This is a genomic window from Oerskovia merdavium (assembly GCF_014836755.1).
GTDB lineage: Bacteria > Actinomycetota > Actinomycetes > Actinomycetales > Cellulomonadaceae > Oerskovia > Oerskovia merdavium.
Genome location: NZ_JACSQF010000023.1, coordinates 13137 through 63880 on the forward strand (window position 1 = coordinate 13137; position 50744 = coordinate 63880).

Annotated in this window: 49 protein-coding genes; 8 read left to right on the forward strand and 41 right to left on the reverse strand. The window is 73.1% G+C overall.

Annotation, left to right across the window (positions count from 1 at the left end):
• Positions 1 to 31 precede the first annotated feature (31 nt).
• A complete protein-coding gene (gene rpsB / locus H9641_RS17510) occupies positions 32 to 1000 on the reverse strand; it encodes a 30S ribosomal protein S2 (RefSeq protein WP_191805704.1) in 969 nt (322 codons plus the stop codon).
• Between the two features lie 450 nt (positions 1001 to 1450).
• Between rpsB and H9641_RS17515 the strand changes: the two genes are divergently transcribed.
• The gene (locus H9641_RS17515; RefSeq protein ID WP_318244666.1) at positions 1451 to 2020 is read left to right on the forward strand and encodes a M23 family metallopeptidase; all 570 of its coding nucleotides are present in this window, start codon (positions 1451 to 1453) and stop codon (positions 2018 to 2020) included.
• 27 nt (positions 2021 to 2047) lie between these two features.
• Here H9641_RS17515 and H9641_RS17520 read toward each other — a convergent pair whose 3' ends face one another.
• From H9641_RS17520 to H9641_RS17675, 32 genes are all read right to left on the reverse strand, one after another.
• The gene (locus tag H9641_RS17520; RefSeq protein WP_191805705.1) at positions 2048 to 3037 is read right to left on the reverse strand and encodes a tyrosine recombinase XerC; all 990 of its coding nucleotides are present in this window, start codon (positions 3035 to 3037) and stop codon (positions 2048 to 2050) included.
• Positions 3038 to 3092: 55 nt separating this feature from the next.
• Entirely contained in the window at positions 3093 to 4283 is a 1191-nt protein-coding gene (dprA, locus tag H9641_RS17525; protein ID WP_191805706.1) for a DNA-processing protein DprA, read from the reverse strand.
• Positions 4276 to 5814 carry a YifB family Mg chelatase-like AAA ATPase gene (locus tag H9641_RS17530; protein ID WP_191805707.1) on the reverse strand — a complete coding sequence of 513 codons (1539 nt, stop codon included), beginning with the start codon at positions 5812 to 5814 and terminating at the stop codon, positions 4276 to 4278. The genes dprA and H9641_RS17530 overlap by 8 nt, the downstream gene beginning before the upstream one ends.
• Complete coding sequence (locus tag H9641_RS17535; RefSeq protein ID WP_191805708.1) at positions 5814 to 6170, reverse strand: YraN family protein; 357 nt, start codon at positions 6168 to 6170, stop codon at positions 5814 to 5816. The genes H9641_RS17530 and H9641_RS17535 overlap by 1 nt, the downstream gene beginning before the upstream one ends.
• 120 nt (positions 6171 to 6290) lie before the next feature.
• Positions 6291 to 6590 carry a DUF2469 domain-containing protein gene (locus tag H9641_RS17540; RefSeq protein WP_024840525.1) on the reverse strand — a complete coding sequence of 100 codons (300 nt, stop codon included), beginning with the start codon at positions 6588 to 6590 and terminating at the stop codon, positions 6291 to 6293.
• Positions 6591 to 6675: 85 nt separating this feature from the next.
• Complete coding sequence (locus tag H9641_RS17545; RefSeq protein ID WP_404821967.1) at positions 6676 to 7443, reverse strand: ribonuclease HII; 768 nt, start codon at positions 7441 to 7443, stop codon at positions 6676 to 6678.
• A complete protein-coding gene (gene lepB / locus H9641_RS17550; protein ID WP_191805709.1) occupies positions 7440 to 8141 on the reverse strand; it encodes a signal peptidase I in 702 nt (233 codons plus the stop codon). Before lepB ends, H9641_RS17545 begins: the two co-directional genes overlap by 4 nt.
• Before the next feature lie 213 nt (positions 8142 to 8354).
• Entirely contained in the window at positions 8355 to 8714 is a 360-nt protein-coding gene (rplS, locus tag H9641_RS17555; protein ID WP_191805710.1) for a 50S ribosomal protein L19, read from the reverse strand.
• 162 nt (positions 8715 to 8876) lie between these two features.
• Positions 8877 to 9716 (reverse strand): tRNA (guanosine(37)-N1)-methyltransferase TrmD, encoded by an 840-nt coding sequence (trmD, locus tag H9641_RS17560; RefSeq protein WP_191805711.1) that lies wholly within the window; start codon positions 9714 to 9716, stop codon positions 8877 to 8879.
• Position 9717: 1 nt separating this feature from the next.
• Positions 9718 to 10314, reverse strand: a complete 597-nt coding sequence (gene rimM, locus H9641_RS17565) for a ribosome maturation factor RimM (RefSeq protein ID WP_191805712.1) — start codon at positions 10312 to 10314, stop codon at positions 9718 to 9720.
• 222 nt (positions 10315 to 10536) lie between these two features.
• On the reverse strand, positions 10537 to 10776 hold the full coding sequence (locus tag H9641_RS17570; RefSeq protein ID WP_030150613.1) for an RNA-binding protein: 240 nt from the start codon (positions 10774 to 10776) through the stop codon (positions 10537 to 10539).
• Positions 10776 to 11204: a 30S ribosomal protein S16 gene (gene rpsP / locus H9641_RS17575; protein WP_056648668.1), complete on the reverse strand. Its 429-nt coding sequence runs from the start codon at positions 11202 to 11204 to the stop codon at positions 10776 to 10778. Before rpsP ends, H9641_RS17570 begins: the two co-directional genes overlap by 1 nt.
• Before the next feature lie 256 nt (positions 11205 to 11460).
• Positions 11461 to 12579, reverse strand: coding sequence for an amidohydrolase family protein (locus H9641_RS17580; RefSeq protein ID WP_191805713.1), 1119 nt, complete (start codon positions 12577 to 12579; stop codon positions 11461 to 11463).
• A gap of 134 nt (positions 12580 to 12713) precedes the next feature.
• Entirely contained in the window at positions 12714 to 14336 is a 1623-nt protein-coding gene (ffh, locus tag H9641_RS17585) for a signal recognition particle protein (RefSeq protein WP_191805714.1), read from the reverse strand.
• Between the two features lie 10 nt (positions 14337 to 14346).
• The gene (locus H9641_RS17590; RefSeq protein ID WP_191805715.1) at positions 14347 to 16179 is read right to left on the reverse strand and encodes a [protein-PII] uridylyltransferase; all 1833 of its coding nucleotides are present in this window, start codon (positions 16177 to 16179) and stop codon (positions 14347 to 14349) included.
• A gap of 67 nt (positions 16180 to 16246) precedes the next feature.
• Positions 16247 to 16585, reverse strand: coding sequence for a P-II family nitrogen regulator (locus tag H9641_RS17595; RefSeq protein ID WP_056648660.1), 339 nt, complete (start codon positions 16583 to 16585; stop codon positions 16247 to 16249).
• Complete coding sequence (locus tag H9641_RS17600) at positions 16582 to 17889, reverse strand: ammonium transporter (protein WP_191805716.1); 1308 nt, start codon at positions 17887 to 17889, stop codon at positions 16582 to 16584. Before H9641_RS17600 ends, H9641_RS17595 begins: the two co-directional genes overlap by 4 nt.
• Positions 17890 to 18072: 183 nt before the next feature.
• Entirely contained in the window at positions 18073 to 19254 is a 1182-nt protein-coding gene (gene ftsY, locus H9641_RS17605; RefSeq protein WP_191805717.1) for a signal recognition particle-docking protein FtsY, read from the reverse strand.
• Between the two features lie 71 nt (positions 19255 to 19325).
• Positions 19326 to 19820 (reverse strand): hypothetical protein, encoded by a 495-nt coding sequence (locus tag H9641_RS17610; protein ID WP_191805718.1) that lies wholly within the window; start codon positions 19818 to 19820, stop codon positions 19326 to 19328.
• Positions 19821 to 19943: 123 nt separating this feature from the next.
• The gene (gene smc / locus H9641_RS17615) at positions 19944 to 23534 is read right to left on the reverse strand and encodes a chromosome segregation protein SMC (RefSeq protein ID WP_191805719.1); all 3591 of its coding nucleotides are present in this window, start codon (positions 23532 to 23534) and stop codon (positions 19944 to 19946) included.
• Between the two features lie 138 nt (positions 23535 to 23672).
• Complete coding sequence (ndk, locus tag H9641_RS17620; RefSeq protein ID WP_191805720.1) at positions 23673 to 24137, reverse strand: nucleoside-diphosphate kinase; 465 nt, start codon at positions 24135 to 24137, stop codon at positions 23673 to 23675.
• A gap of 23 nt (positions 24138 to 24160) precedes the next feature.
• Positions 24161 to 24649 (reverse strand): DUF4233 domain-containing protein, encoded by a 489-nt coding sequence (locus H9641_RS17625; RefSeq protein ID WP_318244667.1) that lies wholly within the window; start codon positions 24647 to 24649, stop codon positions 24161 to 24163.
• 5 nt (positions 24650 to 24654) lie between these two features.
• Complete coding sequence (locus H9641_RS17630; protein WP_191805721.1) at positions 24655 to 26391, reverse strand: MDR family MFS transporter; 1737 nt, start codon at positions 26389 to 26391, stop codon at positions 24655 to 24657.
• A gap of 82 nt (positions 26392 to 26473) precedes the next feature.
• On the reverse strand, positions 26474 to 27124 hold the full coding sequence (locus H9641_RS17635) for a TetR/AcrR family transcriptional regulator (protein ID WP_191805722.1): 651 nt from the start codon (positions 27122 to 27124) through the stop codon (positions 26474 to 26476).
• Between the two features lie 72 nt (positions 27125 to 27196).
• Complete coding sequence (gene dhaM, locus H9641_RS17640) at positions 27197 to 27955, reverse strand: dihydroxyacetone kinase phosphoryl donor subunit DhaM (protein WP_191805723.1); 759 nt, start codon at positions 27953 to 27955, stop codon at positions 27197 to 27199.
• A gap of 7 nt (positions 27956 to 27962) precedes the next feature.
• The gene (gene dhaL, locus H9641_RS17645; RefSeq protein ID WP_191805724.1) at positions 27963 to 28607 is read right to left on the reverse strand and encodes a dihydroxyacetone kinase subunit DhaL; all 645 of its coding nucleotides are present in this window, start codon (positions 28605 to 28607) and stop codon (positions 27963 to 27965) included.
• 88 nt (positions 28608 to 28695) lie between these two features.
• Positions 28696 to 29691, reverse strand: coding sequence for a dihydroxyacetone kinase subunit DhaK (dhaK, locus tag H9641_RS17650; protein ID WP_191805725.1), 996 nt, complete (start codon positions 29689 to 29691; stop codon positions 28696 to 28698).
• 245 nt (positions 29692 to 29936) lie between these two features.
• Positions 29937 to 31385 carry a bifunctional folylpolyglutamate synthase/dihydrofolate synthase gene (locus H9641_RS17655; protein ID WP_191805726.1) on the reverse strand — a complete coding sequence of 483 codons (1449 nt, stop codon included), beginning with the start codon at positions 31383 to 31385 and terminating at the stop codon, positions 29937 to 29939.
• Positions 31382 to 34753, reverse strand: a complete 3372-nt coding sequence (ileS, locus tag H9641_RS17660; RefSeq protein ID WP_191805727.1) for an isoleucine--tRNA ligase — start codon at positions 34751 to 34753, stop codon at positions 31382 to 31384. The genes H9641_RS17655 and ileS overlap by 4 nt, the downstream gene beginning before the upstream one ends.
• Before the next feature lie 360 nt (positions 34754 to 35113).
• A complete protein-coding gene (locus H9641_RS17665; RefSeq protein ID WP_191805728.1) occupies positions 35114 to 35368 on the reverse strand; it encodes a hypothetical protein in 255 nt (84 codons plus the stop codon).
• Between the two features lie 347 nt (positions 35369 to 35715).
• Positions 35716 to 36546, reverse strand: a complete 831-nt coding sequence (locus tag H9641_RS17670) for an SDR family NAD(P)-dependent oxidoreductase (protein WP_191805729.1) — start codon at positions 36544 to 36546, stop codon at positions 35716 to 35718.
• 73 nt (positions 36547 to 36619) lie between these two features.
• Positions 36620 to 38320: a molybdopterin-dependent oxidoreductase gene (locus H9641_RS17675; RefSeq protein WP_191805730.1), complete on the reverse strand. Its 1701-nt coding sequence runs from the start codon at positions 38318 to 38320 to the stop codon at positions 36620 to 36622.
• 259 nt (positions 38321 to 38579) lie between these two features.
• Here H9641_RS17675 and H9641_RS17680 point away from each other — a divergent pair, with 259 nt between their 5' ends.
• From H9641_RS17680 to H9641_RS17690, 3 genes are read left to right on the forward strand one after another with little or no spacing between them, the layout of a single operon-like run.
• Complete coding sequence (locus H9641_RS17680) at positions 38580 to 39647, forward strand: putative F420-0 ABC transporter substrate-binding protein (RefSeq protein WP_191805746.1); 1068 nt, start codon at positions 38580 to 38582, stop codon at positions 39645 to 39647.
• Between the two features lie 26 nt (positions 39648 to 39673).
• Positions 39674 to 40765, forward strand: coding sequence for a putative F420-0 ABC transporter permease subunit (locus tag H9641_RS17685; protein WP_191805731.1), 1092 nt, complete (start codon positions 39674 to 39676; stop codon positions 40763 to 40765).
• The gene (locus tag H9641_RS17690) at positions 40762 to 41646 is read left to right on the forward strand and encodes a putative F420-0 ABC transporter ATP-binding protein (protein WP_318244669.1); all 885 of its coding nucleotides are present in this window, start codon (positions 40762 to 40764) and stop codon (positions 41644 to 41646) included. The genes H9641_RS17685 and H9641_RS17690 overlap by 4 nt, the downstream gene beginning before the upstream one ends.
• Positions 41647 to 41818: 172 nt before the next feature.
• Here H9641_RS17690 and H9641_RS17695 read toward each other — a convergent pair whose 3' ends face one another.
• The 4 genes from H9641_RS17695 to H9641_RS17710 all read right to left on the reverse strand — a co-directional run bounded on the left by H9641_RS17695 (position 41819) and on the right by H9641_RS17710 (position 44319).
• Positions 41819 to 42241: a TIGR03667 family PPOX class F420-dependent oxidoreductase gene (locus tag H9641_RS17695; protein WP_191805732.1), complete on the reverse strand. Its 423-nt coding sequence runs from the start codon at positions 42239 to 42241 to the stop codon at positions 41819 to 41821.
• A gap of 7 nt (positions 42242 to 42248) precedes the next feature.
• Positions 42249 to 42686 (reverse strand): CoA-binding protein, encoded by a 438-nt coding sequence (locus tag H9641_RS17700; RefSeq protein WP_191805733.1) that lies wholly within the window; start codon positions 42684 to 42686, stop codon positions 42249 to 42251.
• A gap of 143 nt (positions 42687 to 42829) precedes the next feature.
• On the reverse strand, positions 42830 to 43411 hold the full coding sequence (locus tag H9641_RS17705) for an anthrone oxygenase family protein (protein ID WP_191805734.1): 582 nt from the start codon (positions 43409 to 43411) through the stop codon (positions 42830 to 42832).
• A complete protein-coding gene (locus tag H9641_RS17710) occupies positions 43411 to 44319 on the reverse strand; it encodes an NAD(P)H-binding protein (RefSeq protein WP_191805735.1) in 909 nt (302 codons plus the stop codon). The genes H9641_RS17705 and H9641_RS17710 overlap by 1 nt, the downstream gene beginning before the upstream one ends.
• Before the next feature lie 135 nt (positions 44320 to 44454).
• On the opposite strand from H9641_RS17710, the gene H9641_RS17715 reads away from it, so the two are divergent.
• From H9641_RS17715 to H9641_RS17730, 4 genes are all read left to right on the forward strand, one after another.
• Entirely contained in the window at positions 44455 to 45420 is a 966-nt protein-coding gene (locus tag H9641_RS17715) for an AraC family transcriptional regulator (RefSeq protein WP_191805736.1), read from the forward strand.
• A gap of 161 nt (positions 45421 to 45581) precedes the next feature.
• Complete coding sequence (locus H9641_RS17720) at positions 45582 to 45995, forward strand: PNPOx family protein (protein WP_191805737.1); 414 nt, start codon at positions 45582 to 45584, stop codon at positions 45993 to 45995.
• 52 nt (positions 45996 to 46047) lie between these two features.
• On the forward strand, positions 46048 to 46653 hold the full coding sequence (locus tag H9641_RS17725) for an HhH-GPD-type base excision DNA repair protein (RefSeq protein ID WP_191805738.1): 606 nt from the start codon (positions 46048 to 46050) through the stop codon (positions 46651 to 46653).
• Between the two features lie 328 nt (positions 46654 to 46981).
• Complete coding sequence (locus H9641_RS17730) at positions 46982 to 47347, forward strand: VOC family protein (protein ID WP_191805748.1); 366 nt, start codon at positions 46982 to 46984, stop codon at positions 47345 to 47347.
• A gap of 10 nt (positions 47348 to 47357) precedes the next feature.
• On the opposite strand, the gene H9641_RS17735 is transcribed toward H9641_RS17730, so the two are convergent.
• From H9641_RS17735 to H9641_RS17750, 4 genes are all read right to left on the reverse strand, one after another.
• Positions 47358 to 47747: a hypothetical protein gene (locus H9641_RS17735; protein WP_191805739.1), complete on the reverse strand. Its 390-nt coding sequence runs from the start codon at positions 47745 to 47747 to the stop codon at positions 47358 to 47360.
• A gap of 286 nt (positions 47748 to 48033) precedes the next feature.
• The gene (locus H9641_RS17740; protein ID WP_191805740.1) at positions 48034 to 48552 is read right to left on the reverse strand and encodes a hypothetical protein; all 519 of its coding nucleotides are present in this window, start codon (positions 48550 to 48552) and stop codon (positions 48034 to 48036) included.
• 142 nt (positions 48553 to 48694) lie between these two features.
• On the reverse strand, positions 48695 to 49573 hold the full coding sequence (gene cofE, locus H9641_RS17745; protein ID WP_318244672.1) for a coenzyme F420-0:L-glutamate ligase: 879 nt from the start codon (positions 49571 to 49573) through the stop codon (positions 48695 to 48697).
• Positions 49574 to 49674: 101 nt separating this feature from the next.
• Positions 49675 to 50673: a TIGR03557 family F420-dependent LLM class oxidoreductase gene (locus H9641_RS17750; RefSeq protein ID WP_138824860.1), complete on the reverse strand. Its 999-nt coding sequence runs from the start codon at positions 50671 to 50673 to the stop codon at positions 49675 to 49677.
• Between the last annotated feature and the right edge of the window lie 71 nt (positions 50674 to 50744).

Consider the following 50744-nt stretch of genomic DNA (forward strand, 5'->3'; position numbering starts at 1 on the left):
GCCCCTCGGACGAGGGGCGCGCACCACGTCGTCACTTGGACTCGTCGGCCTCTTCGGCGATGACCTCGGCCTCGGCGACGACCTCGGCCTCAGCGGCGGCCTCGACGGCGACCTCAGCGACCTCGGCAGCAGCCTCGGCGACGACCTCGGCCTCGGCGGCAGCCTCGACGGCGACCTCGGCGACGACCTCAGCAGCGGCTGCGGTCTCGACAGCGGCCTCGGCCTCGGAACCGGCGAGGAGCTCGCGCTCCCACTCGGCGAGGGGCTCTGCCTCGGTGGCCGTGCCGGCCTCGGCGCCCGTGCGGCCCGAGTGGCGCTGGAGCAGGCCCTCGGCGGCGGCGTCGGCGATCACGCGGGTGAGCAGCGTGACGGCGCGGATCGCGTCGTCGTTGCCCGGGATCTTGTAGTCGACGACGTCGGGGTCGCAGTTGGTGTCCAGGATCGCGACGATCGGGATGCGCAGCTTGCGCGCCTCGTCGACGGCCAGGTGCTCCTTGTTGGTGTCGACGATCCACACGGCGGAGGGGACCTTCGCCATGTCGCGGATGCCACCCAGGGTGCGGGTCAGCTTGTCCTTCTCGCGACGCAGGACGAGGAGCTCCTTCTTGGTGAGACCCGAGGCTGCGACGTCGTCGAAGTCGATCTCCTCGAGCTCCTTCATGCGCTGCAGACGCTTGTGCACCGTGGTGAAGTTGGTGAGCATCCCACCGAGCCAGCGGTGGTTCACGTAGGGCATGCCCACGCGAGCGGCCTGCTCGGCGACGGGCTCCTGCGCCTGCTTCTTGGTGCCGACGAAGAGGATCGTGCCACCGTGGGCGACGGTCTCCTTGACGAACTCGTACGCGCGGTCGATGTAGGACAGCGACTGCTGCAGGTCGACGATGTAGATGCCGTTGCGCTCCGTGAAGATGAATCGCTTCATCTTCGGGTTCCAGCGGCGGGTCTGGTGTCCGAAGTGGACTCCGCTGTCGAGGAGCTGGCGCATGGTCACGACGGCCATGGCACGTCCTTTCAGGCGTGACGCGGGATCCTCCCGCTGCTCACGCTCGTTCGTCCGACCGGGCGCGCGGCGTCCGGTCGGTGCTTTCGGTTGTCGGTGCGGGCCGGGATTGGCCGTGCACCCCTGGCGTCACACCGCCGGGCGACGCCGGACCCTGGCGAACGAGGATCCGGACCGTTGTCGTGGCAGCCCCTGCCACTGGCCCTGACGGGCCGGGAGGCGGGGAAGTGACGCGCGAAGTCGACGGCGCGCAGCGGGGGCCCGGGCGTCTCCGACGGACTCCGCCGGAGGTGCTGGTGGGCCGTCCGAATGAACGTGCCGATCGCGGCGTTAAGTCTACCTGATGCGCGGCCCCGGCCGGACCTGTCCACAGGTCCCGCCCGATCGGCCCGGTCCACAGGCCCGGGCGCCGACGCCCCACACGCACCGGCGGTGCGCGATGCTCGGCCCGTGCCCGCCATCCTTCCACGCCCCGCCCGCCTCTCCGCCGTCGTCGCCGGAGCCCTCGTGCTCGTCCTGGTCGCGCCGCCCGCTCCCCTCGCGCGAGGAGCGACGGCGCCCGCTCCTGCGAGCGACGCGTGGGTCGCGCCCGTCGTCGGTGAGCCCGTCGTGCTGCGTCCGTTCCTCCCACCCGACCAGGACTGGCTCGCCGGTCATCGCGGCGTCGACCTCGGCGCGGCACCCGGCGACGCGGTCGTCGCGCCTGAGGCCGGGGTCGTGACGTTCGCCGGGACGGTCGTGGACCGAGGCGTCGTCGTCGTGCTGCACGACGACGGGCTGCGCACCTCGCTCGAGCCCGTCACGGGGAGCGTGGGCCCCGGGACGAGGGTGGGGCGCGGTGAGGTCGTCGGGACGCTCGAGGGCGGTCACGGCGGGGGTGGTGGGAACGAGGCGGCCGCCGCCGGGCACTGCCTGCCGTCCTCGTGCCTCCACTGGGGTGTCCGGCGGGGTGAGGTCTACCTGGACCCGCTCACCCTGCTGGCGCCCCGAGAACCGATCGTGCTGCTCCCGCTGCGCTGAGCCTCGCCGCAGCGTCCCCCGGCGAGGTCACGCCCGCGGGAACGCCTGCTCGAACGATGCCCGCAGGCGGTCTGCGCTGACGTGCGTGTAGCGCTGCGTCGTGGAGAGCGTCGCGTGCCCGAGCACCTCCTGGACGCTGCGCAGGTCGGAGCCGCCCTGGAGCAGGTGCGTCGCGGCGCTGTGCCGCAGGTCGTGCGGCGTCACGTCGTCGACGCCCGCGAGCGCCGCGAGCCGGTGCACGGTCTCTCGTGCCTGCCGCTGGCCCCACCGGTGTCCTCGGTCCCCCAGGAGGAGTGCCGGACCGGAGTCCGCGACGGCGAGCGCGGGGCGACCGGCGTCGAGCCAGCGACGGATCGCCCGACCGGCGGGCACCCCGAACGGGACGACCCGCTCCTTGTCGCCCTTGCCGACCACGCGCAGCGTGCGCTCCCCCAGGTCCACGTCGTCGACGTCGGTCCCGACGAGCTCGGCGACGCGCACGCCCGAGGCGTAGAGCAGCTCGAGAGCAGCCCACTCGCGCAGCCGGGCAGGGTCACCGTCGGCGGCCGACGCGCGGGCCGTCTCCATGAGGTGCGCGGCGGAGTCGACCGCGAGGACCGTCGGCAGGTGACGCGGCACACGGGGGCTCGCGAGGCGCAGGGCGGGGTTCTGCGCGGTGCGCCCGGTGCTGGTCGTCCAGGCGAAGAACGCTCGCGCGGCCGCGCCGCGCCGGGCCATGGTGGTGCGCGCCAGGTCCCGCGCGCCGAGGTCGGCGAGCCAGTCGCGCAGCACGGCGATGTCGACGTCGTCGAGATCCCGGACACCCGTCCCGACGGCACGCTCCAGGAGCGAGCGCACGTCGCCCGTGTAGGCGCGCACGGTGTGTGCGGAGAGGCCGCGCTGCACGGCCAGGTGCTCCTCGAACGCGGCGACCGCAGCGGTCAGCCCGGCCGGCAGGTCCGGCACGGCCTGCGCCGTCCCGGGTCCGCTCGGGCCGGCCGCCTCGGCGCCGTGCGGACGCTTCTCGGAAGTGCTCATGGGCCCAGTCTCGCGGAGCACCCGCACCAGGACGGGTCTGCCACGCCCGGCGGCACTATCCGCCGAGCCTGCGCCACCTCCCGCCCGACTGCTCGGCGAGACCGACGAGCTCGAGGTGGCCGAGCCCCCCGAGCGTCTCCTGACTGCCCAGCCCGGCCGTCCGGGCGACCGACTCGACCGGGGCGTGGGCACGCAGCGGGAGCGCGTCCCAGAGCCGACGGCCCACCTCGTCGAGGCCGTCCTGGGGCTCGCTGCGCCCCTCGCCGACCGGGGCCGCGTCGGTCCCCGCCCTGCCACCCAGCTCGGCGGCCTCGGCGGCGTCGGTGACGCAGACGGCCTTCGCGTCCCGGAGCAGCCGGTGGCACCCTCCCGAGGCCATCGACGTGACCGGTCCGGGAACTGCACCGACGGGGCGTAGGAGCGCAGCTGCGTGCGTGGCGGTGCTCAGGGCCCCTGAGCGCCAGGCCGCCTCGACCACGACGGTCGCTCCGGAGAACGCGGCGATGAGCCGGTTGCGGTGCAGGAAGCGCACCCGGCTCGGGACCGAGCCCGGCGGCACCTCGCTGATCACGCTCCCCTGCTCCAGGACGGCGCGCAGCAGGTCGGTGTTGCCCGCCGGGTAGAGGCGGTCCGCTCCGCCGGCGAGGAACGCGACGGTCTGCCCTGCGGCGGCAAGAGCGCCCCGGTGCGCGGCGGCGTCGATCCCGTAGGCGCCTCCCGAGACGACCGTGAAGCGACGGTCGACCAGGCCCACGGCGAGGTCTGCTGCGACGTGCCGCCCGTAGTCCGTGCACGCGCGCGCCCCCACGAGCGCGAGCGAACGCGCCGAGAGCGCCGCGAGGTCGTCGCGACCACGGACCCAGAGCGCGAGCGGGCCCTCTGCACCCAGGTCGTCGAGCGCGGCCGGCCACCGCGGGTCCTCCGGGACCACGAGGCGGCCGCCGATCCGGCCGAAGGCGCCCAGCTCGCGCGCAGGGTCCAGGCCGGGCAGCCGTCCTCGCCACCGCTCGACCGCGCGCACGAGCCGGTCTCCTGCGGGCCGCTCGTCGCGTCCCTCGAGCGCTCCCAGCGCCAGCCGGCGGGGGTCGTCGACGACCTCGTAGAGCCAGCCGAGCGAACCGACGGCCCCGAGGTGCGTGACGAGTGCGCCCGCGACCTGGTCCCCCGGCTCGGCGATCCGGCTCCACGCCGCACGCGCGAGCAGCGGGTCGGTGAGGTCGAACGAGGCACGGCTGCGCTCACCCATGGTGCCCCCTGGTCCGCAGCGCGAGGCCCTGCCCCACGTCCGACCGGGTGGGCGCAGCGCGCCCAGCGAGGTCCGCGACGGTCCAGGCGAGGCGCAGCACGCGGTCCGCCCCGCGCAGCGAGAGCGTCCCCCGGTCGAGCGCGGTGTCGACGTCCGCCAGCAGACCCCGTCCCGCGCCCAACCTTTCGCGCAGCCACGTCCCTGGTACCTCGGCGTTCGTCGACCACGGGGTCCCCGCGAGCCGCGCCCTGGCCGCGGCCCGTGCTCCCGCGACACGCACCGCGACCGTCGCGCTCGTCTCCACGTCCCCCTCGCCCGCACGGTCCACGCGAGAGACGGGCCGCACCTCGACCTGGACGTCCACGCGGTCGAGCAGCGGCCCCGAGAGGCGTGCGAAGTACCGGCGGCGGACGACCGGGGTGCACTGGCACTCGAGCCCCTTGCCGATCGCGAGCCCGCACGGGCACGGGTTCGCGGCGAGCACGAGCTGGAAGCGTGCCGGGTAGCGCGCCGAGCCCGCGGCCCGGTGGATCACGAGCTCGCCGTGCTCGAGCGGCTGCCGCAGCGTCTGGAGCACCCTGGAACCGAACTCGGGGGCCTCGTCGAGGAACAGGACCCCGCGGTGCGCCCTCGAGGCGGCACCGGGCCGGGGCAGCCCTGACCCTCCACCGACGATCGAGGCGGGGGTCGCCGTGTGGTGGGGGTCCTCGTAGGGCGGGCGCCGGACGAGGCCCTGGCCGGGGTCGAACACCCCCGCGACTGAGTGGACCGCGGTCACCTCGACGGCCTCGGCGTCGTCGAGGTCCGGCAGGATGCTCGTGATCCGCGACGCGAGCATGGTCTTGCCCGCACCCGGTGGTCCGACGAGCAGCAGGTGGTGGCCTCCTGCTGCGGCGACCTCGACGGCTCGTCGGGCCTGCTCCTGCCCCAGGACGTCCCGCAGGTCTCCCTCGGCGCGGAGCGGCCGGTCGACCCGCGGTGCGCGCGAGGCGGCCGAGGGCAGGACCATTCCGGGGAGCTCGGCGCCGTAGAGGGCCGCGACCTCGGCGAGGCTCGCGACGCCGACGACGCGCGCCCCGGGCACGAGACGCGCTTCCTGCGCGTCCTCCAGCGGCACGACGACGTCGCACAGCCCCGCCGCCACCGCGGCGGCCACGGCGGGGAGCACCCCGCGCACGGGCTGCAGCCGACCGTCGAGCCCGAGCTCGCCGATGTGCACGACCTTCTCCGGGTCGGACACGGAGATCTGGCGGGCACCGGCCAGCATCGCGACGGCGATGGCCAGGTCGAAGCCCGAGCCGGACTTCGGTAGCGACGCGGGTGACAGGTTGACCGTGACCTTGCGCTGGGGCCACGCGATGCCGGACGAGGCGATCGCGGCCCGGACCCGGTCGCGAGACTCGGACAGGGCAGCGTCCGGCAGGCCCACGAGCGTGAACCCGGGGACCGAGGCCGCCAGGTGCGCCTGGACCTCCACGACGTGGCCCGAGAGCCCGACCAGCGACACCGCGAACGTGGTGCCGAGCGTCATCAGCTGACCCCCACGAGATGCTCGACCTGCGCGGCCCCCGCCTGCGGGAGGACGACGGCCACGACGTCGATCCGGACCGAGGCCGGTCGCACCGGGTGGGTGGCCATCCACTCACCGGTGAGGCGACGCAGCCGCGCGATCTTGTCCTGGGTCACGGCCTCGGCGGGGTGCCCGTAGGCCGTGCCTCGTCGGGTCTTGACCTCGACGACGACGAGCACGTCGCCGTCCCTGGCCACCACGTCGAGCTCGCCCCGGGTGCCGCGCCAGTTGCGGTCGAGCACGACCCACCCGGCCTCGACCAGGTACCGCGCGGCGATCTTCTCCCCGTACCGACCGACAGCGTCCTTCGCTCCCATGTCCCACCTCCGGGCCACACCCTGACGCACTCAGGGGTGGTGCGGGGCTCGGGAACGCGGGGCCTGTGGACGACGCCCGCAGGCGGGCACCTGTGCACGGCTCGACGCCGCCGCCGACCGCTAGAGCTGAAGCTCGGCCTTCGCCAGCTCCTCGACGTTCACGTCCTTGAACGTCACGACGCGCACCGACTTCACGAAGCGGGCCGACCGGTAGACGTCCCAGACCCACGCGTCGGCCAGCCGCAGCTCGAAGTACACCTCTCCGGCGGCCGAGCGGACCTGGAGGTCCACCTGGTTCGCGAGGTAGAAACGTCGTTCGGTCTCGACCACGTAGGAGAACAGGCCCACCACATCGCGATACTCGCGGTAGAGGGCCAGCTCCATCTCGGTCTCATAGTTCTCGAGGTCTTCGGCGCTCACTGGACCATCATGGACCATCGGCGGACCGAACCCGGGACGCGCAGCCGCGCACGCCCGCCCCGGGCGCGTCGCCCGTCGTCGCTCCTCAGGCCCCGTCCTGCTCGGGGAGCCGCCAGCTGCGCCGGTGCTGCGGCGTCGGGCCGTGGGCCTTGAGGGCCTCGACGTGCACGGCCGCGCCGTACCCCTTGTTGCCGTCCCAGCCGTAGGCCGGGTACTGCCGGGCGAGCCCCGTCATGAGGCCGTCGCGCTCGCACTTGGCGAGCACGCTCGCCGCCGCGACCGACGCGCACTGGAGGTCGGCCTTGACCAGCGTCCGCACGGCCGGGTCCGGCAGCGCGCCCAGGTCGTCCTCGGGGTCGAGGTCGAAGGCCTCGAAGAGGTCGACCGTGGGGCGGGTCAGCCAGTCGTGCTTGCCGTCGAGCAGCACGGCGTCGACGGGCCCGAGCGAACGGCGGACCTGGGCGAGCGCACGGCGACCGGCGAGCCGGAGCGCGACCACGATCCCGTGGGCGTCGATCTCCGCGGGGCCGGCATGACCGACCGCCCAGGCGAGCCCCCACTCGCGGACGGCGGGCAGCATCGCCTCGCGTGCCGCGGGCGTCAGCATCTTGGAGTCCGTCAGCCCCTCCGGGAACGCACCCGTGGTCAGGTCGACCACGACGACACCCACGCTGACCGGGCCGGCGAGCGCTCCGCGCCCGACCTCGTCCATGCCGGCGACGAACCGCGCCCCCGAGTCGAGCATCGAGCGCTCGTGGCGCATGGTCGGCGGCACCGGTCCGGTCGCCCGCTTGGCGGGCGCCTTGCGGGGCTTCTTCGCGGCTGCGGGACGCGCACCGAGATCGGTCGTCACGGCTCCGGCACCTCCGCGAACACGTCGCCCGGGTTGCGCATGAACGTGAAGTCGCTCAGGGGCCAGACCTTGACGAACGCGGTCCCCACGACGTTGCTGATCGGCACGAACCCGCCGCCCGGCTTGCCCGTGTTGTAGCGCGAGTCGGCGGAGTGCTGGCGGTTGTCGCCCATGACGAACAGCATGCCCTCCGGGACCACGGTGTCGAAAGGGTCCTGGCTCGGGACGGAGCCAGGTTTGTTGTACGTCTCGTCGATGGGCTGCCCGTTGACGCTCACGCGCCCCTGGGCGTCGCAGCACACGACCGTGTCGCCCGGGAGACCGATCACACGCTTGATGAGGTGCTCGCCCGTGTCCTGCGGGAGCAGCCCCACGAACGTCATGGCCGACGTCACGGCGTTCCCGACCGGCCCGCGGTCCGGCGCGACGTACGGCGGGAGCCAGTTCCCCGGGTCCTTGAAGACGACGACGTCACCGCGGTGGACGTCGAACGCGTCGGGCACGAGGCGGGAGACCATCACGCGGTCCCCCTCGACGAGCGTGTCCTCCATCGAGGCGCTCGGGATGAAGAAGGCCTGCACCAGGAACGACTTGATGAGCCACGAGAGCACCAGGGCGCTGAGGAGGATGATCGCGGTCTCGCGCACGAGCGACGGCCGGCGGGGTGCGCGGCGCGCACCGGCTTGCTGCTCTGCCATCTCGCTCCTTGCGTGAGCACCGGTCCCCGAGAGGTCACCGGAGGCGGGTTCGGGTCGGGCTGCTGCGTGGGCGGAGCTCTCTGTCACGCGCTCACTGTGCCATTTCGACGCCGCTGAGGGGAAAACGGCGTGCGCCGGGACGCCGACGGGCGGCCACCTCGTGAGGTGACCGCCCGTGGTGTGCAATGCGGCTGACGAGCTGTCAGGACCGGATCACTTGGCGGGAAGCGCGTCGCGCTTCTCCTTGATCTTCGCCTTCTTGCCGCGCAGCTTGCGCAGGTAGTACAGCTTGGCGCGACGGACGTCACCGCGCGTGACGACCTCGATCGACTCGAGCGTCGGGGAGTGCACCGGGAAGGTACGCTCCACGCCGACACCGAAGCTGATCTTGCGGACCGTGAAGGTCTCGCGGACGCCGCCACCCTGGCGGCCGATGACGACGCCCTGGAACGCCTGGACGCGGGAGCGGTTGCCCTCGACGACCTTGACGTTGACCTTGACGGTGTCCCCGGCCCGGAACTCCGGGATGTCGCTACGCAGCGATGCTGCGTCGACGCTGTCCAGCGTGTGCATTGTTCTCTCCCCGCTCTGCCACAGGTCAGACGCGTTCTCGTGGCCCACCGCGAGGTGGGTCCGGTTCAGTACAAGGGTGGTGCTCGCATGAGTTCGGTCGCGCACGCGGACGTGCGGTGAGCCTCCCCTGTGGCAGAGGCCCGACCGGCGGACACCGAGGGTCTATTCTGCCACACCGCCGGGAACGCTCTCCGAGGCAGCTCCGGGACCTGGGTCCTCGACCCTCACCGGGCGGCGCAGGGCGCCGTCCGCGATCGTCCACCCGAGCCCCGCGAGGAACGCACGATCATGCTTGTCGAGCGTGCTCACCTCGAGCGCCTCGATCAGGTCGGGCCTGCGGGCCGCGGTCTTCTCGAGCGCTCGGTCCCTGCGCCACCGGCGGATCTTCGCGTGGTGCCCGGAGAGCAGGACGTCGGGCACCTCGAGGCCCGACCACACGGGTGGCTTGGTGTACACGGGGTACTCGAGCAGGCCCGCCGCTCCGTGCGACTCCTCGACGAGCGACTCGGGGTTGCCGATCACTCCCGGCAGCAGGCGGGCGACGGCCTCGACCATGACGAGCGAGGCGACCTCGCCGCCGTTGAGCACGTAGTCCCCGATCGAGACCTCGCTCACACGGTGCCCCGCGGCGCGGTAGTGCTCGGCCACGCGCGCGTCGATCCCCTCGTAGCGCCCGCACGCGAAGACGAGCTGGTCCTCGGTCGCCAGGGCTTCTGCGGTCCGCTGGGTGAACGTCGTGCCCGACGGCGTCGGGACCACCAGGTGCGCAGGTCCGGTCGAGGTCAGCTCGTCGATGGCCTGCCCCCACACGTCGGGGCGCATGACCATGCCCGCGCCCCCGCCGAAGGGCGTGTCGTCGACCGTGCGGTGACGGTCGGTCGTCCAGTCGCGCAGGTCGTGCACGCGCAGGTCGAGCAGCCCTGCGACGCGCGCCTTGCCGACGAGCGACAGGTCGAGCGCGGCCAGGTACTCGGGGAAGATCGAGACGATGTCGATGCGCACGTCAGTCGTTCGTCCCGTCCGCACCGGCCGGGTCGTCGGAGTCGTCGGGGTCTTCGCCCGAGCCCGGCGTGGGCTCGGCGACCTCGAGCCGGTCCGCGTCGCGGGCGAGGAGACCGCCCGGCGGGTCCAGCACCACGCGACCGCCGGGGACGTCGACCACGGGCACGATCGCGTGCACGAACGGCACGAGCGTGCGTGCACCGTCGGTCTCCTCGAGCACGAGCATGTCGTGCGCGGGCAGGTGCTCGAGCCCCTTGACCACACCGACGACCGTCCCGTCCTCGAGCTCGGCGCGCAGGCCCGCGAGCTCGTGCGGGTACCAGGCGTCCTCCTCGTCCGAGACGTCGGCCTCGACCACGAGCGTGACGCCGCGCATGCGCTCGGCAGCGGACCGGTCCGTCACGCCGGCGAAGGTCACGAGCCACTTGCCCTGGTGCAGCCGTGCGCGCTCGATCGTCAGCGGGCCCGCCTCCGCAGGCTCGGTGTCGATCGAGGACCCGACGACGAGACGTGCCTCGGGGTTGTCGGTGCGCAGGTCCAGCGCGACCTCGCCGCGCAGTCCGTGGGCGCGGCCGATACGGGCCACCGTGAGCTGCATCGTGTGCTCCTACTCGTCGTTACGTGCTCGTCGTTCCGGGGCGCGGACCGCTCGACCGGACGGGACCACCGTGGCACCGGTACGGCATCGCCGCACCCGTGCCCGGTGTCGGACAGACGACGAGGCCCGGTCCGCCGTGAGGGGACCGGGCCTCGTCGTACCGTGCAGTCGGCGGACCGACCGTCACGTCGTGCTGTGAATCGGCTCTGCGCTCAGCAGGCGTCAGCGGCGATCGACGTCAACGACGTCGACCCGCACCGGACCGTCGACCGACAGGGCTCCGATCACCGTGCGCAGCGCGCGGGCAGTACGCCCGCCTCGCCCGATGACGCGTCCGAGGTCCTCGGGGTGAACCCGGACCTCGAGCAGCTCGCCCCGGCGCAGCGGCTTCGCGTTGACCCGGACGGCGTCCGGGTTGTCCACGATCCCGCGCACCAGGTGCTCGAGCGCCTCGCCGAGCATCAGGCCTGCTCTTCGGCTGCCTCAGCCGCGTCAGCGGACTCGACCGGAGCAGCGGACTTCTTCTCGGCAGCCTTGGCCTTGGCCTTCTCGGCGTCCTGAGCGGCAGCCTCGATGGCAGCGGCCGGGTCGACCTTCTCGCCCTTGACGCGCAGGGTGCCCTCGGCACCCGGCAGGCCCTTGAACTTCTGCCAGTCACCCGTGATCTTGAGGAGCACGAGCACCTGCGGCGACGGCTGCGCGCCGACGCTCAGCCAGTACTGCGCACGCTCGGAGGAGATGTCGATGAGCGACGGCTCCTCGGTCGGGTGGTACTTGCCGATCTCCTCGATGACGCGACCGTCGCGCTTGGTGCGCGAGTCGGCGACGACGACACGGTAGTACGGCGCACGGATCTTGCCGAGACGCTTCAAACGAATTCTGGTGGCCACTGTGGTGGTCTCTCCTGGTTCTGGGTGAGGTGACCCGTGCGTCCTCCCGGTGGGGACCAGGCGAGCACGAGGTCGGGACACGGCGTAGCGCGGAGAGAGGGGCCGGGCACGCCGAGTACCCGGCTATTGTGCCAGACCAGACAGCGTGCGACCAACCCGTCCTTCGAGGACCCGCGTCACACGAGACAGCTCCCTCGGACCGTGGGCACCACCCTCACCCACCGTGCACCACGCACCGGGGCGAGGGCCGCACGCCTCAGACCGGAGACACCAGTTCGCCGCGGAGCACCACGGCCTTCGGGTGCCGCAGCACCTCGATGTTCTCGCGCGGGTCCTCCGGGTAGACCACGAGGTCCGCGCTCGATCCCTCGACGAGCCCGCCGTAGCCCAGGAACTCGCGCCCCTGCCAGCTCGCGGCCGCGACGACGTCCGCCGTCGGGACGCCCGCGGCCACCATCTCCGCGCACTCGTCGGCGATCCGGCCGTGCCCGAGGGTGCCGCCCGCGTCGGTGCCGACCAACAGCTGGATGCCGGCCTCGTGGAGCTGGCGCACCTGCTCGTACCGACGCTCGTGCATGTCACGCATGCGCGAGGCGAAGAGCGGGTACTTGCCCTCTGCCTGGCGGGCGATGTTCTCGAACTCGGCGATCTGCAGGAGTGTGGGCGTCACGGCGATGCCCCGCTCGGACAGCGTGTACATGTCGTCGGGGTGGATCCCGGTGCCGTGCTCGATGCAGTCCACACCAGCGGCCAGCAGCGAGGGGATGACCTCGCTCGAGAACGCGTGGACCGTGACGCGTGCGGCCTCGGCGTGCGCGACCGCGACGGCCTCGGTCAGCACGTCCTGCGGCCACAGGGGGCGCAGGTCGCCGTCGGCACCGAGGTCGCGGTCGATCCAGTCCCCGACGAGCTTGACCCAGCCGTCCCCGGCACGCCCCTCCTGGCGCACGACCTCGGGGAGCTGCGTGACGTCGTCGAGCTCGAGGCCGAAGTTGCGCAGGTAGCGCTTGGGGCGCGCGATGTGGCGCCCCGCCCGCACGATGCGCGGCAGGTCGCGACGCGACCGGACCCACCGGGTGTCGAGCGGTGACCCCGCGTCACGCAGCAGGAGCACGCCGCTGTCGCGGTCCGCGACGGCCTGCGCCTGTGCGGTCGAGTTGTCGACCGCACCGTCAGGACCGAGACCGATGTGGCAGTGCACGTCCACGAGCCCGGGCAGCACCCAGCCCTCGATCGCGACCATGTTGGTGCCCTGCGCGGACGGGCGGGTCAGCGTGACGTGGCCGTCCTTGACCCAGAGGTCGGAGACCTCGCGGTCGTCTCCCAGGAGGATGCGACCTCTGATGTGCAGCGAGGGGCCTTCCAGCGCGGACATCGGTCTCCAAGTTCTCGGACGGTCGGGGTGCGTCCGGTCGCGCGGCCGGACGGACCGGACCACGGTGTCGGACGAGGACGTCGGACGAAGGTCGGGTGAGAGCCACCCTGACCTGCAGGACATAACCTAGCGCGCTAGCGCCCCAGGAACTTCTCCAGGTCGGGCGGGAGCTGCAGGTCGGTCGCGTCGGTCGACTTCTGGGGGGCCTTCGCGCCTCCCAGGGCTCCGAACGCCGATCCGGGCGCCGCCGGGGGCGTGGCCGGGCCACCGAGAGCGCGCGCCTGGCGCGCGGCCTCCTCCGCCGCCCGCTTGGCCGGGTTGCCGGACTTCGCCTTGCGCCCCTTGGCCGGGGGCGCGACGCGCCCGCGAGCCTTCTTGCCACCCATGCCCGGCAGGTTGCCCATGCCCGGCATACCGGGCATGCCTCCGCCACGGCTCATCTGGCGCATCATCTTCTGCGCGCCCGCGAACCGGTCGAGGAGCTGGTTCACGTCGCTCGTGGTGACACCCGAACCACGGGCGATGCGTGCTCGGCGCGACCCGTTGATGATCTTGGGGTTCTCGCGCTCCCCCGGTGTCATCGAGCGGATGATCGCCTCGATGCGGTCGACCTCGCGCTCGTCGAAGTTGTCGAGGGCCTCACGCATCTGCCCCATGCCCGGCAGCATGCCGAGCATCTTCTTCATGGAGCCCATGTTGCGCATCTGCTGCATCTGGACGAGGAAGTCCGCGAGCGTGAAGTCCTGGCCCGAGGCCACCTTCTCGGCCATCTTGGCGGCCTGCTCGGAGTCGAACGCCTTCTCGGCCTGCTCGATGAGGGTGAGCACGTCACCCATGTCGAGGATGCGCGAAGCCATGCGGTCCGGGTGGAAGGCCTCGAAGTCGGTGAGCTTCTCACCGGTCGAGGCGAAGAGGATCGGGCGACCCGTGACGCGGGCGACGGACAGCGCGGCACCGCCGCGCGCGTCGCCGTCGAGCTTCGACAGGACGACGCCCGTGAAGTCGACGCCCTCCTCGAAGGCCTTGGCGGTCGCGACCGCGTCCTGGCCGATCATGGCGTCGATGACGAACAGGATCTCGTCGGGGTCGACCGCGTCGCGGATGTCCGCGGCCTGGCGCATGAGCTCGGCGTCGACGCCGAGCCGGCCCGCGGTGTCGACGATCACCACGTCGTGCTGGCGCTGGCGCGCGGTCTCGACGCCGTCGCGAGCGACCTGGACAGGGTCGCCGACGCTCGTGCCCGACTCGCCCTCCGAGCCCTGGTTGCCCGGCAGCGGCGCGAAGACCGGCACGCCGGCACGCTCGCCCACGACCGACAGCTGGTTGACCGCGTTGGGACGCTGCAGGTCGGCTGCGACGAGGAGCGGCGTGTGCCCCTGCTCGCGCAGGTGCAGCGCGAGCTTGCCCGCGAGGGTCGTCTTGCCGGCGCCCTGGAGGCCCGCGAGCATGATGACGGTCGGCGGGTTCTTCGCCAGGCGCAGGCCGCGGCTCTCCCCGCCGAGGATCGCCACGAGCTCCTCGTTGACGATCTTGACGACCTGCTGGGCAGGGTTGAGCGCGCCGGAGACCTCGGCCGACAGGGCCCTGGACCGGATGGCACCGGTGAAGTCCTTGACGACGGGTACAGCGACGTCAGCGTCGAGGAGCGCGCGCCGGATCTCACGGATCGTGGCGTCGATGTCCGCCTCGGAGAGACGGCCCTTGCTCCGCAGGTTCTTGAAGGTCGACGTCAATCGATCTGACAGCGTGGCGAACACCGCGTCATCCTTACCGCTCGTGAATCAGGGAAGTGCCCAGCCTACCGGTCGGGCGCGCCGACTCGGGCAGCACGGCCCGGGTCGCGGCCGTGAGGTCGTCCACGAGGCGTGCGCGCCACGAGGTCCAGGCCGTGGGGCCGAGCGAGGACGAGTCGGCCTCGGTCAGCGCGCGCAGCACCTCGAGCAGGTCCCGTCGGTGCCCGACGGCGTCGGCGAGCTCGGCGACGGTCGCCGGGTCGTCCGGGTCCGCCGAGACGGCGAGACGCGAGAGCGTGAGGTGGTGCCGCACGAGGCGCGCGACGTCGTCGGGCACCCCGTCCTCGAAACCCATCCGGTGCAGGATGCCCGGGACGAGCCGCGCCCCCTCCTCCGAGTGGTCGAGCGGGCCGCGCCGCTTGCCGATGTCGTGGAACAGCGCCGAGAGCAGCAGGAGGTCCGGACGTGCGACCTCCTTGCGGTCGCGCGCGGCCCGCGCGACCGTCTCGACGAGGTGGCGGTCGACCGTGTGCCGGTGGATCGCGGCACGCTGCGGGCGGTTGCGCACCCCTTCCCACTCGGGGATCCACGTCGTGACGACTCCCGCGAGGTCGAGCGCCTCCCAGACCGCGACCTGCGCCTGCCCGCTCGCGAGCAGCGCGAGGAAGGCGGACCGCGCCGCGGCGGGCCACGGCTCGGGCAGCGGCGGGCAGTGCCCGAGGCTGCTGACCGAGACCGGAGAGAGCGTCAGGCCCGTCCGCGCGGCCGTCGCGGCGGCGCGCAACGACAGCAGCGGGTCCGTCTCGGGGTGCGCGTCGATGGCCAGGACCAGCTCGCCGTCGTGCTCGACGAGCCCGTCCCCGACCGACCGCAGCCGGGGCGCGGCCCGTCGGCCCCGCACGAGGACCGGTCGGCGCGTTGTGCTCGGCCGCTGGAGCGCCTGGCGGGCACGACGGACCGTCGTGTCCAGCGCGTAGGAGATCTCGCGCCCCGAGGCCGCGAGGCTCGCCAGGAGCTCGTCGGGGTCGTCGTACCCCGCGAGGGCGGCGACCTCGTCGAGGTCCGCGAGCAGGAGCCTGTTGGTGTGCCGCCCCGTGACCACCTGGATCGCGTCGCGCACGTCGAGCAGGTGCGCGTGGGCCCGGTCGACCGTGCCGTGCGGCCGGTCCGTCAGCCAGGTCGCGGCGAGCGCCGAGAGCACGACGGCGTCGCGGATCCCGCCGCGCGACTCCTTGAGGTCGGGCTCGATCAGGTACGCGATCTCCCCCGACCGCTCGGCCCGCTCCTTCGTCGAGGACAGGAGCTCGGGCAGCCGGCGGCGCGAGGCCGACCGCCAGTCCGTGAGGACGGCCGACGCGGCCCGGTGGACCACGAGCGCGTCACCCGCGACGGGCCGGACGTCGAGCCACCCGACCGCGGCCGGGACGTCCTTGGACGCGACCTGCCGGCACTGGGACAGCGACCGCACCGCGTGGTCCAGGTCCACGCCCTCGTCCCACAGCGGGTACCAGAGCCGCTCCGCGATCGCGCCGACCTGCTCGGGCGAGTGGCTGCGACCGTCGTGCACGAGCACCAGGTCCAGGTCGCTCGCCGGCCCCATGTCCGCTCGCCCGAGGCTCCCCACGGCTGCGAGCGCCACACCCTCGGTGCTCGTGCCGGCCGTCGCCTCCTGCCAGAGGGCCGTGAGCCGGTCCGTGACGAGAGCGCAGACCGCCGAACGACGGGCCACCCCCGAGCTGCCCGGACCGCTCAGCTCCCGGGCGACCGCGAGCATCTCGGCCCGGAGGCCCCGCACCCGAGGTGGGTACGAGGCCTCCGCCGGTTCGTCGGGCCCCTGGGGAGCCCCTTCGTGCGCTGCGCCGGTCATCTCGACCGTGCCCCCTGCTGCACCGCTGACGACACCATGCCGTTCTCTCCTGTCCGGTCCGGATCGCCTAGAGGGCGCCGGCGCCGTGCTCGCCCGTGCGGACCCGGGCGACGTCGTCGACCGTGACCGTCCACACCTTGCCGTCACCGATCCGCCCGGTCTGGGCCGCCTTGACGATCGCCTCGGTGACCGTCGAGGAGTCCTCGTCGTCCACGAGGACCTCGATGCGGACCTTCGGGACCAGGTCCACGGTGTACTCCGCACCGCGGTAGACCTCGGTGTGGCCCTTCTGCCGGCCGTAGCCGCTGGCCTCGCTGACCGTCATGCCCCGGACCCCTGCGGCCTCGAGCGCGGACTTCACGTCGTCGAGACGGTGCGGCTGGATGATTCCTGTGACGAGCTTCATGCCCTGACCTCCTGGATGACACGACCCTGTGCGATGGTCTCGTATGCGGTCTCACCGTGCTCCGCGAGGTCGATCCCGCCGACCTCGGCGTCCTCGCTGACCCTCCAGCCCATCGTCACCTTGATGACGAAGCCGATGACGAACGTGAGGACTCCGGAGAAGATCACGGCCGCGAGGGCGATGACGACCTGGATCACGAGCTGGTCGATCCCGCCACCGTAGAACAGGCCCGTGTCCGTGCCCAGCAGCCCGATGAGGACGGTCCCGACCAGGCCACCGACCAGGTGGACGCCGACGACGTCGAGCGAGTCGTCGTAGCCGAAGCGGTACTTCAGGCCGACCGCGAGGGCGCACAGGACACCGGCGACGGCGCCGAGCGCGATCGCTCCGATCGGGTTGACCGCCGCGGCGGCCGGGGTGATCGCGACGAGGCCCGCGACGATGCCGGACGCGGCACCCAGGCTCGTGGCGTGACCGTCACGCAGGCGCTCGGTGAGGAGCCAGGCGGCCATCGCGGCGCAGGTCGCGACCGTGGTGTTGACCCAGGCCAGGCCCGCGACCTCGTTGGCGGCACCGGCGGAGCCCGCGTTGAACCCGAACCAGCCGAACCACAGGAGGGCTGCGCCCAGCATCACGAACGGGAGGTTGTGGGGACGCATGGGCTCCTTGCCGAAGCCCTTGCGCTTGCCGATGATCAGGGCGAGCACCAGGCCCGCGACACCCGCGTTGATGTGGACGACCGTGCCACCGGCGAAGTCGATCGGGGCCACGTTGGCGATCCCGTCGGTCACGCCGTAGATCGCCGCCGCGATGCCGTTCTCGCCGGCACCGAGGATGCCGCCGCCCCACACCATGTGGGCGAGCGGGAAGTAGACGAGCGTCACCCAGACGCCCGCGAAGACGAGCCACGCGCCGAACCGCGCACGGTCCGCGATCGCGCCGCTGATCAGGGCGACCGTGATGATCGCGAAGGTGGCCTGGAACCCTGCTGCCACGAGAGCCGGGACGCCGCTGCCCGCCAGGAGGCTGTTCGCGTCGTCGGTCAGGGGCGCCAGACCGAAGAACTCGGTCGGGTTGCCGAAGATGCCGGCCACGTCGGACCCGAAGGTCATCGAGTAGCCCCAGAGCACCCAGATGATGCCGACCACGGCGATCGCGCCGAAGCTCATCATCATCATGTTCAGGACGCTCTTGCCGCGGACCATGCCGCCGTAGAAGAACGCCAGGGCCGGGGTCATCAGCAGCACCAGAGCGGCTGACGTCAGGAGCCAGGCCGTGTTTCCAGTGTCAAGTTCGAAGGGCATGCGCTGTCGCCTCTCACCTCGCCAGCCGGGCGGCCGGACAGGTCAAGAGTCGTCCAGCGGCGTTTCCCCGCGACGCGCGTGCGGTGACGGAGGTGTAACGCGCGGCCCCCGTGTGTAAACGTTGCGTTTCCCAGCCCGCCCGAGCCCGGTCCGGGGGCTTCCTCGCCCCCGGACCGGTCGCGTTCAGTCGCCCAGGAGGCCGTCGACGAACTCCTGGGGGTCGAACGGCGCCAGGTCGTCGGGGCCCTCGCCCAGACCGACGAGCTTGACCGGCACGCCCAGCTCGCGCTGGACCGCGACCACGATCCCGCCCTTGGCCGTGCCGTCGAGCTTGGTCAGCACGATGCCCGTGACGCCGGCGATCTCCCCGAAGACGCGCGCCTGGTTGAGCCCGTTCTGGCCCGTGGTCGCGTCGAGCACCAGGAGGACCTCCGACAACGGCGCCTCCTTGGTGATGACGCGGCGGATCTTGCCCAGCTCGTCCATGAGGCCGGCCTTGTTCTGCAGCCGGCCCGCGGTGTCGACGAGCACGACGTCGACGCCCTCCTCCCGGCCCTGACGGACCGCGTCGAACGCGACCGCGGCCGGGTCCGCTCCGTCCCGGTCCGAACGCACGGTGCGCACGCCCACGCGAGCACCCCACGTCTCGAGCTGGTCCGCGGCGGCCGCGCGGAACGTGTCGGCCGCGCCGAGCACGACCGTGCGGTCCTCGGCGACCAGGACGCGCGCGAGCTTGCCCACGGTCGTGGTCTTGCCCGTCCCGTTGACGCCCACCACGAGCACGACGGCGGGCAGCCGGGTCCCGTCCTCGGCCGTCTGCGGGGCCGTGGCGAGCGAGCGGTCCATGGTCGGGTCGACGAGGGCGACGAGCTCCTCGCGCAGCAGCGCGCGCACGCTCGCGGGGTCGCGCACACCCAGGACACGCACGCGGGTGCGCAGCGAGTCGATGAGCTCGCCCGCGGGCCCGGCGCCGACGTCGGCCAGCAGCAGGGTCTCCTCGAGCTCGTCCCAGTCGTCCTCGGTCAGGTGGTCGCGCGAGAGCACAGCGAGGAGCTTGCTGCCGAGCGGCGAGCCCGAGCGGGCGAGGCGGCCGCGCAGGCGCGCGAGGCGGCCGCCCACGGCCTCGGGGACCTCGACCGCAGGCGGAGCCTCGAGGTCGGACGGGGCCTCGGCCGTCGCCACACCGCCGCCCTCGGCAGTCTCGGCGGGTTGCTCCCCGGGCGCGTCGCGCTCGAGCGTGGTCGTGCCCGTCGAAGCGGGTGGGAGCGGGTCGCGCGACCCGGACCGGCGACGGACACCGAGGAATCCGAGTCCGAGCACGACGAGGACGGCGAGGGAGATCCAGAGCCAGAGGAGATCGTTCACCGTCGAAGTCTCTCAAATCCGCGCGCGGCGTGCGGGCAGCCTGGACATCTGCCTCGCGGGCGCGGGGCGATTCAGTCCTGCGGGAGGACCGGGGGCCGACCGGGCGGCGTCGCCGTGGGGACCGACGGGACGGCACCCGTCGCGGGGCGGCGCACGCCCGCGCTGTGCAGCGTGTGGGTCGCCCGCTCCCGGGCCCGGTGCAGCACGTCGGTGATCTCGTCCGCGTCGATGTACGCGGGGTCGTCGACCTCGGTCGCCGCGAAGAACTCGTCCATGCCCGTGTCCACGGGCTCGACCGCTGCCCGGTCGGCACGCTCCCCGCGGCGGGACCGACGCCACGAGGTGAGCCCCGACACGAAGTCGCGCCAGAATCCCTTGAGGCCGACGGGCGGACCCGTCCGGTCGTTGCGGTCGTCGATGCGCGTGACGACGCTCGCGAACAGGAAGACGACGACGGCCGCCACGAGCGCGATCCCCAAGAACACGAACATCCAGAACATCGTTCGATTATCACGGGAGAACGGCCCGACGACCTTCGCTGCGACGGCGAGTCCGATGTTCGGCACAGCATCTTCACCGGACCGTGGCCGGGAGGTGACCCAGGGCCACGGGCGTCGCGCCGTCCACCTGCCCGGGCCGCAGTCCCGCCCGGGCTTCCCTCGTCGCCGGGAACGACCGGCTGCTCGAGGCTACGCGGGGACCTCGTCACGCAGCCGCTGGCTGATGACGGTCGTCACGCCGTCGCCGCGCATGGTGACCCCGTACAGCGCGTCGGCGATCTCCATGGTGCGCTTCTGGTGCGTGATGACGATGAGCTGCGAGTCCTCCTGGAGCTCGCGGAAGATCTCGAGCAGGCGCCCCAGGTTCACGTCGTCGAGCGCGGCCTCGACCTCGTCCATGACGTAGAACGGGCTGGGACGAGCCTTGAAGATCGCGACCAGGAGCGCCACGGCCGTGAGCGAGCGCTCCCCGCCGGACAGTAGGGAGAGCCGCTTGACCTTCTTGCCCGCAGGACGGGCCTCGACCTCGATGCCCGTGGTGAGCATGTCGTCCGGGTTCGTCAGGACGAGCCGCCCCTCGCCGCCCGGGAACATCCGACCGAACACGTGGACGAACTGCTCGGCCGTGTCGTGGTAGGCCTCGGTGAAGACCTGCTCGACCCGCTCGTCGATCTCCCGGACGATCTCGAGGAGGTCGGTGCGCGACTTCTTGAGGTCGGCGAGCTGGGTCGTGAGGAACGTGTGCCGCTCCTCGAGCGCCGCGAACTCCTCGAGCGCGAGCGGGTTGACCCGGCCGAGCTGGCCCAGCGCCCGCTCGGCCGACCGCAGCCGCTTCTCCTGCGCCGCGCGCACGTACGGTTCGGTCACGGGCTCGCCGTCCTCGTCCTCGCGGACCGTGCCGTCCTCGGCGAGGACCGGCACCGGGCGGTCGGGGCCGAACTCGTCGAGCAGGACCTCGGGGTCCAGGCCGAGCTCGTCGACGCTGCGCCCGTGGAGCTGCTCGATCCGCAGCTGCTGCTGGGTCCGTGCCACCTCGTCGCGGTGCGCCACGTCGGTGAGCTCGCGGAGCTGGCCCGCGAGCGCGTCGGCCTCGGCCCGCCGCGCCGTGACCGCCTGGTCGAGCTCTCCGCGGGCCGCCTCCGCCGCGTCGCGCTCCTCACGGGCCCGTTCGAGCGACCGGTCGAGCGCGGCGAGCGCGACCTGGGCACCGTCGCGGACCGCCTCGGCGCGCTCTGCCTGGCGCACGCGCGCCGCCTCCCGGGCTGCCGCCCGCTCACGGGCCGCACGCTCGGTCGCCGCCGCACGCGCCAAGGACTGGGCGCGCCCCGTCAGGGCCCGTGCACGCTCCTCGCTCGTGCGCAGCGCGAGCCGCGCCTCGGTCTCCGCGGCCCGTGCCGCGGTCGCGAGACCGTTCGCCCCGTCCCGTGCGGCCGTCGCGGCCGCGACCGACTCCTCGGTCTGCTCGGGGGCCGCCTCGGCCTCGTCGTGGCGTGCGACGAGACCCGCGAGCTCGGTCTGCTCGGCCACCAGCATGGCCTGCGCCTTCTCGAGCGACGCGCGCACCCGGGCGGACTCGGCCGCGGCCGCGCGCGCCGTCGCCCCCAGGTGCCCCAGCTGCTCCGCGACGGCGGCCAGGGCGGCGTCGGACTCGTTGAGCCGGTCCAGGGTCGCGTCGTAGCGCTGCTGCACTTCCTCGGCCTCCTCGAGCGCTCCCACGAGCGCGAAGCGGGTCCGCTCGCCGCGCGCGACGGCGTCGTCCCGCGCCGTCTGGGCCTCGTCGAGCGCGGACTGCAGGTGCAGGACGCTGGGAGCGGTCGCCGAGCCTCCCCACGCGCCGTGCGCGGCGAGCAGGTCGCCGCCCCTGGTCACCGCGGTGACCTGCGGCGACGACGAGACGAGCGCACGGGCCTGCGCCAGGTCCTCGACGACGACCACGCCGTCGAGCAGGAGCTCCACGGCCGACGCGACCGACCGCGCAGGTGTGACGACGTCCGCTGCCCACGCGGCGCCGTCGGGCAGGACGGCGGGCCGGGCCGCACGCGCGGCGCTCGCCCTGTCCTCGACCGGCGCTCCCCCGCCCACCACGAGGCTCGCTCTCCCCGCGTCCTCCTGGCGCAGGTGGCGCAGCGCGTCGACCGCCGCCTCGAGGCTCTCGACAGCGACCGCGTCCGCGGCGGGCCCCAGGGCTGCCGCGATCGCGTCCTCGTACCCTGCGTCGATGCTCAGCAGCGCAGCGAGCGACCCGATGGCCCCCACCTGGTCGGCCGCGAGCAGCGCGCCCGCGCCGTCCTTGCGGACCAGGCTCATCTCGAGCGCCTCGACGCGTGCGCTCCAGGTCGCGCGCTCACGGTCGGCGGTCTGCTCCTCCTCGCGCAGCCGCGCCACCACGGCGCTCGTGCGCTCGACCGCGTCGGCGGCCTCCTCGTGCTCGGCGTCCAGGCCCTCCTCGCCCTCCTCGACGCCCACGACCTGCGTCTCGAGCGTCGCGAACTCGACGTTCGCCTGGTTGCCGCGCCGCTCGGTCTCGGCGAGAGACTCGCGCAGGCGACCGATCTCGGCCTCGGTCGCCTCGACGCGCGACCGCCGTGCGGCGACCTGGCCGGCCAGGCGCGCGAGGCCCTCGCGGCGGTCGGCCGCTCCGCGCAGCAGCGTCGCGAGCGCCCGCTCGGCGGCCTGCGCCTGCTCCTCGACCGTCGTCCGTTCGGCCACGGCCGCCTCGAGCGCGGCGCGTGCGACCGCGACCTCCGACTCGAGCTCGAGCTCGGCCGCACGTGCCCGGGCGGCCTGCGCGTCCAGGTCGTTCGGGTCCTGCCCACGCTGCACGGTCTCCGGGCGTCCCAGCAGGCGCAGCCGCTCGGCCGCGAGGGTCCGCGTCCCGCCCAGCCGCTCCTTGAGCGATGACAGGCGGTACCAGACCTCGCTCGCGCGGGCCAGGGCCGGCGCGGCCTCGGCCGCCTGCGTCTCCAGGGCACCCAGCGCGTCCCGAGCGGTGGCGAGCGACCGCTCGACCTCGCCCTGGCGGGCCCGCAGCGCCGACTCGTCCGCGATCTCCTGCTCGAGCGTCGCGGTGAGCTGGGCCAGGTCGTCCGCGAGCAGCCGCGCCCGCGCGTCGCGCAGGTCGCGCTGGACCACCTGCGCCTTGCGCGCGATCTGCGCCTGGCGCCCCAGCGGGCCGAGCTGACGCCGGATCTCGGCCGTCAGGTCCCCGAGCCGCGTCAGGTTCGCCTGCATCGCGTCGAGCTTGCGCAGCGCCTTCTCCTTGCGCTTGCGGTGCTTGAGGACGCCCGCGGCCTCCTCGATGAACCCGCGACGCTCCTCCGGGGTCGCGCGCAGCACCGCGTCGAGCTGCCCCTGCCCCACGATCACGTGCATCTCGCGACCGATGCCCGAGTCCGACAGCAGCTCCTGGATGTCCAGGAGCCGGCACGACGACCCGTTGATCGCGTACTCCGAGCCGCCGTTGCGGAACAGCGTCCGCGAGATGGTCACCTCGGAGTACTCGATCGGCAGCGCGCCGTCGGTGTTGTCGATCGTCAGGGACACCTCGGCACGGCCCAGCGGCGGGCGGCCGGCGGTCCCCGCGAAGATGACGTCCTCCATCTTGCCGCCGCGCAGCGACTTGGCGCCCTGCTCGCCCATGACCCAGGACAGGGCGTCGACGACGTTCGACTTGCCCGAGCCGTTCGGGCCCACGACGCACGTGACCCCGGGCTCGAAGCGCAGGGTCGTCGCCGAGGCGAACGACTTGAACCCGCGAAGGGTCAGGGTCTTGAGGTGCACGGGTCAGAGCCTAGTGCGGTGTGGCGGGTGAAGCGGGGAGGTGGCGGCGCTGGGAGCAGGGCCCCTGCCCGTCCTCCTCGCCGACGAAGACAGGCGCCCCCTCCTTCGAGGGGGCGCCTGTCGGCAGGTGCGAGGGCCTCAGAGACCCGGGAACCAGAGCGAGATCTCGCGGGCGGCCGACTCCGGGGAGTCCGAGCCGTGGACCAGGTTCTGCTGCACCTTCAGGCCCCAGTCGCGGCCCAGGTCGCCACGGATGGTGCCAGGGGCGGCGGCGGTCGGGTCGGTCGTGCCGGCGAGCGAGCGGAAGCCCGGGATGACGCCCTGGCCCTCGGCGACGATCGCGAGCGTCGGGCCCGAGAGCATGAAGTCGACCAGCGGCTGGTAGAACGGCTTGCCCTCGTGCTCGGCGTAGTGCGCCGCGAGGAGCTCGGGGGTGGCGTCCAGGAGCTGGACGGCGGCCAGGGTGTAGCCCTTGGCCTCGATACGGCGGAGGATCTCGCCCGACAGCCCACGGCGGACGCCGTCGGGCTTGACCAGGACGAGGGTGCGCTCGATGGTCTCGGAGAGCGCGTCGGCCACTGCGGGGGCTGCAACATCAGTCATGCGCACGACCCTACCGGCCCTGCTCACATGTTCGGCGCGGTCTCCGGGTGCTCCGCGTCGTACGCGGCGCGCTCACGGTCGATGCGCCCGCCGAGACGCAGCGACACGATCCACAGCACCACGAAGATGCCGCCCACGAGGAACATCAGCGGGACGGCGAAGCCGCACGCGATGACCGGGATCTGCACGGCCGAGCCCGCGACGTAGCCGCCCGGCCCGCCCACCATGCGGCTGAGCAGGAGCAGGACCACGATCAGCGTGCCGCCCACGATCCAGATCGCCGGGCCCGAGGGCACCTGCATCTTGTCCGGCCACGCGTAGGGCACGTTCCGCAGCCCGTACGCGACGAGGGTCGCGAAGAGGATCAGGAACGCCTCCAGCATCAGCGTCGTCGACGTGAACTGGATCTTCGCGGACTTCTTGGCCTTGATGCGGGGCGCGTCCGCCGCGTCCTTCGCCGTGGGGGCGGAGGACGCGACGGGCCCGTCGACCGGTTCGTTGGTGGAGCTCACGCGACTCAGTTTACCGGCGCGTCCTGGCGGGAGGGGCCGCCCGCCGGGTCGTCGTCCGTGGGGATGGTGGCACCGTCCGGCCCGACGGCGTCGCGCACCTGCGCGTCCGTCTCGCCCTCGACCAGCGCGCCCTTCGGGTCGGCGACCGCCTCGCCGCGCGCGACCATGCCGGCCTCGCCCGAGAGCTTGACCTCCTTGAGGAACAGCGCGAGCACGAACCCGACGACGACGAGCGGCACGAGGTACCAGAACGCCGGCGCGAGCGCGTCCGTGAAGGCGTCGATCACGCCCGTCTTGACGGGCTCCGGGAGGGCCTGGACCGCGGCGGGGGTCAGGCTCGAGGCCTCTCCCCCACCCGTGGCGGCGCCACCGGGGATGACCTCAGCCAGGTTGGCCGACAGGCGCGTCGTGAAGATGGTGCTGAAGAGCGCCGTGCCCACGGCTGCACCGATCTCCCGGAAGAAGTTGTTCGCGCTCGTCGCGGTCCCGATCTCGTGGGGGTCCACGGAGTTCTGGACGGCCAGGACGATGGTCTGCATGACCAGACCCATGCCGGCACCCATCACGAAGATCATGGCGCCGAACAGGACCATGGACATGTCGCCCGTGATGGTCGTGAGCCAGATGATGCCCGCGGTCGTGATCGCGAGGCCTGCGACGGGGTAGATCTTGTAGCGGCCCGTCTTGGTGATCGCGAACCCGGACCCGATCGCCGTGATCATGACACCGACCATCATGGGCAGCATGAGGAAGCCGGACTCGGTCACGCCCGCGCCGGTCGACATCTGCAGGAAGGTCGGCAGGAACGCGAGCGCGGAGAACATGCCCATGCCGAGCACGAGGCCGATGAGCGTCGCGATGGTGAACGTGCGGTTCTTGAAGAGGTGCAGCGGGAGCAGCGGCTCCTCCGCACGGCGCTCGACCACGATGAACAGGGCGATCGACGCGAGCGTCGCGGCGACCATGCCCAGGAGCTTGGGGTCGGACCAGTCGTAGCCCCTGCTCGAGGTCAGCGACTCCCAGCTCGTGAGCAGCACGATCCCGGACGTCCCGACGACCAGGAAGAAGATGCCGGCCACGTCGATCTTGCGCCCGGAACGGTGGCTCGGGAGCTTCAGGGTGAACCACGCGACGAGGAAGGCGGCGATGCCGATCGGGACGTTGATCCAGAAGGCCCAGCGCCAGCCCGGTCCCTCGGTGAACCAGCCGCCGAGGAGCGGCCCGATCACGGCTGCGATGCCGAACAGGGCACCCATGGGGCCCATGTACTTGCCGCGGTCCTTGGCCGGGACGATGTCCGCGATGATGGCCTGCGACAGGATCATGAGGCCACCACCACCGAGGCCCTGGACGGCTCGCCACGCGACGAGCTCGGGGAACGTCTGGGCGAAGCCCGCACCCGCCGACGCGACGGTGAACAGCCCGATCGCGACGAGGAACGGCCAGCGGCGCCCCCACAGGTCGCCGAACTTTCCGTAGAGGGGCATGACGATCGCGATCGCCAGGATGTAGGCCGTGATGACCCACCCCTGGTGCTCGACGCCGTGCAGCTCGCCCACGATCGTGGGCATCGCGGTGCCGACGATCGACTGGTCGAGCGAGGACAGGAACATGCTGGCCATGAGCGCGCCGAAGATCAGCCAGACCGTGCGCTGCGTCAGCACGATGAGCGGCTTGCCGTTCTCGGCGGACGCGCCGGCCCCGGTCGGCGCGGCCGACGTGGTGGAGCGGGAGGAGGACATGAGGGATCCGTTCAGGTCGAGTCAGACCGGTGGTGGCGCCCGTCGACGCGAGACGGCGGGCGTGAGTGTGGTGGTGGTGGGGTCAGCCGGGGCTGCCGGGTTCTCCCGGCGAGGTCCCCGGGCACACGAGCGTCCGGAGCTGCGCGACCACCGAGCCCAGGCGGTCGACCGGCTCGCCCGTACGGCCGAGCCGTTCCCACTCGAGCGTCGTGGTGCGCAGGAGCGCCATCACGACCATCGCGAGCAGCTCGGGCTCGGGAACGAACGGGTGCTGGGCCCGGCGACGCTCGAACACGTCGATCAGACCGGTCCGCAGGTTCTCGATCCACCACATGTGGCGGGCGAGGAGGCGGTGCTCGCGCTCGACCAGCCGGATCGCCCGGTGCACCCGTTCGAGGGACATGACCTGGTGCGCGAGCAGGTCGGCGACGAGCACCTGCAGGTCGTCGAGGAGGTCACCCGTGGGGCCGCCCGCGACGAAGACGTGGACCGCGCCTGCCGAGGGCGAGAACTCCTCGACCCCGAGCACGGCGTCGTCCTTGGACGCGAAGTAGTTGAAGAACGTCCGTGCCGAGACGCCGATCGACGCGCAGATGTCGTCGACCGTGACCGCGTCCAGCCCGCGTTCGAGCACGAGGGTCTGGGCAGCGTCGATGAGCGCCTCGCGGCGTTCGCGCTTCTTGCGCTCGCGCAGCCCCGTGGGGGCGGCGGAGGGCTCGACAAGGTTCTGCACAGCAGGCAAATTTACACGTCGTGCAACTTTGCAGGCAATGCAGTATTCACGTGACGCTCGTCACGGGACGGCTCAGACCTCTCCGAAGCCGCCCTCGACCGCGGCCACGGCTGCGTCCCTGGCCTCGCTGGCCTGCGGCCCCTCGGCCGCGATCACGAGCTCGCGCCCCCCGGTGGCGCCCAGCTTCATCATCTCGAGCACGCTCGCGGCGTTCACCCCGTTGATCGTGACCTTGGCGTCGTAGCCCGCGACGAGCCGCGCGAGGATCGCCGCCGGACGCGCGTGGAGCCCCAGGGGGTTGCGGAGCGTGACGGAGCGCGGCGCACCGGGCGAGTCGTCCTCGAGTCCCGCGGCGGCGGCCAGCTGGTCGGCCGGCCCCGGCGGGGGCACGAACCCGCCGTCGGGCGACCCGCTCTGCGCGAACGTGCCGCCCGCGGCCTCGGCCGACGCGAGCACCTCCGCGAGGGTCCCGCCCCCGTGGGCCGTGACCGCAGCGGCGACGGCCCCCTCGACGAACGGCGCGTCCGCGAGGACGACGCGGCCCTCGAGCGAGTCGTCGAGCTCGATGACCGACTCGATCGTCATGACCGCCGAGCCCAGGTCCGCGAGGACCACCACGCCCTCTGTCCCGACGAGCCCCTCGGCGACCGCCGCGGACACGACGTCGTAGCTCGTGCCGAGGCTGCCGTCGTCCGTCCCGCCCGCAGGCAGGAGCAGCACCCCCGGGGCCATCTGGGCGGCGAGCTCGGCGGCGCCCTGCGCCAGCCGGGCCGAGTGGGACACGAGGACCAGGGCGATCCGCGCACGGTCGCCGACGTGTGGGGTTGTCATCGGGACATCATTCCCCGGGAGCGTCGACCGCCGCGACCGCAGCCCGCAGGATCACCACGGTCGAGGTCGCCCCCGGGTCCTGGTGCCCGACGCTGCGCTCGCCCAGGTAGCTCGCGCGCCCCTTGGTCGCGAGCATGGGGACGGTCGCGAGCGCCCCGGCCTCCGCCGCGGCGAGCGCGGCCTCGAGGACCCCTGCCGGGTCGCTGCCGGCGTCCGCGGCCTCGACGGCCGCGTCGACCGCGGGCTGCCACGCGTCGACCATGGTCTTCTCGCCCGGGACCGCCTTGCCGCGAGCCGTGATGCCCTCGAGGGCACCCTCGAGCAGCGCGACGACGGCGGACGAGTCCAGCTCCGTGAGGCCCGTGACCTTCGCGGCGCGCAGGAACGCCGTGCCGTACAGCGGGCCCGACGCTCCCCCGACCGAGGACATGAGGGTCGTCGCGACGAGCTTGAGCACGTCGCCGATCTGCGCAGGCTGCTCCTCGAGGCCGTCGAGCTTGGCGACGACCGCCTGGAACCCGCGGTTCAGGTTCTCGCCGTGGTCCCCGTCACCGATCTGACGGTCCAGCTCGGTGAGCTCGTCCCGCGACGACACGATCATCGTCGCCGCGCCTCGCATCCAGCGCACAGCCCACGCAACGTCCAGCGTCATTCCTCGCCCTTTCGTTCCTGTCCCGGGCACGGCTCGCGGGGAGCAGGGTCCGGGGCGCCGCTCCCCGGCTCTCGGGGGGCGGCTGGAGTCACCACCGCAGAGCGGCGGTGTGCACGGGCGCGTCCCACAGCGCGGTCAGCTCGTCGTCCAGCCGGAGCACGGTGACCGAGGCCCCTTGCATCTCCAGCGAAGTGACGTAGTTGCCCACGAGAGAGCGTGTGACTGCCACGCCGCGCGCCTCGAGCAGCCTCCGTGCCTGACGATAGACGACGTAGAGCTCGGACTGGGGCGTACCGCCCATTCCGTTAACGAACAGCAACACTCGCTCTCCGCCCGCGAGCCGCAGGTCCTCCGCGACGGCGTCGACGAGCATGCCCGTGATCTCGTCCGCGGTCGCCATGGGGATGCGGTGCCGGCCCGGCTCGCCGTGGATCCCGATCCCGATCTCGATCTCCGACTCGTCGAGGTCGAAGCTCGGCTTGCCGACGTGCGGCACGGTGCAGGCCGAGAGCGCGACGCCCATCGAGCGGACGTTCGCGACGACCCGCCCGGCGATCTCGGTGACCTTGCCCAGGTCGTCCCCGCGCTCGGCGGCGGCTCCCGCGATCTTCTCGACCGCGACGGTCCCTGCCACGCCGCGGCGGCCCGCGGTGTAGAGCGAGTCCTCGACCGCCACGTCGTCGTTGACGAGGATGCTCGCGGCCTGCGTGCCCTCGGCCTCGACGAGCTCGAGCGCCGTCTCGAAGTTGAGCACGTCGCCCGTGTAGTTCTTGACGATCGCGAGCACGCCCGCACCCGAGTCGGCCCCGAGGATCGCGGGCACGATCTGGTCCGGCGTGGGCGAGGTGAACACGGCCCCGGGGACCGCGGCGTCGAGCATCCCCGCGCCGACGAAGCCCGCGTGCAGCGGCTCGTGCCCTGCACCGCCTCCGCTGACGAGCCCCACCTTGCCCGGCACGGCACCACCGGCGCGGGACACGTACAGGGGTGCCCGGTGCACCTCCACGAGGTCGGCGTGAGCCAGCTCGAACCCGTCGAGCGACTCCGTCACCGCGTCCTGCGGGTCGTTGAGCAGCTTCTTCATGGCGCATCCCTCCGTCGGACTGCTGCGGCGCGTCCGGCCGCGTGCACTGCTCGCGCGCCGGTGGATCGTGCCCCCGGCGCCCGTCCCCCCATCAAACACCCCCGCCGGTGCGGTGGCACGCAGAGAGTCGCTCCGGCGCGACATTCCGTGCCCGACGACGCGGGGTGCCCCTCGGAGCGAGGGGCACCCTGCGTGGTGGTCGGGCGAGCGCAGCCTCCGGGCCGCGGCGTGCGAGCGGCTCGCCGTCAGCCGCGCCCGAGCAGGATCCGCACGTCGGCCGCGGTGATGACCGAGCCCGTGACGAGCACTCCCGTGCCCACGCCGACGCCCACCGAGTCGTCGCGCTCGGCGAGGTCGACCGCGATGGCGAGCGCCTCGTCGAGGCGCTCGGCCGTGTGGACGCGGTCCTCGCCGAAGACCTCGATCGCGACCTCCGCGAGGTCGGTCACGTCGGCCGAGCGCTCGGCCGAGTTGCGCGTGATGACGACCTCGGCGAGCACGGGCTCGAGCACCGAGAGGATCTGCTCGGAGTCCTTGTCGCCCATGATCGCGACGACCCCGATCAGGTGCTCGAACTCGAACGCCTCGTCGATCGCGGCGACGAGGGCCTCGGCACCGGCCGGGTTGTGCGCGGCGTCGACGATCACGGTCGGGCTCGACCGCAGGACCTCGAGCCGGCCCGGCGAGCTCGCGTCCGCGAAGGCAGCCTCGACGACGCCGCCGTCGAGCGCGCGCCCTCCCGAGAGCAGCGCCTCGGTGGCCGCCAGCGCCAGCAGGGCGTTGTGGGCCTGGTGCTCGCCGATCAGCGGCAGGAAGATCTCGGTGTAGAGACCCGCAGGGGTGCGCAGGTCGACGACCTGCCCACCGACGGCCGGGGTCCGCCCGGCCACCGCGATGTCCTGCCCCTCGCGCAGGACCCGGGCGTGCTTGGCCGCCGCAGCCTCGATGACGATGGCCTCGGCGGCGTCGCTCTGCTCGGCGAGGACGACGACCGCGCCCTCCTTGACGATCCCCGACTTCTCGGTCGCGATCTCCTCGATCGTGTGACCGAGCCAGCGCGTGTGGTCGATCGAGATGGGGGTCACGATCGCGACGTCGCCGTCCACGACGTTGGTCGAGTCCCAGCCGCCGCCCATGCCGACCTCGACGATCGCGACGTCGACGGGGGCGTCGGCGAACGCCGCGAACGCCATGACCGTGAGCACCTCGAAGAAGCTCAGACGGGGACCGCCCGCCTCCTGCGACTCGCGGTCGGCGACGCCGATGTAGGGCGCGACGTCCTCCCAGATCTCGACGAAGCGCGCGGGGCTCACGGGCTCGCCGTCGATCGCGATGCGCTCGGTCACCGAGGTCAGGTGCGGGCTCGTGAAGCGCCCCGTGCGCAGGCCGTGCTCGCGCACGAGCCGCTCGACCAGGCGCGAGGTCGACGTCTTGCCGTTGGTCCCCGTGATGTGGATCGTGCGGTAGGCCTTCTGCGGGTCGCCGAGGAGCTCGAGGACCCGCTCGACGCGCGCGAGCGTCGGGTCGATGTCGTGCTCGGGGGCCCGGTCCATGATGTGCGCGTACACCGTGGTCAGGTCCTCGAGCGCGGCGGCCTCCTCGGCCGTGCGCTGGTGCGCAGCGCCTCCGGGACGCCGCGCGTCCTTGTCGCCCGGGCGCTCGCCGGCGCCACGGCCGACGCGGATGCCGCTCATGCCCGTGCTCCGTCGGTCTGGTCGGACGAGACGGTTGCCGACGCCTTGGCGACGAGCACGCTGCGCTCGTCGGTGGGCGACAGGTCGACCGTGACGCTCACGGCGAGGGTCTCGCCCGCGATGAGCTCGCGGTGGTCCTCGACCGCTCCCTGCCAGGGGCCGGGCACCGAGAGCGACAGGTCGATCCGGTCCGAGACCTCGAGGCCGGCCGCCTTGCGGGCGTCCTGGACCTCGCGCACGATGTCGCGTGCGTAGCCCTCGGCCAGGAGCGCGTCGTTCAGCTCGAGGTCCAGGACCACGAACCCGCCCGTGGGCAGCACGGCCGCCGCGATCGACGGAGCGGCCGGGTCGACCTCGTCGTGGCCCTGCTCGGCGAGCACCACGGTCGTCAGCTCGTACTCGGAGCCGAGCAGCGGCACGTCGCCGTCGGGCGTCTCGACGACGACGAACCCGTCGTCACCCACGCGCCACGAGCCCGCCTTGGCGGCCTTGATGACCGCCTGGACCCCGCGCCCCAGGCGCGGGCCCGCAGCGCGGGCGTTGACCGTGAGCTTCTGCGAGACGCCGAACTCGTCGGCCGCACCGGACTCGAGGTCGAGGAAGCGCACGGCCTTGACGTTGAGCTCACGGGCGAGCAGGTCGCCGTAGGGCTCGAGCGCGGCCGGGTCCTCGGTCACGACGGTCAGGGTGCTGAGCGGCTGGCGCACGCGCAGCGAGTGCGCCTTGCGCAGACCGAGCGAGAGCGAGGCCACCGAACGGACCAGGTCCATCGAGGCGACGAGCGCGTCGTCGGCGACCAGGACGCCGGCCAGCGAGTCGCCCGGCGCGTCGGCGACGACGCTCGGCCAGTCGGTCAGGTGCACGCTGCGCCCGCCCGTGAGACCGCGCCAGACCTCCTCGGAGAGCATGGGCGCGAGCGGTGCCATGACGCGCGTGAGGACCTCGAGGGCCGTCCAGAGCGTGTCGAACGCATCCTCGTCCTCGTCCCAGAAGCGGTCACGCTGCGTGCGGACGTACCAGTTGGTCAGCAGGTCGAGGTGCTCGCGCACGGTCTCGCACGCGCCCGCGATGTCGTACGCGTCGAGCTGGGTCGTGACGGTCGCGACCAGGTCGTGCGTGCGAGCCAGCAGGTAGCGGTCGAGAGCCGGGAGGTCCGCGACGCGCTCGGGGGCCACGCGCTGAGCGGTGTACCCCGCGCCGCCGTCGGCGTTGTTCGAGTAGAGCGTGAAGAAGTAGTACGTGCTCCACAGCGGCAGCAGCACCTGACGCACCGAGTCGCGGATGCCCTCCTCGGTCACGATGAGGTTCCCGCCGCGCAGGATGGGCGAGCTCATGAGGAACCAGCGCATCGCGTCGGAGCCGTCGCGGTCCAGGACCTCGGACACGTCCGGGTAGTTGCGCAGCGACTTGCTCATCTTGCGCCCGTCCGAGCCGAGCACGATCCCGTGCGAGACCGCCGAGCGGAACGCCGGGCGGTCGAACAGGGCCGTGGCCAGGACGTGCAGCGTGTAGAACCAGCCGCGGGTCTGGCCGATGTACTCGACGATGAAGTCGCCCGGGTAGTGGTGCTCGAACCAGTCGGCGTTCTCGAACGGGTAGTGGACCTGCGCGAACGGCATGGAGCCCGAGTCGAACCAGACGTCCAGGACGTCGGGGATGCGGCGCATGACGGACTTCCCGGTCGGGTCGTCCGGGTTGGGGCGCGTCAGGTCGTCGATGAAGGGACGGTGCAGGTCCGTCACGGGCACGCCGAAGTCGGCCTCGAGCTCGGCGATCGAGCCGTAGACGTCGATGCGCGGGTAGTTCGCGTCGTCCGAGACCCACACGGGGATGGGCGTGCCCCAGTAACGGTTGCGCGAGATGGACCAGTCGCGGGCGCCCGCGAGCCACTTGCCGAACTGGCCGTCGCGGATGTGCTCGGGCGTCCAGGTGATGTCCTGGTTGAGCTCGACCATGCGGTCGCGGAACTCGGTCACGCGCACGAACCAGCTCGAGACCGCCTTGTAGATCAGGGGGTTCCGGCAGCGCCAGCAGTGCGGGTAGGAGTGCTGGTAGGTCTCGTGGCGCAGCACGACGGCGCGCGAGGAGGCCGCGACGCGCGCGAGCGGGCCCGTGCCCTCCTTGAGGTCCTTGATGACCTTGGGGTTGGCGTCGAAGACCTGCTCGCCCGCGTAGTCCGGGACGGCGTTGGTGAAGCGCCCACGGGCGTCGACGGGCACGACGGGCACGATCCCGGCCGCGTCGCACACGGCCATGTCGTCCTCACCGAAGGCGGGGGCCAGGTGGACGACGCCCGTGCCGTCCTCGGTCGTCACGAAGTCGGCCACGAGCACCTGGTGCGCGTTCGGCCAGCCCTCGGCCGAGCGGTCGGTGAAGTAGTCGAAGGCCGGGGTGTAGCGCAGCCCCGCGAGGTCGGCGCCCTTGACGGTCGCCAGGACCTCGGCGTCGTCCCCGAGCTCCTTGACGTACGCGCCCAGGCGCGCGGCGGCGAGCACGACCTTGTCCCCGGCCACGGCCGAGGAGGCGCCGGGGCGCACCACGACGTAGTCGACGTCCGGCCCGACGGCGACGGCCAGGTTCGAGGGCAGCGTCCACGGCGTCGTGGTCCACACGAGCACGAGCGCCCCCGCTGCGGGCGAGGCGACGCCGTCCGCGACGTCGTCGGAGAGTCGGAACCCGACCGTGAGCGCCGGGTCCTGACGCGACTGGTACACGTCGTCGTCCATGCGCAGCTCGTGGTTCGACAGCGGCGTCTCGTCGCGCCAGCAGTACGGCAGCACACGGTAGCCCTCGTACGCGAGGCCCTTGTCGTACAGACGCTTGAACGCCCAGATCACCGACTCCATGAAGGTGATGTCGAGCGTCTTGTAGTCGTTCGCGAAGTCGACCCAGCGCGCCTGGCGCGTCACGTACTCCTTCCACTCGTCCGTGTACTTGAGCACGGACTCGCGGCAGGCCTCGTTGAACGCGGCGATGCCCATGGCCTCGATCTGCGACTTGTCGGTGATGCCCAGCACGCGCTCGGCCTCGAGCTCGGCCGGCAGGCCGTGCGTGTCCCAGCCGAAGCGGCGCTCGACGCGCTTGCCCCGCATGGTCATGTAGCGCGGCACGACGTCCTTGGCGTAGCCCGTCAGGAGGTGCCCGTAGTGCGGCAGACCGTTCGCGAAGGGAGGGCCGTCGTAGAAGACGAACTCGTTGTCGCCGTCCTGACCCGCCTCGCGGTGCTCGATCGACGCGCGGAACGTGTCGTCCTTGGACCAGTACGACAGCACGCCGCGCTCGAGAGAGGGCAGGTGGGGGCTGGCGGGGATCTGGTGGCCCTGACCGTCAGGGGCGGTGTCGTCGGTGCGGTGCAGAGGGTAGGCCATGGCTCAGTGGCTCCATCGTGAGTGGCAGGCGGTGGTCCGGGACGTGCTCGTGCGAGGACGACCACCCCTCCCTGGTTCCCGAGGGAGAAGGCGAGCCGCGGTACCACCCCGCTTGCCGTCGTCGGGCACCCGCAGGAGCCCGAGCGGCGACCGCTCGACACGGCTGTGACGGGCCTACCCGTCCGGTTCTACTGAGGTCCCGCGGACGGGACCCGTTCTTCCGGAGGCTCACCGGTGATGGCCGGGTCGATGCCTGTGGACCCCATGGTAACGCGCCGTCCGCCGGGCGTGCCGAGCCGACCGTTCCTCGCGGCACCCCACGGCACCTCACGGCCCAGGTGCGCACGCGTGAGGCGTCGCTCAGCGCCCCGCGACCGACCGACCGCGCGACGACGCCCGACGGCGGGCCCGGTACGTGTCGATGTCACGCGCGACGAGCCACTCGATGGTGAGCGCGGCTCCCTGGGCGGGCTGCGCCGTCGGGCCGTGGGACGCCGAGGGGGCGATGCCCGACGACGCTGCGGCGAACCACGGGTCGTGGGCGACCAGACGGCCGAGGGGATCGCTGCGCCCGTCGGTGTCGGACGGGTGGGCGATCAGTGCGATGGCGTTCATGGGGAGTCCTGGTGTCGAGGCGGGTGCTCACGAGGGCAGACCGACCAGGACGTGAGAACTGATCGGTGACCATCACGCCCTCACTCAGAGGGAGGGGCGTGGCACTGCTCGCTGACACCAGGTCGCGCGCTGCTGGAGCGTCAGCGAGCCCTCAACAACAGCTCGACGCGTGGACCGGCCGCAGGCGCACGACGAGCACGCGGGTGCTCAGGGGGTGCGCGGCGGGGGTCACGGGCGTCATCATGCCAGCCTGCGCCCCCTCCGACAAGCGTGTCCCACGCCGGGGGCCGCCCCGGCGGCCGACCCGGCGGCCGGCCCGGACGAGGGGCACCGCGGGGCGACGGCCGTCACCGGCGCGTCACGAGCGGCCCGCGCGCCAGGAGCGTGGTCGAGGACTGCGCGACGGGACGCAGCACCAGGGTGTCGATCGCGACGTGCTGGGGCCGGGTCACGGCGAACGTCACGACGTCGGCCACGTCGTCCGCGGTGAGCGGGTTCTCGACGCCGTCGTAGACCGCGTCGGCCCTGGCCTGGTCGCCGTCGAACCGGGTCAGCGAGAAGCCCTCGGTGCGGACCATGCCGGGTGCGATCTCCAGGACCCGGATGGGCTCGCCGTTGAGCTCGAGGCGCAGCGTGTCGGCGACCGCGGCCTCGGCGTGCTTGGTCGCGACGTAGCCCGAACCTCCGCTGTACGCGTCGTGCCCCGCGGTCGACGTGAGGACCAGGACCGTGCCGAACCCCGCCCGACGGATCGCGGGCAGGAACGCCTTGGTCACGCGCACGGTGCCCAGCACGTTGGTCTCGAACATGGCCCGCCAGCGGTCCAGGTCGCTCGCGTCGATCGGGTCCGTGCCGCTCGCGAAGCCCGCGATGTTGAGCACCGCGTGGACCGGACCGCGCGCCTCGGCCTCGCGCACGAGGCGCGCGACGTCGTCGTCGTCCGTCACGTCCCCGACGACGGGGTGCGCACCGGTCGCGGCCGCGAGCGCGTCGAGCAGGTCGGCGCGTCGCGCGAAGGCCACGACGTCCCACCCCTGCGCGCGCAGGCGGCGCACGGTCGCCGCGCCGATGCCCGACGAGGCGCCCGTGACCACGGCGCGCTGCGGCGCGGGGTCCTGCGGCGTCGCGGACGGGGTCGTCGGGGCGGAGGGCTGGGGCGTGGTCTGCGAGGTCGTCACGTTCCTTACCTTGCCACGCCGGGGCGGGCGGACCGCGCCGCTGCGCAAGGTACCCGCATGCTGGACGCCCGGTTCAGGCCACGCCGACCTCGAGCGTGTCCCAGCCGCTCGACCCGTCGGGCGCGGGCGGGGCCTCGGTCGAGGTCTGGACGGTCCCGTCCACGTCCGTCGCGCGGACCGCGAGGCGGTGGCTGCCCTTCTCCGGTGCGGACCATCGCCAGGACCACTGCCGCCACGTGTCGGCCGAGACCGTCTCGGCGAGCTCGGCCGCCTCCCACTCCCCGTCGTCGACCCGCACCTCGACGCCGGCGATCCCGGTGTGCTGGGACCACGCGACACCCGCCACGACCACGTCGCCGGCCGCGTCCGGCGACACCGTCGCGCCCGAGCGGGGCACGTCGATGCGCGAGGACATCTTGATCGGCCCGCGCTCGGACCAGCCGCGCGTCGACCAGTAGGCGACGTCGTCGGCGAAGCGCGTGACCTTGAGCTCGACGACCCACTTGGTCGCCGACACGTACCCGTACAGCCCCGGCACGACCATGCGCACCGGGAACCCGTGCGCGAGCGGCAGCGGCTCGCCGTTCATGCCGACCGCGAGCAACGACTCGCGACCCGGGTCCGTGAGCACGTCGAGCGGCGTGCTCGCGGTCCAGCCGTCGGCGCTGCGCGAGAGCACCATGTCGGCGTCCGCGTGCGGGCGGGCGCGGGCGAGCAGGTCGCGCACCGGGTACCCGAGCCACACCGCGTTGCCCACCAGGTCCCCGCCGACCTCGTTGGACACGCACGTCAGGGTCGTGGCGCTCTCGACGAGGGGCAGCGCGAGCAGCTCGGCGAACGAGATCTCGACCTCCTCCTCGACGAGCCCGACGATGCGCAGCCGCCAGTCGTCCGGGTCCACCTCGGGGACGCGCAGGGCCGTGTCGATGCGGTAGAAGTCGTCGTTGGGCGTCACGTAGGGCGTGATGCCGGGCACGTCGAGACTCGCCCCCGCCGGGACCACGACCGCGGGACCGGTCGGGGCCGGGAGGCGGATCGCGTCCCGCGCGGCGGTCAGGGCCCGTGACCCCGCGGACAGCACGCGCGCCGCGCCGCCGACCACGAGCGCGGTCACGGTCGTCAGGCCCGCGAAGACGAGGAAGGACCGGCGGTCGAGCGCCTCGCGCTGCCGGGCCGCGGTGAGCGGGGTCTCGGGACGCTCGGGCGAGCCCGCACCACCACCCTGCCCGGCCGGCCCCGGGACCCGGGCCGTGACCGCGAGCGCCGAGGCCCGCCACGCGCGCAGCCGTGCGGCACCCGTCCGCAGGAGCATGATCCCGACGCCGACGCCCACCACGGTCGGCAGCGCCCACAGGGGGGTCGCGTCGGGTCGCGTCACGGCGGCGGCGATGCCCACGGCCCCGACCACCACGAGCAGCACCGTGCCCCAGGGGGGTCGCCGCGTCTCGAGGACCCCCGCGGCGACGGCAGCGACCGCCAGCACCACCACGATCCCGAGGATCAGCACGGTCTTGTCCGCGGTGCCGAACGTCTCGACCGCGAAGTCCTTGAGCCACGGGGGGACCCTGTCCACGACGCCGGCCCCCACGACGAGCACTGGGCTCGACCCCGAGCCCACGACCAGCGCGACGAGCTCGGCCGCCGCGAAGGCTCCGAGGGCCGAGGCGACGCCCAGCAGCGGGGCCCACCACCCGGACGTGCCCGCGCTGCGTCCCGGCGCGCGCTGCGCGCGACCGTACGCGCCGGGAGGGCCTGGCTCCGTCGTCGGGCTCATGCGCCCACTGTAAGTCCGCGACGCGAGGCCGGTGCGCCGTGTGCTGGTCCGGCCCGACCATGCCCCCGGCGTTCAGCACGAGCGTCCGACCTACTAGGCTGAGGGGTGGATCGCGAGCCGTGCTTGGCTCGCCGCAGCGGCCCGTGCTTGGGCCGCGGATCCTCGTCGCGGATTGTGGCGCCCTTCCCTCTCGCATCTCGCCGCGCCGCCGTGCCCTGCACCGGCCGAGCCGGCGACCTCCCCGACATGGAGTCCCGTGCTGTCCTCGTCCGCTCGCCCCCGCGTCCGCTCGACCTCCCGGCGTGCAGTCTCCGCCGGCCCGACGGCGGCGCTCGCCCTGGTCGCGACCCTCACCCTGGCCGCGTGCTCGGACGCGGGGAGCCTCGCGACGGGCGGGGCGACCACGGCGCCCGCCGGGTCGCCGACCACCTCGACGACCTACCCCCTGACGCTCGACAACTGCGGGTTCGAGGTCACGTTCACCGGCGCCCCGCGCCAGGTCGTGACCATCAAGTCGAGCACGACCGAGATGATGCTCGCGCTCGGCCTGGGCGACCGGATCGTGGGGACCGCGTTCCCCGACGGCCCCGTGCCCGAGCAGTGGGCCGACGCGGCCGCCGCCGTGCCGGCGGTCGTGACCCCGATGGCCGACAAGGTCCCGGGAGCCGAGGCCGTGCTCACGCTCGAGCCCGACCTCGTGTACGCCGGGTGGGAGTCCAACCTGACGGCCGAGGGAGCAGGAGACCGTACGACCTTCCAGCAGCTCGGCGTCCAGACCTACGTCTCGCCCTCCGCGTGCAAGGACGAGGCGTACAAGCCGGACCCGTTGACGTTCGACGACGTGTTCGCCGAGATCGACGAGGCCGGTCAGATCTTCGACGTCGCCGGGACCGCGACCGAGCTGGTGGCCGCCCAGCGCGCCGAGCTCGACGCCCTCGAGCCCGACGACCGCGGGCTCACTGCGCTCTGGTACTCCTCGGGCTCCGACATCCCGTACGTGGGTGCGGGGATCGGTGCGCCGCAGATGATCATGGACGCCGTCGGGGTCGAGAACATCGCGGCCTCGGTCCAGGACACCTGGACGCCGTTCTCGTTCGAGGAGATCATCGCGGCCGACCCCGACGTGATCGTGCTCGTCGACTCGGCGTGGAACACGGCGCAGTCCAAGATCGACGCGCTGAAGGCCAACCCGGCCACGGCCAACCTCACGGCCGTGCAGGGCGACCGCTTCCTGACCGTGCCGTTCCCCGCGACCGAGGCGGGCGTGCGCAACGTCGACGCCGTCAAGGACCTCAGCGCACAGCTCGCGGCGCTGACGATCCCCTGAGGAGTCCCGAACCGGTGAGGAGCCCCGTGGCCGAGAGACGCACCGCCCCGTCGGGAGCGCACGCCCCCGTGCGCCGCTCTGCGCGCCGCTCCCCCGGTACCCGGCGTGCCACCCCGTGGTGGCTCGTCGGGGCCTCGCTCGCGCTCGTCGTGAGCGTCGTGGTCGCCGTGACGATCGGCCCCGCGGACCTCTCCTGGGGCGACGTGTGGCGCTCGATCGCGACGCACCTCGGGCTCGGCGGGCCGCTCGGCCTCGAGCCGCTGCCCCTGCTGCAGGACGGCATGGTGTGGCAGCTCCGGCTCCCGCGCGTCCTGACGGCCGCGGCCGTGGGGGCCGGGCTCGCGATCTGCGGCGCGGTCATGCAGTCCCTCACGCGCAACCCGCTCGCCGACCCGTACCTGCTCGGGCTCTCGTCGGGAGCCTCGCTGGGTGCCGTCCTCGTCCTGGTCCTCGGCGTGAGCGTCCTGCTGCCCGTCGCGGCGTTCGGCGGGGCCGTCCTCGCCCTGGTCGCGGCGCTCGCTCTCGCGGGTTCGCTCGGAGCCATCACCCCCACGCGGACCGTGCTCGCGGGCCTCGCGGTGAGCCAGCTCGCGGCCGCGGCGACGTCGTTCATCATCTTCTGGTCCGCGACCGGGGACTCCTACCGCGAGATCCTGTCGTGGCTCATGGGGTCGGTCGCGGGGGCCACCTGGACGTCCGTGGCGATCGCGGGCGGCGCCGTGCTCGTCCTGGGGACGCTGCTCGCGTCGACCGGGTCGGTGCTCGACGCCTTCACGTTCGGCGACACCGCGGCCGCGGGCCTCGGCATCGCCGTGAACCGGACCCGGTGGCTCCTGCTCGTGGGGGTCGCGCTGCTCACCGGAGCCCTGGTCTCGGTCTCGGGCGCGATCGGGTTCGTGGGGCTGATCCTCCCGCACGCCGTCCGGCTCCTGACCGGTGCGCGGCACCGCGTGCTGCTGCCCCTCGCGGCCCTGCTCGGCGGGTCGTTCCTCGTGTGGGCCGACACGCTCGCCCGCACGATCTTCGCCCCGCGCGAGCTGCCCGTGGGCATCCTGACGGCCGCGATCGGCGCGCCCGTCTTCGCGATCATCCTGTGGCGAGGGAGGCGGGCGCTGTGACGGAGCCGAGAACTGTTGGACGGGTCGGTCGTGAGGTGCCGCAAGGCCACGAAGGGTCGCCGTCCTCGCGGGACGGCACGCCGGCCGCCGGTGGGCGTGCGCGGGCGGCCCACGGGCTCGACGCCTCGCGCGTCTCGTGGTCGGCCGGGTCGCAGCTCATCCTCGACGGGGTGGACTGCACGGCTCCCCCGGGAGCGGTGAGCGGGCTGCTGGGCCCCAACGGGTCCGGGAAGTCGACGCTGCTGCGCGCGATCGCGGCCACCCAGGTCCCGGACGCGGGCGAGGTCCGGTTCGACGGCGAGGACCTGCTGCGCATGCCGCGACGGCGTCGGGCGCGCAGGCTGGCCCTCGTCGAGCAGGACGCGTCGACCGACCTGCCCGTCTCGGTGCTCGACGCCGTGCTGCTCGGCAGGATCCCGCACCGCTCGCTCCTGGCGGGCGACACCGACGCCGACCGCGCGATGGCCCACGAGGCGCTCGTGCGGGCCGGGGTCGAGGAGCTGGCCGAACGGTCGCTCGCCACGTTGTCGGGAGGCGAGCGCCAGCGCGTGCACATGGCCCGCGCCCTCGCCCAGGACCCCGCGCTGCTGCTCCTCGACGAACCCACGAACCACCTCGACATCGCGGCCCAGCTCGCCGCCATGACCGTGCTGCGCAAGCTCGCCGCGGACGGCGTGACGGTCCTCGCGGCCCTGCACGACCTCAACCTCGCGGCGGCCTCGTGCGACCACGTCGTGGTCCTGTCGGGCGGGCGGGTCGTCGCGGCGGGTGACGTGCGGGACGTGCTGGTCCCGGACGTGATCGAGCCCGTGTACGGGGTGCGGTGCGACGTGCTGGCCCACCCCCGGACCGGTCGGCCCGTGCTGGTCTTCGGGGACTGACGGCCTGTGGCGTCGCCGGGTGCATGCCCGGCGCCGAGCATGCGGTTGGCGTTCGCATCCGGGCCGTTTCGGACGCCAACCGTATGCTCGTCCGACGGCAACCACATGCTCGGCCCGGGCGCCTGCACGACCCCAGATCCCACCCGCGCCGGGGTACGAGGAGCGACGAGCCCTAGAACCCGCGCAGCCGTTCGGGCGTGAAGCGCAGCACCTCGGAGTACGCGGCGTGGAACTCCTCGGGACTCATCCCGAGGCCGGCGATCGGCGACCGGTACTTGGTGTCGTAGCGCGTGCGCTCCTCGGCGCTCAGGCCTGCCGGGTCCAGGACGAGCCGGCCCGTGAGCACCTGCACGTCCCATCCTGCAGGCGTCGAGTTGAGGTGCAGCGCGGCGCGCGGGTTGGCGGCGGCGTTGCGCAGCTTGGCCTTGCGCGGCTCGCTGAGGATCACGACGTCGTCCCCGCTGCGGATCTGCCACACCGGCGTCGGCTGCGGGGTCCCGGCGGGGTCGACCGTCGTGAGCCAGACGACGAGGTCCGCGTCGAGCCGTTCGGCGGCGCGCGCACCCAGCGTGGTCGTCGTGTCGATCGCGGTCACGTCGGCCTCAGCCCTGCGCCGGGACGGCGGGCCCCAGGCGCGGCCACTCGATCGCGGGGCAGCGGTCCATGACCATGTCCAGCCCGGCGTCGCGGACCCGCGCGAACGCGTCCTCGTCGACCACGTCGAGCTGGAACCAGACGGCCCCGGCCCCGATCTCGACGGCCTGGTCCGCGACGGCCCCCGCGAGGTCGGAGCGAACGAACACGTCCACGACGTCGACCGGGAACGGGATCTCGGCGAGCGACGCGTAGCCCTGCTCGCCGTGCACGGTCTCGGCTGCCGGGTGGACCGGCACGATGCGCTTGCCCTGCCGCTGGAGCAGCCGGGCCACCCCGTACGCGGCGCGAGCCGAGTTGTTCGACAGCCCGACCACGGCCCACGTCTCGGTGTCCGCGAGGACCTTGCGGATGACGGCGTCCTCGCCCCAGCTCTTGTCGCTCATATCGGGGCAACCCCGGCGCGGGGGCGACTATTCCGGGCTGCGCCCTCCTCCGGTGCGCTGAGTGCGGAGTTCTTGCGCGACTCGCCGGGCGTGTCTCACAAGATCTCCGCACTCACCGTTCATCCGCTGCCCGACGGCGCCGCTCACCCCGCGAGTCGCGCCACGAGTCCCAGGACCAGGAGCAGGGCGGCCACCCCGCACGCCAGGGTCCGCACGTGGTTCCAGGCGACCCAACGCCCGAGGAAGACCGCCCAGACCTGGTCTCGCTCCGCCGTCGGGCCGGTGGGACGAACCCTCGTCCCACCCGACCCTCGACCTGAGGGTGAGGCTTCGGCCGACCGTCGAACCGAGGTCGAGACCGCCGCTTCCGCAGCCTCGAGGCGGTCGTTGAGCGGGACGTTGACGGCCGCCGTCACCCCGATGCCGCCCACGAGATAGACGACGGCCGCGGCCAGGACGAGCACCGCGCCCGCCTCGCCCAGCCGCGTCGCGGCCACGACGCCGAGGACCGTCACGAGCCCGGTCGTCACGAACAGGAGAGACCCGAACGGGGCCCTGGTCGCGTGGCGGTTGATCGAGGCCATCGCGGTCGCTCCGACGTCGGGCGCGACCGAGCGCAGGCCCGCCATGACGAAGGTCGAGAACGCGAAGAGAACTCCCCCGACGAGCGCGCAGCCGACCGATGCCACCACGACCGCCCACCCGAGAGCCCCGAGCGCGCCCATCAGTGCACCCCGTCCAGGACGGCAGGCGGAGCCTGTGGGGAGCCGACCGGCGCCCAGGCCGCGGCCTCACGACGCGCGAACTCGGCGAAGTCGCGCGGCTCGCGAGCGAGCGCCTCGTGCACGCCGTGCGTCAGGTGCTCGTTGCGTCCGTCGAGGACCTCCTCGAACAGGTAGCGGGTGAGCTCGACGGCGTCGGCTGGGACGCCCGCGGCGGTCAGGCCGGCCGCGAACTCGTCGCCCGTGACGGTCACGAGCCGGACGTCCCGGCCGCTCGCCGCCCCGACCTCCGCGAGCGCCTCGCCGAAGGTCAGCAGCCGGGGCCCCGTGAGCTCGTAGACCCGGCCCGCGTGCCCGTCCTCGGTGAGCGCCGCGAACGCGACGTCGGCCACGTCCTCGAGGTCGACGAACGGCTCGACCACGGCGTCGACGGGGAGCGGGACCACTCCGTCGAGCACGGGGTCCAGCAGGAAGCTCTCGCTGAAGTTCTGCGCGAACCACGCGCAACGCACGACCGTGCGAGCGGGGAACGCCTCGGCGACGAGCTCCTCGGCACGCTGCGCCTCGGGCTCGCCGCGACCCGAGAGCAGCACGAGGCGCTGCACGCCCACGCGCGCCGCGACCCGGGCGAAGTCGGCGACGACCTCGGGAACTCCCGGGGCCGCGAGGTCCGGTGCGACCGCGACGTAGGCGGCGTCGGCCCCCTCGAGCGCCGGCGCCCAGGTCGCGGGATCGTCCCAGTCGAGCCTGGTCTCGGTGCTCCGCGAGACAGGGCGGACGGCGATGCCCCGCGCTGCGAGGCGGGCCGCGACACGGCGCCCGGTCTTGCCCGTCGCGCCGACGACGGCGACGAGGGACGGGAGACCGGCGTCGCCGGTCGGGGTGGTGGGGTGCGGCTGGTTCGTGGTCATGGCGGTCTCCTGTGATCGGTCGTCCGTGCTGTGGTTCGAGTCAACCGGTCTCCGGCGAGACGTTCCATGGTCGAACGGCTCGGGAGCATGTCCGTTCGTCTTCCGTCGAGGACGCGGGGGGCGTACCGTCGTGGCATGGACGCTGTCGCCGGACTCCTCGACGGCCCCCGCGCGCGGGGCGCCTTCCTGCTGCGCTCGCTCCTCGCGCCGCCGTGGTCGATGCGCATCGAGGACGAGGCGCCCCTGACGCTCGTGCCCGTCGTGCGCGGGTCGGTCTGGATCGGGATGGACGCCGGCCTGCAGCCCCACGAACCACCGCTCGAGGCACACCTCGACGAGGGCGACGTCGCGCTCGTGCGCGGGCCCCGCCACTACACCGTGGCCGACTCCCCCGGGACGGCGCCGCAGATGGTGAGCGACGCCGTCGGTGCCTGCCGGGCGGTCGGCGACGCCCCCTCTCCCCTCGTCGACCTCGGTGTCCGGACCTGGGGCAACGACCCCGACGGGCCGACCGTGCTGCTGACCGGGACCTACCCGCTCGACGGCGAGGTGGGCGGCCGGCTGCTGAGCGTGCTGCCCCCGCTCGTGGTGCTGCGCCGCGGGGACCTCGACGCCGACCTCGTCTCGTTGCTCGCGCGCGAGGTCTCGCAGGACCGGCCCGGCCAGGAGGCCGTGCTCGACCGGTTGCTCGACGTCCTGCTCATCGGCGCGCTGCGCGCATGGCTCGACCTCGGCGAGGCCCCGGGGTGGTACCGCGCGGACGCCGACCCGGTGGTCGGGCACGCGTTGCGACTCATGCACCACGACCCGGCCAGGGCCTGGACGGTCGAGTCGCTCGCGCGGACCGTCGGGCTGTCACGGGCCGCGTTCTCGCGGCGCTTCACCGAGCTCGTGGGCGAGCCGCCCATGGGCTACCTCACCGGGTGGCGCCTGACGCTCGCGGCCGACCTGCTGCTGGAGCCGGGGGCGACCGTCGGCTCGGTGGCGCGGCAGGTCGGGTACGGGACGCCGTTCGCGCTGAGCGCCGCGTTCACACGCGTGCGGGGCATGAGCCCGACGGCGCACAGGGAGCGGGTGGGGGCGGGGTCAGGGGCGGCCTGACGGTCCGCCTCGCCGTGGCGCCGGAGGGCTCCTCGGGTGCCGAGCACGAGGTTGCGGTCGATATGGCGAGCTTGACGATCGCAAGCTCGTGCTCGACGAGCGGCTCGCCGTCGGGCACCGTGCGGTGGCCGCACCTCGCCCGCGCGCGCACCATGGCTGACATGCCCATCCCGCACCTGGTCACCCGGACCAACAAGCGGTACGTCAACCCGCTCGTGCTCCGCGTGTCGTCGCGCGTGCCGCCGTTCGCGACGGTCCACCATCGCGGGCGGCGCAGCGGACGGCCGTTCACGACCCCCGTCCTGGCGTTCCGCGAACCCCCGTCGGCCACGTCCCCGCGCGAGGTCCGCGTGATCATCGCGCTGACCTATGGATCAGACGTCGACTGGCTCAAGAACGTCGAGGCGGCCGGGCTGTTCGGGCTGACACGAGGTGGGCGCGGCTACGTCGTCGACGACCTGCGACGGCTGCACGGTGACGCCGGTCTCCGGCTCGTGCCGGGCGCGATCAGGGTCGCCCTGCGGGGGCTGCGCGTGGACGAGCTCCTCGACGGACGGGTGGGGCCGCCCCGCTGAGCGGCAGCCCGGCGCGACGGCGTCCGCGCGACCCGGCTGCCATGATGGGGACATGGCACACGACCTGTGGTTCACCGGCGACCCGGAAGCCGACGCGCTGCTGTCCATCGACCCGTTCGCACTGCTCATCGGCATGCTCCTCGACCAGCAGGTCACCATGGAGTCGGCGTTCGCGGGGCCTCTCAAGATCTCCCAGCGCATGGGCGGGTTCGACGTGCACCGCATCGCCTCCGCCGAGCCCGAGGCGTTCGCCGCGATGGCCGCCACTCCCCCGGCGATCCACCGCTACCCGGGCTCCATGGCGGGCCGCGTGCAGGCCGTGGCCCAGGTCGTCGACGAGCAGTACGACGGCGACGTCACGCGCCTGTGGACCGACCCCGGACCCGACGGCGGCGCCCCGGACGGGGCGCTCGTCCTCAAGCGGCTCAAGGCGCTGCCCGGCTTCGGGGAGCAGAAGGCGAAGATCTTCCTCGCGCTCCTCGGCAAGCAGTACGGCGTCCAGCCCGAGGGGTGGCACGAGGCTGCGGGGGCCTACGGCGAGGAAGGTTCGCGACGCTCGATCGCCGACGTCGTCGACCAGCACTCGCTCGACCAGGTGCGCGAGACCAAGAAGGCGGCCAAGGCCGCGGCGAAGGCCGAACGGGCCGCCAAGGGCTGACGCTCCGGCACGCCACCGGGACGCTCCCGGCCCGGTGCATGTTCGCTCGCATGCCAGTCTTCTCCGTCCAGGGTCGAGCAACCGGCTCTCCGCCCAGTTCGAGCAAGGACGCGGCACCACGTCCGGGGTGGTGGGATCGGTGCGAGCACGCGCGGCGCACCGCCGTGCAGGGCCTCGAGCTGCGACCGGCTGACGTCGTCGTCACGTCACGGCGGACGTCGAGGCCGCCTGAACGGGTCGACGACCACGCCGCCCACAGCGAGCCGGTCCCGCCGCGCGTAGCGTGAGGAGAGGGCGCGGCCCCGTGCCCGTTCCCGAGGAGGACCTCATGGCTCACGGCGACATCACGCACATCGACATCCCCGTCGGCGACACCGACCGCGCCCGCGCGTTCTACAGCGGGCTGTTCGGCTGGGACATCGCCGAGGCGCCCGGTTTCGAGGGATACCCCATGTGGCGGGCCCCCAACCAGATCAGCGGTGGTGGCCTCGCCCCCCGCGAGGAAGGGTTCACGAGCCCGCGCAGCTACGTCGAGGTCGACTCGATCGAGGATTCGCTCGCCCAGGTCGAGGCCCTCGGCGGCAAGGTGCTCATGGGCAGGTCGCAGATCAGCCCGACGAGCTGGTGGGCGGTCTTCGAGGACCTCGACGGGAACCGGCTGGGGCTCTACGAGGGCGTCACCACGATGGACTGAGCCTGGCGGCTCACGCCGACCCGAACACGATCGTCCCGTCGGGGTCGCTCGCACGTCGCGGCCGCAGCCGTGCCGGCGCCGGCCACGGCAGCTCGTGCCGGACGACCGGCGCGTCGATCGCCCCGAAGTCGTCGGTCTGGACCACGACGCGCTCGGGCGTGACCTCGACGAGCCGGACGCGGACCGGGTCCGGACCCTCGCCGTCGAGCATCCAGACGTCGGCGAGCCAGGACAGGCCGGTGCCGTCGAGAGCCTCCTCGGCGTCGAGCCAGTCGACCGGGCCGGTGAGGTCGTGCCCCAGCAACGAGACGGCGACCCAGGCATCGCCGTCGGGCCGGATCCACCCGATGTGGTCACGGTCCTCGGGGCGGCGGTGCGGGATCCAGGAGGCAGGCAGCATCCAGGAACGATAGCGAGCGGCCGGCCGATCCGCCCAGGAGATTCGGCCCGGCGCCGGCTCCGGATGACGGAAGCCGTCGCCCTGGAGCGTCCAGCCCTGGCGGCCACGACCATGCGGTTGGCGTCCCACGAGCATGCGGTCGGCGTCCCTCAGGGCCCGAGATGCGACGACAACCGCATGCTCGGCACCCGGGTCTCGGGCCCCGAGGCACCAGAGTGAGCGAGTCGTCAGAGGCGGCGAGGCACCAGAGCCACCGGGGTCACCGGGGTCACCGGGGTCACCGGGGTCACCCATCACCACCGGCGCTGCGGCTGCGGGTCGTCGCCGCGACGTGCCGGATCCGGCGGGTCCGACCGCCCCCGGCGAGGGCGTCCAGGACGTCGGCACGGGTCGCGGAGCTCGCCGCGCGCAGCTGGAGCCAGTCGGACCAGCCGTCGACGCCCAGACCTTCGTCCGCACGTCGGAGCCCATCGCCCACCGCAGCGACGGCACCCGACACCGACTCGAGGATCTCCAGCTCCGCGGCCCGCCGGGCCACGAAGTCGGCCACCGTCCATTCGCTCGTGAGGGCCACCCAGCGTTCCCTGTCTACCGACGGGACACGCTCGAGAGCGGCGACGACCACCCCGCTCGCCATGACCTGGTCGTCGTCCTCGGCGACGGCAGCGGCCACCAGGTCGTGCAGGCCCCGCCCGAGCGCCTGGTCGTAGAGCGCCCACCGGACGTGCTCGTCGGCCAGGTCGCCGGAGAACGCGAGTTCCCGTGCGAGCCGGCTCAGGTCCGCTGCTGGTTCCTGCCTCGTCATCCGCCCACCCTCGGCTTTCATCGAGCACGACCTTCCGTCCAGTCGACCATGACCTTGCGGTCACCAAGCCCCTCAGAAGGACCGCAACCTCGTTCTCGGCACCCGGACGAACCCGGACGCACCCAGACCACCGACGGCAGGGTCAACCCTGCTGCGGATTCCCCGTCCCCTCACGGAACCCCTCGGCGAACCCATCGCGATACCCGTCCGCGTACCCGGCCTCGCGCGCGACGTGCTCAGCCTCCCCGGGGTCGACCGCCGCAGCCCCAGCCGAGCCTGCAGCACCGCGCCCATCGGTCACCCCCCGCGCGTACGCCTCCGCGGAGCCCTCACGGAACATGTCGGTCCCCGAGTCCCGCACGAGCACGCGCGCCCCCGGCCCGTCGTCGTCGGTCACGAACCGCCCGAGCCCGCGCACGACGGCCACGGGGCGCCCCGCGGCCTTGCCCCGGACGAGCTCGGAGGCCGCGGCGATCTGGTCCGCGACGGCCGTCACGGTCACCGACAGCTCACGCCCGTGCGAGTCGACGCCGCCGCGCAGGTCGTCGAGCGCGACCACCCCGGCGACACCGATCGCCAGGTCGGTGAGCCCCTCGCGCCAGGCCCGCCCGGCGGTGTCGGACACGACGACCCCGACCCGCACCCCGAACCGTTCCGCGAGCGCCGCCCGCAGCGCGCGCGCCGAGGCGTCGGGGTCGACGGGCAGCAGCAGCACGGTGCCCTCGGGGGTGTTGGACGCGTCGACGCCTGCGGCGGCCATGACGAGGCCGAGCCGGTTCTCGACGATCCGCAGCACTCCCCCGGGCGACGGCCGGGTGGCCACGACGCGCACGGTCTCGTCGGTGATCGCCTGCTCACGGTCGGTGGCCGCTACCACGCGCCCCTCGGCCTTGGACACGACCTTGCTCGTCACGACCACGACGTCGCCCTCGCGCAGCCCGCCCTCGCGGTCGAGCGCGTCGCCCACGATGCGCGCCAGGTCGTCACCGGGCGAGATCTCCCCGATGCCCGACGGCGCCACGACCGTGAAGCGCGTGTCGTCGCCCGCGGCACGCCTCGCCTCGGGCGACGCCTGCCGCTCGGCGCGAGCTCCGCCGTCGGGCAGCGGGACGGACGTGCCCGTCACCGGACGAGCTTCGGCAGGACGTCGCGCGAGAACGTGTCGATCCACTCGCGCTGGTTGCGGCCCACGTTGTGGAGGTAGATGCGGTCGAAGCCCAGGTCGACGAACTTCTGGATGTAGGCGCGGTGCACGTCCGGGTCGGACGAGATGACCAGGCGCCCCTCGAAGTCCTCGGGCCGGACGAGCTTGGCCATCTGCTCGAAGTCGAACGGCGAGCGGATGTCGGCCTTGGGGAACTTCATGCCGCCGTTGGGCCACTCGGTCATGGCGTTCGTCAGCGCCTCCTCGTCGGTCTCGGCCCACGACATGTGGAGCTGGAGGACCTTGGGCATGGTCTGGGGATCACGGCCGGACTCGCGGACGCCGTCGTCGAACTTGCCGAACAGCATCGAGATCTTCTCGAGCGGTGCTCCCACGGTGATGAGGCCGTCGGCGTGCTTGCCCGCGCGCTTGGCCGTGACGGGCCCCGCGGTCGCGACGAGGATCTCGGGGGCGACCTCGGGCATGGTCCACAGCCGCGTGGACTCGTGCTTGTAGAACTGCCCCGAGTGCTTGGTGTCCTTGCCCGCGAGCGACGCGGCGAAGAGCTTCTTGATGATGTCGATCGCCTCGAACATGCGGTTGATGCGCTCGGGGGCCTCGGGCCAGTACTGCGCCGTGACGTGCTCGTTGAGCGCCTCGCCCGAGCCCAGGCCCAGCCAGTGGCGCCCCGGGTACATCGCGGCGAGCGTCGCCGAGGCCTGCGCGACCATCGCGGGGTGCCAACGGAACGTGGGCGCCGTGACGCCCGGGCCCAGGTCGCCGCGCGTGCGCTCGCCGAGGGCCGACAGGACGTTCCACACGAACGCCGAGTGCCCCTGCGCGGGGACCCAGGGCTGGAAGTGGTCCGCGGCCATGACGCCGGAGAAGCCCTTGCTCTCGGCGTACTCGGAGAGGGCGATCACCTCGGTCGGGTGGAACTGCTCGAGCATGGCGGCGTAGCCGATCGTCAAGTCCATGGACCGACCTTAGTACGGGCGCCTCGCGCCCGAGCGCCGGTATCTGATACTTGCCGGAGGACGGGCCCCCC

What these genes read in the sequence shown, in the direction of transcription:
- rpsB (WP_191805704.1), bottom strand. Translation starts at nt 1,000, where the DNA reads ATGGCCGTCGTGACCATGCGCCAGCTCCTCGACAGCGGAGTCCACTTC.
- H9641_RS17520 (WP_191805705.1), bottom strand. Translation starts at nt 3,037, where the DNA reads ATGAGCACTTCCGAGAAGCGTCCGCACGGCGCCGAGGCGGCCGGCCCG.
- dprA (WP_191805706.1), bottom strand. Translation starts at nt 4,283, where the DNA reads ATGGGTGAGCGCAGCCGTGCCTCGTTCGACCTCACCGACCCGCTGCTC.
- H9641_RS17530 (WP_191805707.1), bottom strand. Translation starts at nt 5,814, where the DNA reads ATGACGCTCGGCACCACGTTCGCGGTGTCGCTGGTCGGGCTCTCGGGC.
- H9641_RS17535 (WP_191805708.1), bottom strand. Translation starts at nt 6,170, where the DNA reads ATGGGAGCGAAGGACGCTGTCGGTCGGTACGGGGAGAAGATCGCCGCG.
- lepB (WP_191805709.1), bottom strand. Translation starts at nt 8,141, where the DNA reads ATGGCAGAGCAGCAAGCCGGTGCGCGCCGCGCACCCCGCCGGCCGTCG.
- rplS (WP_191805710.1), bottom strand. Translation starts at nt 8,714, where the DNA reads ATGCACACGCTGGACAGCGTCGACGCAGCATCGCTGCGTAGCGACATC.
- rimM (WP_191805712.1), bottom strand. Translation starts at nt 10,314, where the DNA reads ATGCAGCTCACGGTGGCCCGTATCGGCCGCGCCCACGGACTGCGCGGC.
- H9641_RS17570 (WP_030150613.1), bottom strand. Translation starts at nt 10,776, where the DNA reads ATGCTCGGCGAGGCGCTCGAGCACCTGGTGCGCGGGATCGTGGACAAC.
- H9641_RS17580 (WP_191805713.1), bottom strand. Translation starts at nt 12,579, where the DNA reads ATGTCCGCGCTGGAAGGCCCCTCGCTGCACATCAGAGGTCGCATCCTC.
- H9641_RS17590 (WP_191805715.1), bottom strand. Translation starts at nt 16,179, where the DNA reads ATGACCGGCGCAGCGCACGAAGGGGCTCCCCAGGGGCCCGACGAACCG.
- H9641_RS17595 (WP_056648660.1), bottom strand. Translation starts at nt 16,585, where the DNA reads ATGAAGCTCGTCACAGGAATCATCCAGCCGCACCGTCTCGACGACGTG.
- H9641_RS17600 (WP_191805716.1), bottom strand. Translation starts at nt 17,889, where the DNA reads ATGCCCTTCGAACTTGACACTGGAAACACGGCCTGGCTCCTGACGTCA.
- ndk (WP_191805720.1), bottom strand. Translation starts at nt 24,137, where the DNA reads ATGACTGATGTTGCAGCCCCCGCAGTGGCCGACGCGCTCTCCGAGACC.
- H9641_RS17630 (WP_191805721.1), bottom strand. Translation starts at nt 26,391, where the DNA reads ATGTCCTCCTCCCGCTCCACCACGTCGGCCGCGCCGACCGGGGCCGGC.
- dhaM (WP_191805723.1), bottom strand. Translation starts at nt 27,955, where the DNA reads ATGACAACCCCACACGTCGGCGACCGTGCGCGGATCGCCCTGGTCCTC.
- dhaL (WP_191805724.1), bottom strand. Translation starts at nt 28,607, where the DNA reads ATGACGCTGGACGTTGCGTGGGCTGTGCGCTGGATGCGAGGCGCGGCG.
- dhaK (WP_191805725.1), bottom strand. Translation starts at nt 29,691, where the DNA reads ATGAAGAAGCTGCTCAACGACCCGCAGGACGCGGTGACGGAGTCGCTC.
- H9641_RS17655 (WP_191805726.1), bottom strand. Translation starts at nt 31,385, where the DNA reads ATGAGCGGCATCCGCGTCGGCCGTGGCGCCGGCGAGCGCCCGGGCGAC.
- ileS (WP_191805727.1), bottom strand. Translation starts at nt 34,753, where the DNA reads ATGGCCTACCCTCTGCACCGCACCGACGACACCGCCCCTGACGGTCAG.
- H9641_RS17665 (WP_191805728.1), bottom strand. Translation starts at nt 35,368, where the DNA reads ATGAACGCCATCGCACTGATCGCCCACCCGTCCGACACCGACGGGCGC.
- H9641_RS17675 (WP_191805730.1), bottom strand. Translation starts at nt 38,320, where the DNA reads ATGAGCCCGACGACGGAGCCAGGCCCTCCCGGCGCGTACGGTCGCGCG.
- H9641_RS17700 (WP_191805733.1), bottom strand. Translation starts at nt 42,686, where the DNA reads ATGAGCGACAAGAGCTGGGGCGAGGACGCCGTCATCCGCAAGGTCCTC.
- H9641_RS17705 (WP_191805734.1), bottom strand. Translation starts at nt 43,411, where the DNA reads ATGGGCGCGCTCGGGGCTCTCGGGTGGGCGGTCGTGGTGGCATCGGTC.
- H9641_RS17710 (WP_191805735.1), bottom strand. Translation starts at nt 44,319, where the DNA reads ATGACCACGAACCAGCCGCACCCCACCACCCCGACCGGCGACGCCGGT.
- H9641_RS17715 (WP_191805736.1), top strand. Translation starts at nt 44,455, where the DNA reads ATGGACGCTGTCGCCGGACTCCTCGACGGCCCCCGCGCGCGGGGCGCC.
- H9641_RS17720 (WP_191805737.1), top strand. Translation starts at nt 45,582, where the DNA reads ATGCCCATCCCGCACCTGGTCACCCGGACCAACAAGCGGTACGTCAAC.
- H9641_RS17725 (WP_191805738.1), top strand. Translation starts at nt 46,048, where the DNA reads ATGGCACACGACCTGTGGTTCACCGGCGACCCGGAAGCCGACGCGCTG.
- H9641_RS17730 (WP_191805748.1), top strand. Translation starts at nt 46,982, where the DNA reads ATGGCTCACGGCGACATCACGCACATCGACATCCCCGTCGGCGACACC.
- H9641_RS17735 (WP_191805739.1), bottom strand. Translation starts at nt 47,747, where the DNA reads ATGCTGCCTGCCTCCTGGATCCCGCACCGCCGCCCCGAGGACCGTGAC.
- H9641_RS17740 (WP_191805740.1), bottom strand. Translation starts at nt 48,552, where the DNA reads ATGACGAGGCAGGAACCAGCAGCGGACCTGAGCCGGCTCGCACGGGAA.
- H9641_RS17750 (WP_138824860.1), bottom strand. Translation starts at nt 50,673, where the DNA reads ATGGACTTGACGATCGGCTACGCCGCCATGCTCGAGCAGTTCCACCCG.